Genomic DNA, 56,186 nt, shown 5'->3' with positions numbered 1-56,186 from the left:
TGAGGGGGAGTGGGTGCGGGTGGCGGGTGCGGCGGCGGTGCCTGCGGCGCTTTTCCCGACCCGCCCCTTCCCGCTGTGACATTTTGCGGCTCCGCAGCGTGGGGGCTCCGCCCCAGACCCCGCTCCTCAAACGCCGGAGGGGCTGAAGGGTGCTGCGTTGCGGCAACCATCCAGCCCGTCCGGCGATTGAGGACACGCCCGAAGGGTGTCCGGGGGGCTGGGGGCTTGCCCCCAGTTTCGGGAAGGGGCGGGTCGGGGAAATGCGCCGCAGGCAGGTGTAAGGGGTACCACCCCCGTCCACTAGTGACAGAGACGGATTCAGTCCGTAGGGTTCTGAATATGGATATGCACACAGTCGTGCTGGGGACGTCCGGGACGACCGCAGCGGACGTCATCGCCGTCGCCCGGGACAACGCCAGGGTCACGCTCTCCGACGAGGCCGTCGCCGCCCTCGCCGCCTCGCGCGAGATCGTCGACGCACTGGCCGCCAAGCCGGAGCCCGTCTACGGCGTCTCGACCGGATTCGGCGCCCTCGCCTCCCGGCACATCAGCCAGGATCTGCGCGCCCAGTTGCAGCGCAACATCGTCCGGTCGCACGCCGCCGGCATGGGCCCGCACGTCGAGCGCGAAGTCGTACGCGCGCTGATGTTCCTGCGGCTCAAGACCCTCGCCTCCGGCCACACCGGCGTACGCCCGCACGTCGCCCAGACCATGGCGGACCTCCTCAACGCCGGGATCACGCCCGTCGTCCACGAGTACGGTTCGCTCGGCTGCTCCGGCGACCTCGCGCCCCTCAGCCACTGCGCCCTCGCGCTCATGGGTGAGGGGGAGGCGGAGGGGCCCGACGGAGTCGTCCGGCCCGCCGGCGAGCTGCTCGCCGCGCACGGCATCGTTCCCGTCGAGCTCCGCGAGAAGGAAGGCCTAGCCCTCCTCAACGGCACCGACGGCATGCTCGGCATGCTGATCATGGCCATCGGTGACCTCAAGCGGCTCTACACCTCCGCCGACATCACCGCCGCCCTCAGCCTCGAAGCCCTCCTCGGCACCGACAAGGTCCTCGCCCCCGAGCTGCACGCCATACGCCCCCACCCCGGCCAGGGCGAATCCGCCGACAACATGCTCCGGGTTCTTGCCGGCTCCGGCCTCACCGGCCACCACCAGGACGACGCTCCCCGCGTCCAGGACGCCTACTCCGTGCGCTGCGCCCCCCAGGTCGCCGGCGCCGGGCGCGACACCATCGCGTACGCGCTGACCGTCGCCGAGCGGGAGCTCGCCTCGGCCGTCGACAACCCCGTCGTCCTGCCCGACGGCCGCGTCGAGTCCAACGGCAACTTCCACGGGGCGCCCGTCGCGTACGTACTCGACTTCCTGGCCATCGCCGCCGCCGACCTCGGCTCGATCTGCGAGCGCCGCACCGACCGGCTCCTCGACAAGAACCGGTCGCACGGCCTGCCGCCCTTCCTCGCCGACGACGCCGGCGTCGACTCGGGCCTGATGATCGCCCAGTACACGCAGGCCGCCCTGGTGAGCGAGATGAAGCGGCTCGCGTCGCCCGCCTCCGTCGACTCGATTCCGTCCTCCGCCATGCAGGAGGACCACGTCTCCATGGGCTGGTCGGCGGCGCGCAAGCTCCGCACCACCATCGACAACCTCACCCGGATCGTCGCCGTGGAGCTGTACACCGCCACGCGCGGCATCGAGCTGCGCGAGGGCCTCACGCCCGCGCCCGCCTCGCAGGCCGTCATCAAGGCCGTGCGGGAAGCGGGAGTCCAGGGCCCCGGCCCCGACCGCTACCTCGCGCCCGACCTCGCCGCCGCCGATGCCTTCGTACGGGCGGGCAGGCTCGTCGAGGCCGTCGAACCGGTGACAGGCCCGCTCGCGTAGTCGGAATCAGTCGGAGTCAGTCGGAACCCCAAGGGCCGTGCGTCAGATGATCTGGTGCGCGGCCCTTCGCATCGAGTACGCCAGGAAACCGGCGCCCAGGGTCAGGAAGGTCGTGCCGCCGATCAGGTACGGGGTCGTGTCCACGCTGCCCGTGTCGGCGAGCGCGAGATCGTGCGGGGCGCTCTCCCCGGGCGGCAGCTGTGACGGGGACTGTGGCTGCGTCGCGGGCTGAGGCTTCGCCTCCTTCTCCGCCGTCGCGTTGGCGGACGGGACGAACCACAGAGCACACAGCAGTGTGCCCGCAGCGGTGGCGGTCAGCAGCGGTCGGCGTGCGGACACGTAATCGATCCCCCTTGAGGCAACCGGGAATTGGCCGTCGGCCGTGTACGCCGATGCTAATGAAAGCAGCGGGTCGCAGGAAAGTCGCGGGAGCCCGAAGGCCTACGCTCCGACGCATGAACGCAACTGACACGTCACGCTTTGTCCGGCTCCAGGTCGAATTGGTGCTGGAAATTTCCGATCCCGAGACGCTCACCGGCGCCGCTCTCGCGCACGTAACGCAGGACACACATGCGGAGGACGTCGAACGTACGCATGCCGAGGCCGCAGTGAGGGAAGACGTCGCGGAGGCCCTCGCGCACCTCGTGGACCCGTTCGACCTGATCAGCGACGTACCCGGGGTGGAGCTCGCGCAGGCCTCTTGGAGCAGCGAGCGGATCGACTACAACCCCGACGCCCTGGAGTGGGACCTTGATGAGGACGACGATGAGGGCCCCGAGGGACCCGTGTAGCGCCTCGCGTAGCTTCTCCGGGGAGCCCGGCGAACAAAAGCGCGCCGCCGCCGCAACCGGCGGCGGCGTGGCTGCGTCGGTCACTGTGATCAGTGGTGTTCCCCACATTCCCCCCAGATGTGGAACGGACGAATCGGTACAGGTGTTTAGGACATTGGCAGGGTGATGCTGCCCAGCGGCTCTGCCCGGGGATTTTGTGGGGAATCGGCAACGATGGAGAAGCGTGTGATGACGGACAGCAAGCGGCGCAGGGGCCTTATGGCCGCGTCCGCACTGCTCGGCGGCGTTCTGGTGCTTTCGGCCTGTAGCGGCGGCGGCGACGGCGGCGACAAGGGCGGCAGCAGCGCCCAGAGCTCGGAGAAGTCGCAGGCCGAGGTCGACGAGGCGGCGGCCAAGGACACTTCCAAGGCCCGAATAGCGATCACCCCCAAGGGCGGCGCCGACAACGTCAGCATCAACCGCGGCACCAAGGTCACCGTCAGCGAGGGCAAGCTGACCGAGGTCACCATGACCTCGACGGACGGGACGGACGTGGCGGGCACCATCGCGGCCGACGGCAAGAGCTGGAAGCCGGACGGGCAGCTGAAGCGCTCGACGACGTACAAGATCTCGGCGACGGCGGCGGACTCCGAGGGCCGCGAGGCCCACGAGAACGGTTCCTTCACCACCGTCTCGCCGGACAACAGCTTCATCGGGAACTTCACGCCCGACGACGGCTCCAAGGTCGGCGTGGGCATGCCGGTGTCGATCAACTTCGACAAGCCGATCACCGACAAGGCCGCCGTCCAGAAGGGCATCACGGTCACGTCGAGCAGCGGCCAGGAAGTCGTCGGCCACTGGTTCAGCTCCCAGCGGCTCGACTTCCGCCCCCAGGAGTACTGGAAGGGCGGCTCGACGGTCACCATGAAGCTGGCTCTCGACGGCGTCGAGGGCGCCGAGGGCATCTACGGCGTCCAGGACAAGACCGTCACCTTCACGGTCGGCCGCAACCAGGTCAGCACCGTCGACGCCAAGGCCAAGACCATGACGGTCACGCAGGACGGCAAGACGATCAAGACCATCCCGATCTCCGCGGGCGCGCCCGAGAACCCGACGTACAACGGCCAGATGGTGATCTCCGAGAAGTTCAAGGAGACCCGGATGGACGGCTCGACCGTCGGCTTCACGAAGAAGGACGGCAAGGGCGAGTACGACATCAAGGACGTGCCGCACGCCATGCGGCTGTCCACCTCGGGCACGTTCATCCACGGCAACTACTGGGGCGCCGACTCGATCTTCGGCAGCGCCAACACCAGCCACGGCTGCGTGGGCCTGAACGACGCCAAGGGTGCGAACGACCCGAAGCAGCCCGGTGCGTGGTTCTTCAACAACTCGATCGTCGGTGACGTGGTCGTCGTCAAGAACTCCCCGGACAAGACCATCAAGCCGGACAACGGCCTCAACGGCTGGAACATGGACTGGGAGCAGTGGAAGGCCGGCTCCGCGGTCTGATCCGAGCGCCCTCCCCGCGTTCCGCACAGCAGCAGCAGTAGCAGGTACGGCGGGCGTCACCCCTCAACTCCGAGGGTGGCGCCCGCCGCTGCGTTCCCGGGTTCTCATGCGGCTCTCAGACCGGCCTTATCCAGCCATCACGAGCCGCCCATAGCTTCGCGTCATGTTCTTCACCTACCTCCGGCGCGAGCTGCGCCGCCGCAGAAAAGCGGCGTTCGTCGTCGCCTCAGGCCTTGCCCTCGGCATCGCGCTGGTCATCGTGGTCAGTTCGGTCTCCGCCGGCATGGGCCGCGCCCAGGACAAGGTCCTTCAATCGCTGTACGGCCTAGGGACCGACATGACGGTCACCAAGGCCGCGTCGCCGCCCGGCGAGAACGACACCAGCCGTAAACCGCGCTTCGAGTTCGACGCCAAGGACAGCGGCGACGACAAGGAGCAGAGCAGTGACCGGGTGATGGTGCAGGGCTTCCAGACCCTGGCGTCCTCCACGGTCGGCAAGGTCTCGGACCAGGACGGCGTCGCGGACGCGGTCGGCGGCCTGAACCTCCAGGTCCTCAAGGTCAGCGGCGAGTTCAAGCGCGGCGAAGTCGACAAGGCGCAGCCCGCGCAGCCGGGCGGACCCGGCGGCGCCGGTGGTGGCGGCACCGTGCGGGGTGGCGGCGCCGCGTTCGGCGTCGACTCCTTCTCCGTCTACGGAACCGACGTGAGCGAGCCCGCGCTCGGCCCGCTCACCTCCTCCGAGATCACCTCGGGGCGCACGTTCACCGAGGCCGAGACCAACGCGAAGGTCGCCGTCGTCGACAGCGCGTACGCGAAGGAGAAGAAGCTCAAGACCGGCAAGACGGTCACCATCTCCGGTACGAAGTACAAGGTCATCGGCATCGCGACGGCCGACAGCGGCGACGCCGCCGCGCATGTGTACGTCCCCCTCAAGCAGGCCCAGACCCTGGCCGACGCCAAGAACAAGGTCACCACCGTCTACGTCAGGGCCACCGACTCGCAGCGCATCGGCGACGTGAAGTCGGCCGTACAGAAGAACATCCCGGGTACGACCGTCACCACCTCCGCCGACCTCGCCGACACGGTCTCCGGGTCCCTCTCCACCGCGTCCGACCTCGCCACCAGCGTCGGCAAGTGGCTGTCGATCACGGTGCTCGTCGCCGCCTTCGTGGTGGCGGGGCTGCTCACCTCCTCGGCGGTCAGCCGCCGCGTACAGGAATTCGGCACGCTCAAGGCGCTCGGCTGGAAGAGCGGCCGCGTCACGCGGCAGGTCGTCGGCGAGGCCCTGGCCAACGGCCTGCTCGGCGGCGCGCTCGGAATCGCTGTGGGTGTCGGCGGCGCGTACCTCGTCACCGCGATCAGTCCCACGCTTACGGCGCAACTGGGCGGCGGGGGCGGTGGCAGCGGTGCCGCCGCCACCGTGACCGGCCCCGGCGGCGGTGGAGGACCGCTCCGGCAGGCATCCGGCAAGGCCGTCGAGATCGCGCTCACCGCGCCCGTCTCCCTCACCACCATCGGGCTCGCCGTCGCACTCGCCGTCGCGGGCGGGCTGATCGCGGGCGGCTTCGGCGGCTGGCGCGCCTCCAGGCTGCGGCCGGCCGACGCGCTGCGCCGCGTGGCCTGACGCCCCCGTACCTCTTCGTCTTCGTCTTCCTCTTCGTACAGCAGGAGTTGACCCCACCCATGTACCAGCTCAGCGGCGTCACCAAGCGCTACCGGCGCGGCAAGGAAACCATCGACGCGCTCGCGGGCGTCGATCTCACCATCGAGGACGGCGGGCGCCTCGTCATCCAGGGCCCCACCGGCGGCGGCAAATCCACCCTCCTCCAGATGCTCGGCGGCCTCGACCGGCCGACGGCGGGCAGCGTCGAACTCGACGGCGTCGACCTGGCCGCGCTGCCGGAGGCCCGGCTCACCAAGGTCCGCGCCGAGAGCATCGGCTTCGTCTTCCAGAGCTTCAACCTCATCCCCACCCTCACCGCCCACGAGAACGTCGAGACGGCGCTCGTACCGCTGGGCCTGAAGGCGGCGGCCCGGCGCGAACGCGCGGCGGAGGCACTGGAGTCCGTCGGCCTCGGCGAGCGCCTCACCCACCTGCCCGGCGAGATGTCCGGCGGCCAGCAGCAGCGCGTCGCGATCGCCCGCGCGCTCGTCAAGCGGCCCAAGGTGCTGCTCGCCGACGAGCCCACCGGCAACCTCGACGAGTCGATGCGCGACGAGATCATGGAGCTGCTGGAAGGGCTGTGGAAGGAACACGGGCTGACCTTCGTGATGGTCACCCACGACAGCGCCATCGCCCGCCGCGCACCGCGCCTCGCCACCATCCGCAAGGGCCGGGTCACGGTGACGGAGAACGCGACGGCCGCCTAGCGGCGGCGGGAGTGCGGAACTCGCGTGCGGGCCTCCGGGTCCGCGCGTACGTTCCTGTGCATGCCGATCACCGTGCGAACCCTGGACACGCCTCCCTCGGCCGCCGCCGTGGACGCCTGGCACGCCGTCGTCACCGCCGCCCACCGACACGACCTGCCCGCCGAGACCCCACCCCCGGGACGAGCCGAGACCGCCGGCAAGCTCCAAGTGCCCTCGGTGCACGGGCGCGTGGTCAGCTTCACCGCCACCGCGCTGGTACGCCCCGAAGCGCGGCGGCGGGGAGTCGGCGGCGCGCTGTGGGAAGCCGTGCGCGCCGAACTGGCCGCTGACGGCCGCACCTCCGTCGCCACCGAGCTCGAACTCGGCGGGGCGGGCGAGAAGTTCGCCGCCGCGCGTGGCTTCGAGAACGTACTGCCGATCACCTGGTACGTACAGGACACGTCCCTCCCGCGGCCGGACGGCGAACTCCCCACCGGGTACACCTTCACCACCTGGGAGGGCGTCGTACCCGACCACCTCGCCGACGCGTCCGCCACCGCCCACGGCGCCATGGACGACGCCCCCAGCGGCGACATGGACGAGGCGCCACCGGTCTGGAACGCCGACAAGGTACGCGCCGCCGCCCAGGTCATCCTCGACCGGGGCGGTGTGATGCTCACCGTGGCGGCCGTCGACTCGCGGGGCGGGGAGGACACCGTCGCGGCGTACACCGAACTGGTGCTGCGCGACCCGTCGGACGTACGCGCGCTCCAGTACGACACGGTGGTCGTCCCCGCCCACCGGGGCCGGGGGCTCGGCCGCGCCGTCAAGCTGCGAATGCTGCGGACGCTGGCTCAACAGCAGCCGCACGTACGGTGGATCGGCACCACGGTCGCCGACGAGAACCGGCCGATGCTCGCCGTCAACGAGGCACTCGGTTACGGGCGCGAGCGCGCCGCCGGAATCTTCCAGACGAAGATCTGACGACTCCCGCCAGATCTGAATGCCTCGGCTTCGTCAGCTCTCCGGCACCCACACGAAGCGGACGTCCGGCTCGCGCTCCTCGTTGCGCGAGCCGTCCGTCCGCTCGGCCTCGCGGAAGCCGTGCCGCTCGTAGAAGCGGTGTGCCGGCCCGTTGACCTGGAAGGTCCACAGCTCCAGGCCGCCGGGCGACCGTTCCTTCGCGAGCTGTACGAAGCGGTCCCCGATCCCGCGCCCTCGGTGCTCCGGCGCCAGGTACAGCTGCTCGATGCAGCCGGGCTCCAGCGCCATCATCCCGACCACGGCGCCGCCGCTCTCCGCCACCCACGTGTCCTGCTCCGGCACCACGACGTACCGGAAGAAGTCCCGCACCCCGTCGTCGCCGTGCGCCCGCTTCACCGTGGGCAGCGCGGCGTCGTACGACCGCAGCCACACCTCGGCCACGGCGGCGGCGTCGCCGGCACCGGCCGCCCGGCGCAGGGTCACTGGCGCGTCACTCATCGGCGTACCTCTGCGTTCACGTCCGTCCCCCAGCTCGCCAGCAGCCGCAGGGAGGCCTCCGACGGCGATCCGGGCTCCGCGTGGAAGGTGACCAGGGACTGCTCCGAGTCGTCGGGCAGCTTCAGCGTCTCGTACGCCAGCGTCAGTTCACCCACCAGTGGGTGGTGCAGCCGCTTGGTGCCGTGGCCCTTGTCCTTCACGTGGTGCGCGGCCCACAGGTTCCTGAACACCTCGCTCTTCACCGACAGCTCACCGACCAGCGCGGAGAGCAGCGGATCGTCCGGATGGCAGCCCGCGTCGAACCGCAGATAGCTGACGACCTCGCACGCCTTGAACTCCCAGTCGGCGTACACGTCCCGGAAGTTGTCGTCCAGGAAGACGAGACGGGCGAAGTTGCGTTCATCGGCGGGGAGCGCGGCGAAGTCGCCGAACAGCGCACGGGCGAGGCGGTTCCAGCCGAGGACATCGGTACGCCGCCCCACGACGTACGCGGGCACGCCGTCCATCGCGTCCATCAGCTGCTGGATCCCGGGCCGCAGGCGCTGCGGCCGCGTCGCCGAACGCTTTCGCTTCTGCGTCGGCTTGGCGAGGTGGGTGAGATGGTCGCGCTCGGCATCGGAGAGCCGCAGGGCGCGGGCGATCGCGTCCAGTACCCCCATGGACACGTTGCGGCCGTTGCCCTGCTCAAGGCGGGTGTAGTACGCCACCGAGACCCCCGCCAGCTGCGCCAGCTCCTCGCGGCGCAGACCGGGGACGCGGCGGTGCCTGCCGAAGTCGGGCAGGCCGACGTCCTCCGGCTTGAGCCGCGCACGGCGGAGGCGGAGGAACTCACTCAGTTCGGCGCGCTGGTCCATAACAATCAAGTATTACCCGTCGTACGACGGTGATCCTGTCCCCGCCAGTGGTATGCACAGCAGACGTACGTTCAACAGGGGGCTGGGTGGATCTGCGCAGCTCAGACAGCCTCTAGGCATGACCACTTCTCTTTCGTCCCAGTCTTCTGACTCCTCCGTCGCTTCCGTCGCTTCCGTCGCCGCATACGCCGCCCCTTCCGCGAAGGCACCGCTGGAGAAGATCTCCGTGCCGCGCCGCCCGGTCGGCGAGCACGACGTGCTGATCGAGATCAAGTACGCGGGCATCTGCCACTCCGACATCCACCAGGTCCGTGACGGCTGGGGCGAGGGCATCTACCCGATGGTCCCGGGTCACGAGATCGCCGGCATCGTCACGGAGGTCGGCCCCGGCGTCAGCAAGTACGCCGTCGGCGACCGGGTCGGCGTCGGCTGCTTCGTCGACTCCTGCCGGGAGTGCGAGGCCTGCCTCGCGGGCCAGGAGCAGCACTGCGCCAAGGGCATGACCGGTACGTACAACGCCCTCGACAAGAACGGCGAGCCGACCTACGGCGGCTACTCCACCCACCTCGTCGTCGACGAGAACTACGCCGTCCGCATCCCCGACGGCCTCTCGCTGGACGTCGCCGCCCCGCTGCTGTGCGCCGGCATCACCCTCTACTCGCCGCTCAGGCACTGGCAGGCGGGCCCCGGCAAGAAGGTCGCGATCCTGGGCCTGGGCGGCCTCGGGCACATGGGCGTCAAGATCGCGGACGCGCTGGGCGCCGAGGTGACCGTACTGAGCCAGAGCCTCCGCAAGAAGGAGGACGGGCTGAAGCTCGGCGCCGACCACTACTACGCGACCAGCGACCCGAAGACCTTCGAGGAACTGGCCGGCTCCTTCGACCTGATCGTCTCGACGGTCTCCGCGCCGCTGGACATGGACGCCTATCTCAGCCTGCTCAAGGTGGGCGGGGCCTTCGTGAACGTGGGCGCCCCCGAGGAGCCCAACTCGATCAACATGTTCTCGCTGATCGGCGGCAACAAGACGCTGGCCGGCTCGATGATCGGCGGTATCGCCGAGACGCAGGAAATGCTGGACTTCTGCGCGCGGCACGGGCTGGGCGCGGAGATCGAACTGATCCGCGCGGACCAGATCAACGAGGCGTACGAGCGGGTCCTGGCGAGCGATGTCCGCTACCGGTTCGTGATCGACACGGCGACGATCTGATCTGCGGTGATTAGGGCGATTAGGCCAAGGCCATCGGCGCCGCCCCCCCCCGACCCCCCTTACCTGAGCGGTAATCGACGGTGGTGGTGCTCCCCGGAAGGATGTGACTCGTCAGTGAGGACGAACGTCACTCGTCAATCCCCCGGGGAGGAACAGAACACCATGAGCGCATACGCCATCGGTCACCTGCGAGCCGCCGCCCAGCACGAGGACATCCTCACGTACATGGAGCGAATCCAGGCCACCCTCACCCCCTTCGCGGGCCACTTCCTCGTCCACGGGACGGAGGTGGAAGTCCTGGAAGGGGAGTGGCCCGGCTACCTGGTTGTCATCGGCTTCCCGGACATCGAGAAGGCGTGCGCCTGGTACGACTCCGAGGCCTACCAGGAGATCCTGCCGCTGCGTACGAGGCACATCACCGGCGACGTGATCCTGGCCGAGGGCGTCGCTCCCGGCTACGACGCGACGGACACGGCTGCGAGGATGCGGCAGCAGGCGGGATGACGGTCACTCCTACGGGCGGCGGCCGGATCCCAGCGCGGCGAGGCCCCGGGCGTGATCGAAGACCGGCACGGGGTCGTTCGCGTCGGTCCACGGGGCGGCTCCGCACCAGCCGCCGATCAGGCGGAACTGCGCCAGGGCTTCGGCGTAGCGCCCGGTCTTGACGAGCGTCGCGGCGAGGAGGTGCCGTATCGGGGGCAACCGGTGATCGTCGGGGGCCGTCTGGGCCGCCTGAGCCAGATCGGCCTGGATCTGGGCGAGCATCGGCTTGGTGACCCAGGTGCGGTAGGCCTGGTCGCCCTCCTGGAGCACGGCCTCGTGGACGGCGTGCAGGCAGATGGCGGAGAGCAGGCTGCCTGCGGGCGCCGACTTCGCCGCCTCCTTGGCGAACTTGAACATCAGCTTGTGCGAGCCGTACCACTTCTGGGACCAGTACTGGAGGGCCTGCCAGTGCGCGTCGTAATGCTGCGGCGCGCGAGCGGTGAGTTCGGCCCACAGCTGCCGGAACTCGTCGTGCGAGAGCCCGAGTCCGCGCGCGGCGGCGATCATCGTGATCCACGGACAGGGGTCGCGAGGCGCCAGCTGGGCGGCCTCCTGGGCGGCGTACATCGCGGTCGGCAGCAGCTCGGCGAAGAGTGCCATCTGGCTGTCCGAGGTCTGCCCGGCGTACTTCGCACCGCGCGCCGCCCAGGCGCGCAGGAGGAGGGCGTGCGCGTGTACCACCACGGCGTCCGCGTCCCGCGGCCGCTCGGCGCGCCAGATCCGCAGCCACCGCTCGTCCTCGACGGCGACGTCCGCGAAGACTTCGACGAGCCGCCAGCGCGACTCCCAGTCCTTGTCGTCCGAGGCTGAGGCCAACAGGCCGGAGGCGGGCTCCCAGTCGCCCTGGCAGGCGGCGTCGACGGCGAGGCGGAGCGCGGGTTCGTCGCGGGGCGGGCCGGCGCGGTGGCTGTTGAGTTGATCGCGGGGGACGAGACCGTAGGCGGAGGCGTCGAAGCGCTTGGCCTGCTGGTTGCGGAGGGCGAGGCGGGTGACATGGACGAGGGCCCAGGCAAGACAGGCCAAGCCGACGGCGGTGACGAGGTTCGTGAACACGGGACGTAATAATCCCTGGTCAGGGTCACGTTACGTACACGAGAGGGAGAATTACTGGACTCGGTCGGCGGGGTGGCGGGTGTGGGCCGGGCCACCCGTCCACTGACTGCGTTCCAGCGCGTACGCAACGTCTCCTTGCTCCCAGCCGTCGATGCTGTCGGGCCACTCCCCGAACCAGCGGCGTACGAAGAGGAGGCCGGCCTTCTCCATCACGCGGCGGGAACGGGAGTTGACGTACATGGTGTCCGCGGTCACTCTCTGCACGCCGAGGTCGGTGAACCCCTTGTCGATCAGGGCGCGAGCCCCTTCGGTGGCGTAGCCGCGCCCCCAGGCCGCCCGGCCGAGCCGGTACCCGAGCTCGACGACATCGGCGCTGTCGTCGGCCAGCGGCCGGAACTCGAACCATCCGAGGAACGCTCCCGTCGCCTTTTCCCCGGCGGCCCAGAAACCGCGGGTTCCGATGCAGGGATAGTCGTGCGTCAGCTGCGGCAGCACGCGCTCGACGACGAATGCGCGGGAGGTGGGCCGGCCTCCGTTGATGAAGCGCATGACTTCGGGATCGCTGTCGAGGCGAACGAGCCGTTCGATATCGCTGTCGCTGTCGCTGTCGCTGTCTTCGGCCTCATCCTCGTCCTCACCGAACGCACGAAGGACGAGCCGCTCGGTTTCGAGAAATACGCTGCGCATCTTCTGATCGTGACGTGTGCCGTCGCCGGCCACCACCGAATAAGGGGCCGGGGGTCGGGGGTCGGGGGTTTGGGGTTGGGGGCAGTCAGCTTCTGGACGCAAGGACCGCTCGGACGAATTCGGCCGGTGGTGCGTAGTTGTGGGCTTCGACGTAGTGGGCGATCAGCTCCGGGGCGGCATAGACGACGCCCTCACCGATGACTCGTATCTCGGCGCTGCCGCGCGGGCAGTTGTCGCGCGCGCCGAGGAGGCCGAGGAGCCTTGCGGCGCACCAGGGGCAGAAGTGATAGCCGCGGGTCTGCTGGACGCGGTGGGTTCGTTGCATTTGCTTGAGCGTTTCCACGAGTTGCGGAGGAGGATCACCCTTGGCGTACGGCCTGACACGCGCGAGCCAGCCCACATTCACCTGCGGAAGCCCACGAAAGTCGCGAGAGTCGCCGACGGGCGCGGCTGCTTCTTGTTCTTGCGTCGTGGATTCGTCAGTGTCGTAGGTGTAGGGCGTCAGGTCTGCGTAGTAGGTCATTACCGCTGTCTACCAGTCATATCGCTCAGCGGGGCGCAGGATGGTGCGGGGGCGCGAGCGGAGAGGCTGGCTTCGGCCGCCCTGGGGCGTTGATCGCTTCTGGCGTGGGGGCCGCCACATGTAAGTGTGGCGACGGAGGCCCGCCCCTCAAGGGCGCTCCTACGTCGCGTCGCCTGCGGCGATTGCGCTGCGCTTAACCCTTGACCGGCGAACCTCCGCCGCAATGCTTCTGGGGGGCGGCCCCCGGGGGGAGCCCACGGGGAAACTCCGGCTAGTGGCTGGCGTGTCGCTGCCGGCCGACGGGCTCGGTGAGTGGGGCGCACCACGTCTAGGGGGCGGCTCGGCCCCAGGCTCAGCGACTGCGGGAACGGCCGTTGGTGCACCATCCCCATTCCCACGCACACGAGCACCCGCCCAGGTGGCCGGTTGGTGCGTCCGGTCGACCTGCGGACTCATGGTGGTGGCAGGTGGGACGCGACAGTTGAATGGGGGGACTCGGGCCGGTGTGGCGCCCACCCCGCCCGGTGGCCGGTTGAGCGACAAGCCCGTTGCTGGTGTGGGTGGGTGGTGGCGCACCGAAACGTGGAACGCGGCATGACATCGGCGGCCACACCCCGGCCCCCCAGCCGCACGAACCCACGAGCCCCATCCTCCACACCAGCCGTCTCCCTCCCGACGGTCGGCGCGGTCCGTGGGGGCCGAGTGGGTCGAAACGCTCCCGTGACGGCCGGAAGGGAAACGGCGGGGACTGGTGAGGTTGGAGGGGCGTTGGGATTCATCAAGTGTGGGGTTAGGGCGTGTATCGAACGTGCTGCCAGGGGCCTGAGCTGCGCAGCTCGGTGGCGTCTGGAGTGGAAGTCAGGAAGGCTGGGGCGCATGGTTTCGGTATTGCAGAACGTGGCGATTGACTGTGCGGATGCCTACGAGCTGGCCCGGTTCTGGAGCGGTGTGACGGGCCGTCCGATGCATCCGGATGTCAGACCGGGTGACCTGGAGACTCAGGTGCTGCTGGCGGAGGGCCCAGTGCTCTACTTCAACCAGGTGCCCGAAGCTAAGACGATCAAGAATCGGATCCATCTGTGTTTGCGCCCTGAGACCTCGCGCGATCAGGAGGTGGACCGGCTGCTGGGCCTCGGTGCCACCTTTGTCGCTGATCACCGGAATCCCGATGGTTCAGGCTGGGCAATCCTTGCTGACCCTGAAGGTAACGAATTCTGCGTTCTGCGCAGTGAGTCCGACCGAGCCGCCATGAATTCCTGACGCTGACGCGCCGTCCTGGCCGGTTTCGTACGACCACTGGTCACAGCCACTCGTTGATGCCCGCGACGAGAACGGTCGCGTACCTCGTGGGTGCGCCACGAGGCGCCATGGAATCGAGTGAGGCGAGAGACCTTCACCCGCCGGGTTGTCGCAGCAACCCGGTTGAAGCAGGGGGCAGTGTCCGCCCCACGGGGTGCCGATGGGGGCCGGTGTGACTGGTGGGTCGTCGGGAGCCGTCTTCTGCCGGGTTGAGCGCACCCCTACGCCTGCGCCGCGCCATTGGCTGCAACGAACCCCGCACATGACGTACGCCGAGGTCTCTCACAGGGGGTGAAAATGGGGCTAAAAGGGCACGCCTGTGTGTCATGTGCTGGGTTCGTCCCATCCCGCCGGTGTGGGAGCCGGGACAGTGCCCTATACGCCGACCGAGAGTCGTCAACTTGTTCATCTGTCCGGCTGAGAGTGTCGGCTGTCCCACTGGCCGGGCCGAGAGCGTGCGCCGCCCCTACCGGTCGGGCCGAAGGCTTCGAACCACTGTTGGCTTGGCCGGGAGTGTCGAGCCAGCCTGCGAGCCCGGTCGTTCATCCGGCCAGGCCGTCGGCAGGACCCACCCGCCCCTGGGCGCCCCTCCACCCACTCACATCAGCAACCTGCTTGCTGCCCAGCCGGCCACCGGCCGGGGTGGACGCCACACCCACCCGAGTCACCCCATTCAACTGACGCGCCCCACCCGCGCAGCTCAGGAATCCGCAGGTCGACCCGGTCGGTCGGCCGTCCACCGGTGTGGGTGCTCGTGTGCGTGGGAATGGGGATGTCCCGCCAGCGGCCGTTCCTGCAGTCGCTGAGGCTGGGGGCGCGCCACCCCATAGACGTCATGCGCCCCACCCACTCGGCCGTCGGCCACCGAGCCGACCCGCGCCGCTTCCCGGAGGTAGCGTGCAGGGCGTTTTTCTTTGGGCCGTCCCCGTATAAGCGTTAGCGGTGGGCCGGGGCGGCGGGTCAAGGGTGGGCCGCAGGCACATCGCGTAGCGACGCGACCGTAGGGAGCGCCCTTGACGCGGCGTCACGGCCCACCGACACTCGAGCGCTCAGGGACGGCCCGAAACCCCCAGAAGCAAGCCTTGGTTACCGGGCCCACCCCGGGCCCACCCCGCACTCCTGTCCTCCCTGCTGCGGCTGCTGTCCTCCTACAGTCCCGATGCGTGGCTGGAGAGCCAGTCGGTGTGCTGGCCGCGCAGTCGGTCTCGCTCCGCAGGCGTGGAGAGGATGACGTCGGCGCCTCCGTCGTACGGATGGTGGATGCGCCGAAGTTCCGTATCTGTGAAGAACACGTCCCCGAGTTCCTCGTCCGCGACCGCTCGCAGCAGAGCGTCGGCGCAGCCGCGTTCCCACGGACGTCGGTCGGCGTACAGATGCGTGTGGGTGTGGAAATCCGGGTCCGGGTCCGGGGCCTCCTGGTTCGCCTCGGTCCACCAGCGGACGCCCTCCGGGTGGAGTGCCTCGCGGGTCGGGTAGGGCGGGTAGCTCGGGTAGGCGGCAGGGCCCGTTGGCGTCGTCGACCAGTCCGCGGTCACCACGAACACGTCCACACCCGCGAACAGTTCGTCGAGGACGGAGTTGTACCGGTCCAGCACGATCGCGTACTCGGCCTCGGTCTCCGGGTATCGCTTCGACCCGGGGAGGCTGTGAAAACGCACCCAGCGATCCGCGTACCTACCGCGGAACTCGTGGGCGATGGGCGGGCCCGGCGGCCACCGTTCCCGCCCCCACCGCGCGGCCAGCGCCTCCGGGGCGAAGCCAGGACTCATTCGCTCCCGGCCCGAGCCACGCCGATCGGGCAGGAAACGCCCGTTCCACCGATCCCGCAGTAGCCCGCCGGGTTCTTGTCTAGGTACTGCTGGTGGTACGGCTCCGCCGGCCAGAAGGGGCGGGTGTCCACCGGGAGGATCTCCGTCGTGATCGTGCCATAGCCCGTGGCCGTCAGCACCTTCTGGTACGCCTCGCGAGACGCCTCCGCGGCCGCCGCCTGAGCGGGCGAGTGGGTGTAGATCGCGGAGCGGTACTGCGTGCCCACGTCGTTGCCCTGGCGGAAGCCCTGGGTCGGGTTGTGGTTCTCCCAGAAGACCTTCAGCAGTTGCTCGTACGAGACGACCGAAGGGTCGAAGACGACTCGCACCGCCTCCGTGTGGCCCGTCAGGCCCGAGCAGGCCTCCTCGTACGCCGGGTTCTCGGTGTAGCCGCCCTGGTAGCCGACGAGCGTCGTCCAGACGCCCTCGGTCTGCCAGAACTTGCGCTCCGCGCCCCAGAAACAGCCCATGCCGAAGTCGGCGATCTCCAGCCCGTCGGGGTACGGGCCCACGAGCGGGTTGCCGAGGACCGTGTGCCGGGAAGGGACCTCGAACTCCGGGGTCGGGCGGCCCTTCAGGGCCTGCTCCGGGGTGGGGAGCTGGGGGGTACGGCCGAACATCATGGGGATCTCCTCCTGGACGGTCTGCGCCTGGGCGCCTAGGGTCAACGCCTGGAGGCGGCCGAGGATTCCACACCGGCCCTCCCCGCGGCGGAGGCGGCGGCGAACGCGCGCTGAGTTCCTCAGCCCCTCAGCGTCGCCGGGCTGCCGCCGTTCGCCTCGTACCCGGCGACCGCCAGGGCGCGGTACACGGCGTAGTCCGCCGCCGGGTCGGGGCTGTGCGTCCACGGCAGCGCGCCGACGTGACCGTCCACGTGCCGCAGTTGCTCCATGGCCTCCGACCAGCGTTCGGCGCGTACGAGGAAGAGGATCAGCAGGTGGCGTACGTGCGCCAGCATCGGGTCGTCGGGGCGCGCGGCGTGCACCGCGTAGAGCGCGCCCTCCATCGCCCTCGTCACCACCGCGCTCTGGTAGAAGCCCTGCACGAGATTCACCTCGGGCAGGTGCTCGTACACCGCGAACAGGGGCAGCGCGGCGAGCAGCGAGCCCTGCGGCGCGCGGGCGGCGGCCGCGGTCGCGAAGGCGTCGGCGGCCTCGCGCGAGCCGTGCCAGTTCTCGCTGCGGTAGCTCAGTGCGGCGAGATGCGCGCCCATGTGGGCCGGGGCACGGTCCAGGATCTTCGCCCACAGCTGGTCGAACCCGGCCTCCGGGTAGGCCAGTCCGCGCGCGACGGCCAGTTCGGTGATGTACGGAACGGGGTCGCCCGGGGCGAGCAGCGCCGCCTCGCCGCACACCGTACGTGCCTCCTCCAGGATGATCCGGAAGTCGTCCGTTCCGGGCGTCGACGTACGCCACGCCTGCTGCACCAGGAACTCGGCGTGCACCTGCGCCCCGCCCGCGTCCTTCGGTGCCTCCGCGCGCCACGCCCGCAGCCAGCGCCCGCCCTCGCCGGGCTTCTGCGCGAGCTCAAGCGACGCGGCGCCGGCGAACGCCTGCACGCGCTGCCAGCGCACCTCACCGTCCTTGGGCGTCCCGGCCAGCAGCTGCGCGGCGGCCCGCCAGTCCTGGGAGCGCTGGACCACTTCGAGTACGTCTTCCAGGTCCTGGTCCGGGCCCGGCATCCGGACGTCGAGCAGCTCCTGGCGTACGAAGCCGTAGTCGGCCGGGTCGGCGGCGTCGGGGGAGCCGGGCGCGACGAGGCGGATGCCGCCGGCGCGCCGGCGCAGTACGACAGGGCCGATGACCGCCGCCAGCATGCACAGAGCGATCAGGAACCAGAGAATCTCCATGGCTCCATTGTCCCGGACGGCGGCGGGACGTTCCGGAGGGACCAGGGAAGGACCACGGAGCGGACCACGGAGCGGGCCGGGGAGCGGGCAGGGGAGCGGGCCGGGGAGTGGCCGGGAAGTGGCACTGGCGCCGACGAACTACGCTCGTTTCCCATGAGCGATGACCACAGCTTCGAGACCCTTGCTATCCACGCCGGCAACACCGCGGACCCCCTCACGGGCGCGGTCGTACCGCCGATCTATCAGGTGTCCACGTACAAGCAGGACGGCGTGGGCGGACTGCGCGGCGGCTACGAGTACAGCCGCAGCGCCAACCCGACCCGCACCGCCCTGGAGGAGAACCTCGCGGCGCTGGAGGGCGGCAGCCTCGGGCTGGCCTTCGCGTCGGGCCTGGCGGCGGAGGACTGCCTGCTGCGGACCCTGCTGAGCCCCGGGGATCACGTGGTCATCCCGAATGACGCGTACGGCGGCACCTTCCGGCTCTTCGCCAAGGTCGTCTCGCGGTGGGGCGTGACCTTCTCGGTCGCGGACAGCTCCGACCCCGCGGCGGTACGGGCGGCCCTCACCCCGAAGACCAAGGTGATCTGGGTCGAGACCCCCTCGAACCCGCTCCTCGGCATCAGCGACATCCAGGCGCTCGCGGGCGTCGCGCGCGCGGGCGGTGCCCGGCTGGTCGTCGACAACACCTTCGCGAGCCCCTACCTCCAGCAGCCGCTCGCGCTGGGCGCGGATGTCGTCGTGCACTCGACGACGAAGTACATGGGCGGGCACTCGGACGTCGTCGGCGGCGCGCTGATCGTCAACGACGCGGCGCTGGGCGAGGAGCTGACGTACCACCAGAACGCGATGGGCGCGATCGCCGGGCCCTTCGACGCGTGGCTCGTGCTGCGCGGCATCAAGACGCTCGCGGTGCGGATGGACCGCCACAGCGAGAACGCCACGCGCGTCGCGGACATGCTGACGCGGCACCCGCGCGTCGCGAAGGTCCTGTACCCGGGTCTTCCGGAGCACCCCGGTCACGAGGTCGCGGCCAAGCAGATGAAGGCGTTCGGCGGGATGGTGTCGTTCCGCGTCGACGGCGGCGAGGAGGCGGCGGTCGAGGTCTGCAACCGGGCACGGCTCTTCACGCTGGGTGAGTCGCTGGGGGGTGTGGAGTCGCTGATCGAGCACCCGGGGCGGATGACGCATGCGTCGGCGGCGGGGTCCGCGCTGGAGGTGCCGGGGGATCTGGTGCGGTTGTCGGTGGGCATCGAGTCGGGCGACGACCTGCTGGCCGACCTGAAGCAGATGCTGGGCTGAGCGGGGCCCCGGGCCCCGGTCCTCAAGCGCCGGACGGGCTGAGGTTGCCGGGGGTGGCTGGGGCTCCGCCCCAGACCCCGCTCCTCAAACGCCGGAGAGGCTGGATGGTGCGGCCGAATCCAGCCCGTCCGGCGTTTGAGGACACGCCCGTAGGGCGTCCTCGGGAAGGGGCGGGTAAGAGAACAGCGCCGCAGGCAACCCGTACCCGCACCGCTGCCTACCAGCCCTCCAGCGGCGGCGCGATCTCCGACGGTGGCGCCACCCACGGCTGCTCCACCGCCGCCCACACCACGAACGCCACCACCGCCAGCGCGAGCAGCGCCCACATCAGCTGCCGCGCGACCAGCCGGCGGCGCAGCAGCCGGGCACCGCGTTCGGCGGCGTGCGGGCCCAGGTCCGCGGGGACCGGCGGGTGCGGGCCGCCCTCCAGCATCCGCCGCACCTCGTCCTCCTTGCGGTCGGGGAGGCTCACGGCGCCGCCACCGACCCGGCCGGCTTGCTGCGCATCGTGGCCACCGCGCGCGTACAGATCGCCCTGACCCGGTCCGCCGGCAGCCCGATCTGTGCCGCCGCCTGCTCCTCGGCCACGCCCTCGTACAGGCGCAGGACCAGCACCAGCCGCTCCTGCGGGGTCAGCCGCTCCAGCACCCCGCCCCCGGCGAGGGGGGCGCAGCGGTGGCCGTGCTGCCGATAGCGCCACGCGCTGCGCGCGAAACGGGCCGCGAGTTCCTGGCGGGTGCGGTCGTACGGGTCCTCGCCACGCAACCGCTCCCAGTCCGCGTACGTACGGGAAAGAGCGGCGGTCAGCAGTCGCCGCGCCCGCGCGTTGTCGTCCGGCGGCTCCGCCGTCAGCAGCGTCGCGGCATGCAGGAGCCGTCCTGCCGCGCCCGCGACGAACGCCTCGAACTCGCGGGCCCTGCGGCGATGCCGATTCGCCTGCCGCTCTCGCACGCCCTCATATCAGGGCAGGAACCGGCCCCGGGTCAAGAGGTGGGAGGCACCTCTGAAGCCGTCACCTCTCCGGTGTCCACACCCTCCGCACCCGCCTCCGCACCCGCCTCCGCCGCGGCCGCGCTCTGGCGGGCCGAAAGCGCGGAATTGAAGCGCGTCAACAGCGTGCAGAAGGAATCGCGCTCCTCCTGGCTCCAGCCCTCCGTCACCTGCGCCATCAGTTCGCGCCGCGAAGACCGCACCTCGTCGAGCCGCGCCTGGCCGCGCGGTGACAGCTGGAGCACGACCGCACGGCCGTCCTCCGGGTGCGACGTGCGCTTGACCAGGCCCGTGTCGACGAGCGGCGCGACCTGCCTGGTCACGGTCGAGGAGTCGATCCCCATGCCCGCGGCGAGCGCCTTGACGCCCATCGGGCCTTCCTGGTCGAGCCGGTTGAGCAGCAGATAGGCCGCGCGGTCCATGGAGTTGCGGACCTGGCCCACGCCGCCGAGCCTGGTCTGCTCGGCGCGACGGGCGAAGACGGCCACCTGGTGCTGGAGGGCATCGAGGAGGCCGGTGTCCGGATCAGTCGTCATGTCCTGGGAAGTGGGCATGGCTGGGGGCTCTCTTCGTGCGGTGGTCGGTTTGGTGGGGGACAGAGTACGCGGGTGGCAGCGGGTGCGTACCGGCGCTGCGATAAACGGATGGACGGCCTTGGACCCCGGCGGCCGCCCGACCGCCGAGCTGCCAGACTTGCGGTCATGAGCTTCCGTACGTCTGACCCCTTTCGCCACCTCATCCTCGACGACATCCGCGGGGCGCAGAAGATGCTCGCGGGGGTGGCGAGGACCACGGCGATGGAAGGCAGCCGGCATCTGTCGCAGCTGGTCGGATCCCCGGTCCACCTGAAGTGCGAGAACCTCCAGCGGACCGGCTCCTTCAAGCTGCGCGGCGCGTATGTACGGATCGCCGGCCTGTCCCCGGAGCAGCGCGCGGCGGGCGTCGTCGCCGCCAGCGCCGGCAACCACGCCCAGGGCGTCGCGCTGGCCTCCACCCTCCTCGGCGTACGCTCCACGGTCTTCATGCCGGTCGGGGCGCCCCTGCCGAAGGTCGCGGCGACGCGGGAGTACGGCGCCGAGGTGCGGATGCACGGCCAGGTCGTCGACGAGACGCTGGCCGCCGCGCAGGAGTACGCCGACACGACGGGCGCGGCCTTCATCCACCCCTTCGACCACCCCGACATCGTCGCGGGTCAGGGGACGCTGGGCCTGGAGATCCTGGAGCAGTGTCCGGAGGTACGGACGATCGTCGTCGGGGTGGGCGGCGGCGGGCTGGCCGCGGGTATCGCGATCGCGGTCAAGGCGCTGCGGCCCGACGTGCGGATCATCGGCGTACAGGCGGCGAACGCGGCGTGCTATCCGCCGTCGCTGGCGGCCGGGCGGCCGGTGTCGATCGACACGCTGCAGACGATGGCGGACGGCATCAAGGTGGGGCGGCCCGGCGACGTACCTTTCGCGGTCATCAACCAGCTGCTCGACGGTGTCGTCACGGTCACCGAGGACGAGCTGTCGAGCGCGCTGCTGCTGTGCCTGGAGCGGGCCAAGATGGTCGTCGAGCCGGCCGGCGCGAGCCCGGTCGCGGCGCTGCTGAGCAAACCGGAGTCGTTCGAGGGGCCGGTGGTCGCGGTGCTGTCGGGCGGCAATGTCGATCCGCTGCTGATGCAGCGCATCCTGCGGCACGGCATGGCGGCTGCGGGCCGGTACTTGTCGCTGCGCCTGCGCCTGACGGACCGCCCGGGCGCCCTGGCCGGGCTGCTCGGGGTGCTGTCTGTGGTCGACGCCAATGTCCTTGATGTGGGTCATGTACGGACCGACCCGCGGCTGGGACTCACGGAAGTCGAGGTGGAGCTGCACCTGGAGACGAAGGGGCCGGAGCACTGCACGGAGGTCAGGTCGGCGCTGCGGGAAGCGGGATACACCGTGATGTCCTGAGGGATGCCTGAGGGTGTCTGAGGGGTGCCTTGAGGGTGCCCGAGGGGTGCCATAACGCGATGTATCGCGTTACGGTGGGAGCCTCGCGGCTGCTTACTGATTCACCGGGCGGGGAAAGTCCGGCAAAACTAAAATCCGCGTAGGAAATTTCACCCAAAACTCCTGGGGGACCCCTTATGCCAGGCGCCATCTACGCCGAAGGCCTGGTGAAGACCTTCGGCGACGTAAAGGCCCTCGACGGTGTCGACCTCGACGTACCGGAAGGGACAGTCCTGGGCCTCCTCGGCCCGAACGGCGCCGGCAAGACCACCGCCGTGCGCGTGCTGACGACACTGCTCCAGCCCGACAGCGGAAAGGCCGTCGTCGCCGGCATCGACGTCCTCAAGCACCCCAACGAAGTGCGCCGCTCCATAGGCCTGTCCGGCCAGTTCGCCGCCGTCGACGAATACCTCACCGGGCGCGAGAACCTCCAGATGGTCGGCAGGCTCTACCAGATGTCCGCGAAGGGCGCGAAGGTCCGCGCGGACGAGCTGCTGGAGCGCTTCAACCTCGCCGACGCCGCCGACCGTACGGCCAAAACTTACTCCGGCGGCATGCGCCGGCGCCTCGACCTCGCAGCCGCGCTCGTCGTCAGCCCGCCCGTGATGTTCATGGACGAGCCGACCACCGGGCTCGACCCGCGAAACCGCCAGCAACTGTGGGAGGTCATCCAGGAACTGGTCTCGGGCGGTACGACGCTCCTGCTCACCACCCAGTACCTCGAAGAGGCCGACCACCTCGCCCACGACATCTGCGTCATCGACCACGGGCGGGTCATCGCACGCGGTACCTCCGACCAGCTCAAGGCCCAGACCGGCGGCGAGCGCATCGAGGTCGTCGTGCACGACCCCGATTACCTCACCGCCGCCGACGAGGTGCTCCGCGCCTTCGGTAAGGGCGAGAGCAAGACGGAGCAGCACACCCGCAAGATCATCGTCCCGGTCACCGGCGGCGCCAAGCTGCTCGCCGAGGTCATCCGCGAGCTGGACGCCCGTGGGGTCGAGATCGACGACATCGGGCTGCGCAGGCCCACCCTCGACGACGTCTTCATCTCCCTGACCGGCCACGCGGCCGAGGTCGCCGGAGAAGAAGGCGAAGAAGGAGAAGAAACGGAGGCTGCCAAGTGAGCGCCGTAACAGACGCCGATCCCGGCGCCCGGGCCCGCAAGCAGCGCGGTGGCCTCTCCCAGTCGGTCAGCGACTCGCTCGTCATCGCCAAGCGGAATCTGATCCGCATGAGCCGGATTCCCGAAGTGGTTCTCTTCGGGTTGATCCAGCCGATCATGTTCGTGGTGCTGTTCAGCTACGTCTTCGGCGGCTCGATGATGATCGGCGGCTCCACCAACGCCTCCGACTACCGCAACTTCCTGATGGCCGGGATCTTCGCCCAGACCGTCACCTTCGCCACTGCCGGGGCAGGGGCGGGTATCGCGGACGACATGCACAAGGGGCTGATCGACCGGTTCCGCTCGCTGCCCATGGCGCGCGGCGCGGTACTCACCGGCCGGACACTGGCCGATCTCGTCCAGACCGTGGTCACCGTGCTGGTGCTCGCGATCGTCGCTGTGCTCGTCGGCTGGCGCATCCACGAAGGCATCGCGAAGGCGCTGGCCGCGTTCGGGCTGCTGCTTTTCCTCGGGTACGCGTTCTCCTGGATCGGCGCGCTGATCGGGCTCTCTGTCCGCACCCCGGAGGCAGCCACCTCGGGTGGGCTGATCTGGCTCTTCCCCGTCACGTTCATCTCGAACGCGTTCGTGCCCACGGAGAACATGGCGGGCTGGCTTCAGCCGGTCGCGGAGTGGAACCCGTTCAGCGCCACCGTCCAGGCGTGCCGCGAACTCTTCGGGAACCCGGGCGTCTCCCCCTCCGACGCCTGGCCGATGCAGCATCCCGTTTGGGCTTCGCTGATCTGGTCCGTCGTGATCATCCTGGTCTTTCGGACGCTGGCCGTCCGCAAGTACCGCCGGGCAGCCAGCTGAGGGCTGCGCCCTGACGTGGGACGAGTCCTCGCCACCGGCGAGGACTCGTCTCAGCCGGTGTGAAGGATCCGAAAACGATCGGGTTCCGCCGGATCTCGGTCAACGACTTGGATCGGCGCCCAAGCCCATTGCCAAACGCTGATGCCCGGCGTGCGGGAGAACTGGATCTGCCCGCGGGTGCCTTCGACTGCGACGCGCGGCCAGGATGCGGCAATGCGCGCCCGGTCCGTGCCGTGAGAACGCAGCACGTCGGCGAGGACGGCGACCGTGTCATAGCCCTCGAAGGCGACGAAGGAGGGCGCTTCGGCCAGTCGCTCGCGGAGGGCCGCCTCGACTCGTACACCGAGTGGGCTGAGGCGCTCGGGCAGGTAGCGCAAGAACGGGATCGCGGCGCTGTCGTCGCCCAGCAACGTCGCCCATTCGGCGCACTCCGGTTGTCCGGCCGGAGCGCCCATCATGATCTCGGCGAGGCGCTGGTCGCTGCGTACCGACTTGACGATCGGCACGGCCGGATCCGGGTGGCCGACCAGAAGAAGGAGGGCTGTCGCGCGATGGTCGACGAGTTCGTCGCAGACGGCTGTCGGGGTGAGCGTGCCCATGTCGAGTTCGATGACGGTGCCGCCGCGTGGAGCGAGGTAGTCCCGCAGAATGCGGGTCCCGGATGCCCAGTAGACGCTCGGCTGGGCTGCCACGGCGATGCGACTGTGGCCCGCGCCGAGGAGGAAGTCCGCGTAGACCTGCCAGCCGCGGGACTGCGGCGGGGAGAGGCGCGCGACCCATTGCGTTGGCTGTTCGGTGAGCGCGTCGAGAACCGCTGACGAGCAGAGGAACGGCAGGCCGAGGGCGTCGGCCCTGGCGGCGGCGGCGCGAGCGACGACGCTGTGATACTCCCCCGCCAAGGCAGCCACGCCCAGGCGAGCCAATTCGTCTACGGCCGCCGCGGCCCTCTGTGGATCAGCCGCGGTGTCTCGGACCACCAGCTCGAGTGGTCTTCCGACGATCCCGCCGGCGTCATTGACTTCGCGAACGGCCAGCTCGAGTCCAGCGAGCAAGTGGTGGCCTGCCTCGACCCAGCCAGGCCGGGTCAGCGGAACGAGAGCGCCGATCTGGACGGGTGAATTCATGCGCTGGCGTCTTCCGTGGGGCGATTCTGTTGCGGTTTGCCCGGAACGCAGAGCGGCAAGGCGAGGTAGTACGCGTTCATGCCATCTCATCTCGCCGTGGCGGGCGCACCTGGGTGACCATGCCGGACATTGCATCCACCACCATCGCCACCAGGCAACCGATTATTTGTTCGCGACCAAGCCCCCGGCCGGAAAATCCGGCCGGGGGCTTGGTCTCTGCCCTGTGCTGCCCTGCGCTGCCCTGCGCTCAGCCCTGGTACGGCGTGGCTTCGAGGATCGTCACCGATGCCTTGTTGCCGTTGGGCATCTCGTACTGCGCGTCCTCGCCGACCTTCTTGCCCATCACGCCGGTGCCGAGCGGCGACTGCGGCGAGTAGGTCTCGACGTCGGAGCTCGCGTACTCGCGTGAGGCGAGCAGGAACGTCATCGTGTCGTCCTCGTCGCCGTCGAAGGCGATCGTGACGACCATGCCGGGTGCCACGACGCCACTGGTCGTCGGGGCCTCACCGACCTTCGCGTTCTCCAGGAGCTGGGTCAGCTGGCGCACACGGAGCTCCTGCTTGCCCTGCTCCTCCTTGGCCGCGTGGTACCCGCCGTTCTCGCGCAGGTCCCCCTCCTCGCGGGCAGCCGCGATCTTCGTCGCGATCTCCGTGCGTGCGGGACCCGACAGGTACTCCAGCTCGGCCTTGAGCTGGTCGTACGCCTCCTGGGTCAGCCAGGTGACGCTCTCGCTGGTCTGGGTCACAGGTGCTCCTCGTCGGTACTTGGAATACAAAGCAAGCATCGCCCTACCCAGAAGGATGTGCCTCCAGGGGCGGGCGAAACCACGAGCCTAACAATTCAGGCGGAAAAGGGGGAGGAGGAAAACCGCCGGAGCGGCATCTCCGCTGGTCAGCCTGCAGAACCGCTGTCCGCGGTGCAGCCTGTCAGTTCGGTGCTCGTCGCCCTGGACGTTGTACGGACCGTATAGATCTCGTCGATGCGCCCGCCGCCCGACGCCTCGATACGGACGTCCCTGCGGCCCACCTCGGCGCCGTCCTCCGCGAGCGAGCGCAGGGTGCAGGTGCCGGTCGCGTCCGCCTTCTTGCGTACTTCGAGGTGGACCTTGACCTCGGAGTCCGAGACGGTGTCGAACTTGATGAGCTCGGCACTGATCCGCTGTGCGGTGACGTAGTCGTAACCGAACCAGCCCGTCATCGCCAGGAGCCCGGCGCCGAGCACGGCGCCCACGATCTTGAGCTTGCGGTCCGCGCGCTCGTCCGCCGAGCGGCCGTAGCGGCCCTCGGGAAGGTCCTGACGCACCGCGGTCATGATCGTTCCTCCTGGGTCGGGAGCCGGCCGGATGATGGCTGCTGTCTCCGGAATTTTCCGCCCCCTGATTCGGTCACTATAGAAGCCGCTTATTGCGCCGAATCATTGAGGATCGAGTCTTGACTGAGCAGCTGCGACTGATGGCCGTTCACGCACACCCCGACGACGAGTCGAGCAAGGGTGCGGCGACCATGGCGAAGTATGTGTCCGAGGGGGTGGACGTGCTGGTCGTGACCTGCACGGGGGGCGAGCGCGGTTCCATCCTCAATCCGAAGCTCCAGGGCGACAAGTACATCGAGGAGCACATCCACGAGGTCCGCAAGAAAGAGATGGACGAGGCTCGCGAGATCCTTGGCGTCCGGCAGGAGTGGCTCGGCTTCGTCGACTCCGGCCTGCCGGAGGGAGACCCGCTGCCGCCGCTGCCGCAGGGCTGCTTCGCGCTGGAGGACGTCGACGTGGCGGCGGGCCGGCTGGTGAAGTCCATCCGTACGTTCCGTCCGCAGGTCATCACGACGTACGACGAGAACGGCGGCTACCCGCACCCCGACCACATCATGACCCACAAGATCACGATGGTGGCTTTCGAGGGAGCGGCCGACACCGAGAAGTTCCCGGAGGCGGAGTTCGGCCCGGCGTACCAGCCGCAGAAGCTCTACTACAACCAGGGCTTCAACCGGCCGCGCACCGTCGCGCTCCACGAGGCGCTGATCGAGCGCGGCATGGAGTCGCCGTACGGGGAGTGGCTGGAGCGGTGGAAGGAGTTCCAGCGGGCCGAGCGGACGCTGACCACGTACGTTCCGTGCGCGGACTTCTTCGAGATCCGCGACAAGGCGCTCATCGCGCACGCGACGCAGATCGACCCGGACGGCGGCTGGTTCCGCGTCCCGATGGACATCCAGCGGGACGTCTGGCCGACGGAGGAGTACGAGCTGGCGAAGTCGCTCGTCGGTACGTCCCTCCCCGAGAGCGACCTGTTCGCGGGCATCCGCGACAATGCCTGATGTGAACGTAACCCTGGCAATGACGCAGATCGTGCCGCTCGCCGCGGACGAGTTCGACAAGAACAAGGTGACCCCGGGTGTGCTCGGGTTCCTGGTCTTCGCGGCGCTGGCTGTCGGCGTGTGGATGCTGATGAAGTCGATGAACCGCCACATGGGCAAGGTCAACTTCGAAGAGGCGCCGGATCCGGCGGCGGAGCGGGAGAAGGCCGCCGCCTCGGCTTCTGCTGCCGGTTCGGCTTCCGCACCGGCTTCCGGGGACCCTGCGGGGGAGCGCCCGAAGGACGCGTAGCGACGCCCTGCGGGCGTGTCCTCAAACGCCGGACGGGCTGGATGTTGCCGCTTGCGGCACCTTTCAGCCCCTCCGGCGATTGAGGAGCGGGGTCTGGGGCGGAGCCCCGGTTCACCCTCACCCCCGCGCCACCCCCACCGGCACCCCCATCACCTCCCGCGCATGCCGATTCGGCACCATGCCGAGTCGCCATGCCTGCCAGCCCTCGGCCAGGTCCACTCCCCGCTCCAGCACCAGCGCGTACGCCTCCGCGCAGTCCTCCAGCTTGCCGTCGCGGGTCGGATGGGGCTCCCGGAGCAGCTGGGACAGCTCCTCCTGGGCCACCGCCGTGCCGATCTCCGAGCCCCCCGGTGAACCGAACGGCAGCAGCGTGCAGCGCAGGAAACGTGCCCAGTCCGCGCCGCGATCGTCGCCGTACGAATCGAACAACCGCGCCGCCTCGTCGCACAGCTCCAGCGCCTGCGCCGGCCGGTTGTTGCCCGCGTCCACGATCGCCAGCTCCAGGCATGTCCACGCCTCGCCGTGCGCGACCCCGATGCGGTGGAAGTCCGCCCGCGCGTCGACCAGCAGCTGACGCGCGAAGCCGGAATTGCGCAGGTTGCCGGTCTGCGCCGCGCGCTGGTCGCGCGTGACGCGGCCCGAGTGGTGGCGGGCGCAAGCCAGCCCGTACACGTCCCGCATCCGCGAGAACATCCCCCGCGCCCGCTCCAGCTCGCGCACCGCCTCAGCGGCGTCGCCGCGCTCCTCCAGCGCCTGCCCGAGGTAGTAGAGGGTCCAGGCCTCGCCGCGCGCGTCCTCCGCCTCGCGGTGACGGGACAGCGCCTGGCGGAGATCGTCGACGGCGGGGGACGGGTCGCCGTCGACCAGGCGGGCGCGGGCCAGCTGTGTCAGCGCCCACGCCTCGCCGCGGCCGTCGCGCGTGCGCCCGTACAGATCCAGCGCCTCGCGCAGCTGCTCCTCCGCATGCGGTACGTCGCCCATCCGCAGGAACACCTGGCCGAGCTGGAAGTGCGCCCACGCCTGTCCGTGCAGGCTCTCGCTCTCCCGGTGGAGGACGAGGGCGGTGTCCAGGTGGCTGACGGCGTCGGCCAGGTTCGCCCGGTCGCGCTCCACCGCGGCGAGCGCGTGCAGCGTCCACGCGCGGTCGGCGGCCAGAGCGTCCGACGCCTGGAGGGCGAGCGCCTCGTTCAGTTTCGCCGCGGCCTCCGTCAGGTTGCCCTGGTGGTGGAGCGTGATGCCGAGCGAGCACAGGGCGCGGGCGGCGCCCGCCTCGTTCTGGGCCTCGAAGTAGAGATCCACCACCGAGGAGAGGGTCGTACGGGCCTTGTCGAGCTCGCCGAGCTGGCGGGCCGCGATGCCCGTACGCCACTGGACGGACCGGCCCAGCAGGCCCTGGTCGACGGCCTGCGTCAGCTCGCTGATCTCGCCCAGGCGGTACAGGTCACCGCGCAGCAGGCAGTAGTCGCACAGTGCGCCGAGGAGGTTCAGTACGGCCTGCTGGTCCACGCCCTCCGACTGGCGCAGCGCCGCCGTGATGAAGCTCGACTCGTCGTCCAGCCAGCGCAGGGCGGCGTCCAGCGAAGTGAAGCCGTGGGCCCCGAAGTGGTCGGCGCGGGTCGACGTCTTGCCGTCGACCATGCGGATCACCGAGTCGGCCAGTTCGCCGTAATTGCGGATCAGGCGCTCCTGCGCCGCCGCCCGGTCCGCCGGCTCCTCCTCGTCGAGCAGCCGCCCCTGCGCGAACGCCCGTACGAGATCGTGCAGGCGGTAGCGGCTGCCCCGCACGTGCTCGATGAGCCCTGACCGCGACAGCGCCGCCAGCAGCCGCTGCGCCTCGTGCTCGTCGGTGGCCAGCAGCGCCGCGGCCGCCGCCGCGCCCAGGCTCGCCCGGCCCGCGAGCGCGAGCCGGCGCAGCAGGCGGCGGGCGGCGTCCGGCTGGTCGGTGTAGCGCAGCCACAGCGCGCGCTCCACCGGGGCGACCGGACCGTACGCGGCAAGATCCGCCGCCAGCGCACGCGGCGTGCGTGCGCCGAGCGAGGAACCCGCGACGCGCAGCGCCAGCGGCAGCCCGCCGCACAGCTCGGCGATCCCGTCCGCCGCCTGGGCGTCGTACGGGCCCTCCTTCTCCTCCGCCACCTCCCGCAGCAGCTCCTCCGCGCCGGCGGAATCCAGCGCCTCCACCGGCAGCTGGTGCACCCACGCCGGGATGTCGGCGGGCAGGTCGAGCGGCTGCCGCGCGGTCACCAGCACCAGGCTGTCCGAACGCTCCGGCACGAGGGTCCGCACCTGCGCCGCGTCCGACGCGTCGTCCAGCACCACCGTCACCGGCAGTCCCGTCAAGTGCTGGTGGTACAGCTCGGTCAGCCTGCGCAGCTGCTGCTCCTGCGAGGACCGTTCCCGGAAGAGCAGCTGCTCGCGCGGCGCACCGAGCCGGTTGAGCAGGTGCAGCAGGGCCTCCCGCGTCGACAGCGGAGACTCGCCCGCCGTGTCGCCGCGCAGATCCACCACACACGCGCCCCGGAACTGGTCCCTGAGGTGATGCGCCGCCCGCACCGCCAGCGTCGTACGCCCCGAACCGGGCGCCCCGTGCAGCACGACGACCGTCGGCCGCGTCTCGGTGCTCGCGCGCGCCGCGTGCACCCACTGTGCGATCTGCCCCATCGCCGCCCGCCGCCCCGCGAAGGGGCCGTCGGGTTCGGGCAGATGCCCGAAGGACTGCTCCAGTACGGACCGTCTGCGCGCCGCCTGGCTGCGATCGGCGCCGCGCAACTGCCCGGCGACGGCGGCCTTCGTCGCCGTACCGGTGGTCGTACGCCCCCGGGTCGCGGCGAGCAGGACGTGCTGCTGGTCCAGGAACGGCCGTATCCCTCGCACCTCCAGCGCCGTCAGCCACTGCAGCCTCAGCTGCTCGGGCCCGCCGGGCTGCGCCAGCGCGCCGGCCCGCTGGTGCGCGGCCGGCCAGTGCGAGGCGGTGACCTTGACGACGGTGGCGGCGGCCCCGGCGACCGCGACGACGGCCCCGGCGGCGAGCGCGGTACCGGCGTCCGTACCGAACGCCAGGTCCGCGCCGACGGCAGCGACGGCGGCAACGGCCGTGACGAGCCCGGGGGTTGAGAGATGCGCGCTGCTGAACCGTTCCGCCAACGACCGCTGCCCCGCCTGCGCCTCGTCCAGCGCCTTGACGTACGCGGCGTACTCCTCGACCGCCCCGGCCGCCATCGTCTCCAGCGCGGCCCGCCCGCGCAGCAGCAGTGCGTTGGCGTCGATCCGTCCGCCCGACCGCCGCGCCTGTTCCTCGACGGCCCGTACCAACAGCCGCTCGGCTTCCGCCCGGTGGCTGTCCCGCATGTGCGTCCCCCTCCGAGAGCAAGATTGGGGGACAAGTGTCCTGCTTGACGCGCGTCAGCGCGAGGGCCCGGCGATCAGGCCGCTGAGCGGTCAGTACGCCGTGGGCCAGCCGCCGCTCCAACTCAGCAGGTTGAGGCCGAGCTTGGGGGTGCCGGCGTCATTTCCGTCGTAGTAGTGGTAGACGAGCAGGTCGCCATCGACGTCGGGCATGATGTCCTGCCCGCCGGGACCGATCACGGAGCCCTGCGACGCCATGACCACGGTGCCGCCGTTGTTGGTCATGGCGACGCCGTCGCGGTCGTGGTAGGGCCCGGTGGGGCTGGTGGCCCGGCCCACCTTGATCTTGTACGTCGACGCGGTGCCGCTGCAGCAGGTGTCGTACGACGCGAAGAGGTAGTAGTAGCCGTTCCGCTTGATCACGGTCGGGCCCTCCAGTGCCTTCGTCCCGGTGGGGCGCGAGGCGAGGGAGCGGCGGGCGGTGTCACTCGTGTGCTGCTTTCCGGTTCCCGGGTCGAGGCGGATCATCTTGATCCCGCTCCACCAGGAGCCGAAGGCCAGCCACCACTTGCCGTCGCTGTCGACGAACAGGTCGGGGTCGATGGCGTTGTAGTCACTGCTCGACGTGGAGGAGTACACGATCCCCTGGTCGCTCCAGCTTCCCGGCAGACCGGTGGAGGAGGTGGCGAGGCCGATGGCCGAGGTGTTGGAGCCGAAGCGGGAGACGGCGTAGTACATGAGGTACCGCCCGCCGTGGAACGAGATGTCGGGCGCCCACGGGTCGTTCTCCGGCGAATAGCGCGCCCACCAGCCCGGCGGCGAAGAGAGGGCGTTGCCGTCGCGGCTGAACGCGGTCCGGTCGGTGGAGGTACGGGATTCCAGGTAGCCGTGGGTGGAGTAGAGCAGGTACCGGCCGTCGGCCTTGCGGAGCATCGTCGGGTCGTGGACGACGACGTCGCCGGTGACTCTGCCGGGGCCCGGGTAGGCGGACGCGCTCGACGGCATCAGGGCCAGCATGACGGCGGTGGGCAGGACGAGGAACGAAGATCTGCGCAGAGTGCGGCTCACACGCTTCTCCTTCGGTGAGAGGTCGTTCGAAATGTCGGACGGCGCCCGCCAAGTCGAACGGGAACCTAGGTAGAAAGCGCTTGTGCGTCAACGCTGCGCGCAATGTTTGTTGCGGAGGGAGCGGAAGGAGCGGAGGGCGCGAGTGGTTCCCCCGTGGCGGCGTGGGCGTGGTTTCGTCGCGTGCGCAAGGATTGGGGGTATGGCGAACCGACTGGCCCATGAGACGTCCCCGTACCTCCTTCAGCACGCCGACAACCCGGTCGACTGGTGGCCGTGGTCGCCCGAGGCCTTCGAGGAGGCGCGGAGGCGGGAAGTTCCGGTGCTGCTCAGCGTCGGGTATTCGAGCTGTCACTGGTGTCATGTCATGGCTCACGAATCCTTCGAGGACGAGCCGACCGCCGAGTACCTCAACGAGCACTTCGTCAACGTCAAGGTCGACCGCGAGGAGCGGCCGGACGTCGACGCTGTCTATATGGAGGCCGTGCAGGCCGCCACCGGGCAGGGCGGCTGGCCCATGACCGTCTTTCTGACCGCCGACGCCGCGCCCTTCTACTTCGGCACGTACTTCCCGCCCGCGCCCCGGCACGGCATGCCCTCCTTCCGGCAGGTGCTGGAGGGGGTCAGCGCCGCCTGGGTAGGGCGACGGGACGAAGTCACGGAGGTCGCCGGGAAGATCGTGCGGGATCTTGGTGAGCGCTCGCTCGCGTTCGGGGCGCCTGAGCTGCCGGGGGAGGAAGAGCTGGCGCAGGCGCTGCTCGCGCTGACGCGGGATTACGACGCCACACGCGCCGGATTCGGCGGTGCGCCGAAGTTCCCGCCGTCCATGGTGTTGGAGTTCCTGCTGCGGCATTACGCGCGCACCGGGTCCGAGGGCGCCCTCCAAATGGCCGCGGACACTGGCGAGGCGATGGCGCGCGGGGGAATTTACGACCAGCTCGCCGGTGGGTTCGCGCGCTATTCGGTGGACCGCGAATGGGTCGTACCGCACTTCGAGAAGATGTTGTACGACAATGCGCTGCTCTGCCGGGTGTACGCCCATCTGTGGCGGGCCACCGGATCGGAGCTCGCGCGGCGCGTGGCGCTGGAGACCGCGGACTTCCTGATGAGCGAACTCCGTACGCAGGAGGGCGGATTCGCGTCCGCGCTCGATGCGGACAGCGACGACGGCACCGGCAGGCATGTCGAGGGTGCGTACTACGTATGGACGCCGGAGCAGCTGCGTGAGGTGCTGGGGGAGCAGGACGCGGAGTTCGCCGCCGGGCTTTTCGGGGTGACGCAGGAGGGGACGTTCGAGGAAGGGGCGTCCGTTCTTCAGCTCCCGGTGGGCCAGGGCGTGGCTGACGCGGCGCGGGTTGCCGATGTCCGGGCCCGGCTGCTCGCCGCGCGCGGCGGGCGGGAGCGGCCGGGGCGGGACGACAAGATCGTGGCCGCCTGGAACGGGCTCGCGATTGCCGCGCTGGCCGAGACCGGGGCGTACTTCGACCGGCCGGACCTTGTGGAGCGGGCGACCGAGGCCGCCGATCTGCTGGTGCGGGTGCACATGGACGAAGGGGCGCGGCTCGCTCGTACGTCGAAGGACGGGAAGGCCGGGGCGAACGCGGGCGTGCTGGAGGACTACGCCAATGTCGCGGAAGGATTCCTCGCGCTGGCGGCGGTGACGGGTGAAGGGGTGTGGCTGGAGTTCTCGGGGTTCCTGCTGGACATCGTGCTCGACCAGTTCGTGGGAGAGGGCGGGACGCTGTACGACACGGCTCATGACGCCGAGAAGCTGATCCGGCGGCCGCAGGACCCGACGGACAACGCGACGCCTTCGGGGTGGACGGCTGCGGCGGGTGCGCTGCTTTCGTACGCCGCGCATACGGGGTCCGAGGCGCACCGGAGTGCGGCGGAGGGGGCGTTGGGCGTCGTGAAGGCGCTCGGGCCGCGTGCGCCGCGGTTCATCGGGTGGGGTCTCGCGGTCGCCGAGGCGGCGCTGGACGGGCCGCGCGAGGTGGCGGTGGTCGGCCCGGCCGACGACGCGCTGACGAAGGAACTGCACCGGGTGGCGCTGCTGAGCGGGGCGCCGGGGGCGGTGGTCGCGGTGGGCGAGGCCGGGAGCGAGGAGTTTCCGCTGCTGGCGGATCGGGGGCCGGGGGCGTATGTGTGCCGGCACTTCGTGTGCGACGCGCCGACGCTGGAACCGCTGGTTCTGCGGGAGCGGCTCGGCGACGCGGCGGGCGGGCGTTCCGTCGGCTAGCGCGCCGCCTCCGTGTGCGCGGCGGGTGACACACGGCGCACAGAAGATCACCGGCCCCGGCGGTGGTGGCTGCCTGTGGGCGGTGCGCAAGATGGAACGTGAGCGCACCGCAGATCAGCAGTGCGCTTACGGGGGCTCACGCCGACGCACTCCACCACGAGGAGGCGGGACCATGACTACCGCTGAAGGAATCTTCGAGCCGAAGGTCGAGCCGTACAAGGTCGCACCCGAGACCTTTGTCATCCCGCAGCTGCTGGAAGCGCCGCCGGTCGGCATGTTCTACGTCAATTCCATGGTCATCACCGGCAGCGAGCCCGTACTCGTCGACACCGGTGCGCCGTCGAACCGGCAGCAGTGGCTGGATCACGCCTGGAGCCTCGTCGACCCGGCCGACGTGCGCTGGGTCTTTCTGACGCACGACGACCACGACCACGCGGGCAACGTCCGCGAGGTCATGGCGGCCTGCCCGAACGCCACCCTGGTCACGACCTGGTTCTCGATGGCCCGCTATGCCATTGACACCGAGGAGTTCTGGATGCCGTTCAACCGCTCCCGCTGGGTGCGGGACGGCGAGAGCTTCACGGCCGGGGACCGGACGCTCCACGCGATCAGGCCGCCCTTCTTCGACAATCCGACGACGCGTGGACTGTTCGACACCACGACGCGGGTCTACTGGGCGGCAGACACCTTCGCCACGGCCATACCGCACCCGGCGGAGGACGCCGCCGACCTGGACCGAGAGGCGTGGCGTGAAGGCATGCTCCTGGGCAACCGGCTCAACCACCCGTGGCACCTGTGGCTGGACACCGGGAAATTCAACAAGCACGTGGACCGCGTCCAGGGCCTGGACATTGAGACCGCCGCGTCCTGCCACGGCCCCGCGATCCACCACGAGATGATCAACGAGGCATTCGAACTCGTCCGCTCGGTCCCGGAGCTGCCCTACTGGGAGGAGCCGGGGCAGGATTTCCTGGAAGGAATCATCGCGGCGACGGCAAGGCCGGTGGTGTCGTAACAGCCGCGCCCCGTCCTCACCCGCCCCGTCCTCACCCGCCCCGTCCTCACCCGCCCCGCGTCATCCCCCCGTCGGGTCCGGAAGCGGGGCCTCTGCCGGCAGCGGGGCCAGGTCCCGGTGGCCGTGAGCCCGGCGGTAGAGCCAGCGGTCCACCAGCAGGAAGCGGCCCGCGAAGACCACCACCATGCTGATCGCCGTCGCCGGGACAGGGGCAAGACCGCCCCAGACCATGAACAGCGCGGCCAGCGGCAGCCGCGCGATGAGGTCCGCGTTGCCCACCGCCGCGAAGGTGAGCAGGCGTACCGATCTCCGGTGGTGGCCGCGTCGCAGGCGGTACAGGAGCGAGTCGACCAGGACGAAGTTCCAGAGGAGACCCGCCTGGTTGGCGATGATCTCGGCGGGGGCGTAGTGCATGCCCCCCGGTCCGTTGAGCAGCCACAGCAGCGCCAGGTTCGGGATGAACCCGGACAGGCCGATCAGGCCGAAGACCGCCACCCGCGCCCGGGGATCCGACGTACGCAGCGTCACCAGGTGGCGCAGGAACCGCAGCCCCTCCCTCACCGTTGACTTCGACTCGCCCGCGTGACGTTCCCCGAAGGCGTACGGGACTTCCGCGATCCCGCGCGGCGCGCACCGTACCGCCAGCTCCAGAAGGATCTTGTAGCCGAGTGGCTGGAGGCCGTCCTCCCCGGTGGCTGCCCGGTCCACCGCCTCCCGGCGGATCGCGAAGAAGCCGCTCATGGGATCGGACAGGCCCCGTAGCGCCCGTGGGAACAGGGACTTCGTGACGATCGTGGACGCGCCGGACACCAGCATCCGGTAGCCGCCCGCGAGCCCGGACCGGCTGCCGCCCGCCGCGTACCGGCTGGCGACGACGAGCTCCGCGCCCGTCGACTCGCCCCGCGCGACCAGCTCCGGAACGAGCTCCGGCGGGTGCTGGAGGTCGGCGTCGATGACGACGATCCAGGGGGCGGTGGAGCGGGCGATGCCCTCGACGACCGCGCCGCCGAGGCCGCCCGTCGCCACGGCCCTGTGGTGCAGGACCACGGGGAGCGGGCTGGTGCCGGCCGCGTCCTCGATGACCTCGCAGGTGTGGTCCGTCGAGTCGTCGGCGAAGATCACCTCGGCGGTGAGGCCGGCCGAGGCGACCGCCGCACTGACCCTGTGCAGCAACTCCCGGATGTTGTCCGCCTCGTTGAAGGTGGGTACGACGATGGAAACGTCAAGCGCGTCCCCCCGCGCGTCCAGCTTCAGCCGTTCCGGCGTCACCTTGCCTCCTGCTGGGGCTCCAGGTGAGCGCCGATGTGGGAGGTGAGCTCCCAGTCCCTGCGTCCCGTGTACTCGCGCCAGACTGCGCGCAGCGCGGCCGCGGCGAGTACGACGGCGTACACCGGGCCTCCGATCGTCAGCTTCACGTACTGCCACGGACCGATCCGGAAGCCGTACTCGCGGCCGAAGTCGTGCAGTGCGACGGCCTCGAAGACCATCATCGCGGCCATCGGGACCATCGGCAGCCAGGCGACGAGAGCGATGGGCAGGGATACGCCGCCCACCCAGGCGAGCAGCAGGCCCAGCGGGATCATGATGCCGGTGGCGGCCTGGAGGAAGGGCGTGGAGAGGGTGTAACGGGCGAGGAGGCGCTGTCGCCAGCCCGGGAGGCGTCGCCACTCGCCCTTCCTGAGGACTTGCAGGAAGCCCTGGTTCCAGCGGGTGCGCTGCTTGTAGAGGGCGAGGAGTGTGTCGGGTGTTTCCTCGCGGGTGACGAGCGCGGCGTGGTACGCGACGACGACTTTGGCGCCGCGTGAGGACAGCCGTACGCCCAGGTCGCAGTCCTCGGCGAGACAGTCGCCGTCCCAGCCGCCGGTCTCGCGCAGCAGCGCGGCCCGGACGAAGACGGTGTTGCCGCCGAGCGGGATGAAGCCCTTGCGGGCGTGCAGGTGCAGGCGGCTGCGGAACCAGAAGAAGTACTCCAGGCAGTTGCGCAGGCTGTACCAGCTGGTGTCGAAGTTGACGAGCTGTACGCCGCCCTGCACGACGTCCGCGTCGTCGCGGCGGAAGGCGAAGTCGACGTGGCTGAGCAGCTCGGGGTGGACGATGTCCTCCGCGTCGAAGACGCCGACGACGTCGCCCTTGGCGTACGGCAGCGCGGTGTTGAGGGCGCGCGGCTTGTTCTTGGCCTCGTGGTGGTCCACGACGGTCTGGATCATGTGCGGGTGTTCTGCGGCCAATTGGTGGGCGATGGCCGCGGTGCCGGGGTCGTCGTGGCCGACGATCAGCACGATCTCGAAGGCGGGATGGCCGATCTTCAGCATGTTCTCGACCGTGTGCCGCAGCACGGTTTCCTCGTGCCGGGCCGGGACGAGCAGCGAGAAGGACACGCCGTGGTGTCCGTCGGGTTCGGCGAAGGCGGTCGCTTCCAGCGTCTCCGGCGTGCGCCAGGCGTGGACCATCCACCAGAGCGTGACGCCGGCGGTGGCCATGAGTATGAGTGAGTCCAATAAAAGGACAGCGGAGACCATGAATTCCCCCCTAGGTCTTCCTTGGTGTTCCGTTCCGTTTTTTCTCTCCCCGGCCGGGAAGCTAGCAGGTCATTGTTTTGCGCGGCAACGACGCATCGACATCACTCCGCCACCACAAACGGAATGTCAGATTCTTCTTATGTGGCATGCCCGGTGTGTGCCATGCTGCTGCGGCATGCCCGGGTCCGGGGGGTCGGATTCCGGGGAGATGCAGACCAGGGGGGTCTTCAGGGTGGGGGGATCTGCATGAGCAATGCTGTGCTGCGCGCCGGTACTCAGAACGATCAGAAGAGTCCGGAATTACGACCTCGTCACGCCGCGTCCACATCTCGTAAAGCCCCGGAATCGCCGGGCAGGCCGACGTTTCTCAGAGATTTCATCTGGGTGGCCCCGCTATTGATTCTGATCGTTTCGGTGCGTGCGTGGAACATGGGGAATTTCCCGTTCCCCAATGACGACGAGGGCACTTATCTGGCCCAGGCCTGGGCGGTGCAGAACGGTGACCTGGCCCACTACACCTACTGGTACGACCATCCGCCCTTCGGCTGGATACAGCTCGCGGGCCTCTCCTGGCTGCCCGCCTGGCTCTTCCCCGAGCTGCCGACGTTCGTCCAGGGCCGTATCGCCATGCTGCCCGTCGTCGCCGCCGGCGCCGCACTCGTCTTCGTCGTGGGCCGCCGCATCGGCCTCGGCCGCCCCGCCGCCGCGTTCGCCATGCTGCTGTACGGGCTCTCGCCGCTCGCCGTGACCCTGCACCGGCAGATATACCTCGACAACTTCGCCGTCGTCTGGGCGCTGGCAGCCTTCGCGCTCGCCCTCTCCCCGCGCAAGCATCTGTGGCACCACATCGGCGCGGGCAGCGCCTTCGCCCTCGCGATCCTCTCCAAGGAGACGATCGCGGTCCTGCTGCCCGTCGTCCTGGTGACGCTGTGGCACGGCAGCCACCCGAGAACGCGGAAGTTCTCGTTCGCCGGCTTCGGCTCCGGGCTCGTCCTCACCGGCCTCTTCTATCCGCTGTACGCGACGCTCAAGGGCGAGCTGGTACCGGGCGCCGGCCACGTCTCGCTCATCGGCACACTCAAGTTCCAGCTCGGCGGTCGTGAGGGCAGCGGCTCCGTCCTCGAGGACGGCACCGACGCCAACACCCTGATCCTGGACTGGTTCTCGCGCGATCCCTACCTGCTGGGGGCCGGCTGCGCGGCCGCCGTGATCGGCCTCGCCGTACGCCGCCTGCGGCCCGTCGCCCTCGCCGTCCTCGTGCTGGCGCTGGTCGCGCTGCGCCCCGGCGGCTATCTGCCGCAGATGTACGTCGCCCAGCTGCTGCCGTTCCTCGCGCTCACCGTGACCGGGCTGGTGTGCGCGGTGATCGCCCTGGTCCCGTCCCGCCACCGCGCGCTGCGCCCGGCAGCGGTCACCGCCGTCATGGCCGTCGCCGCCGTATTCGTGGCCCCGCACTGGTACCGCGAGGACCGCGACACCGTGCTCGGCGACGACAACGGCGTCTACCACGCGGCGGCCCGGTGGCTGCGCGAGGCGCCGGTCGGCGACCGCGAACGTACCCGCGTCGTGACCGACGGCGTGCTGTGGCTGGACGCCGTCGAAGCCGGATACCGGCCGGGCACCGGTGCCATCTGGCACTACAAGCTTGACCAGGACCCCGCGGTCGCCAAGACGCTGCCGCGCGGCTGGAAGGACATCGACTACGTCGTGTCCACGCCCGCCCTGCGCGGCGAACAGCACAATCTGCCCACGCTGCGCGACCTGTTCAGACACAGCGAGCCGGTCGCCAGCTTCGGGGAGGGGGACGGCCGGATCGACATTCTCAAGGTCGACGGGCCCACGACGCTCCAGGAGGGGGAGGGATGACCCCGTACAGAAGAGACACGAAACGGCCCAGACGCGGCAGAACGCGCCTGTTCCTCACCGCGTTCGCGCTGCTCGCCGCAGGCCTCGGGCTCACGCCGCTCGACGCCACGCCCGCCAGCGCCGCGCCCAACCTGATATCCAACCCGGGGCTCGAGACCCTCGATGCCCAGGGCGAGTTCCCCGAATGCTTCGAGAAGTCGGGGTGGGGCGACAACGACTTCACCTACACGGTTACGGACGACGCTCACGCCGGAGCCCGCGCCCTGCGCATCGACCTCACCCGCCGCACCGACGGCGACCGCAAGGCGATGATGCTGGAGAACGAGTGCGCGCCCAAGGTCACCGAGGGCCATCAGTACGACCTGTCCCTCTGGTACAAGTCGACATCGCCCGACGTGGCCATGACGCTCTTCCGGCACGACAAGACCGCGGGCTGGGTCTTCTGGGCCGATCTCAACACCCTGCCGCAGAGCGGGACGTACGCCCGTACCGAGGTACGCACACCCGTCGTCCCCGCGAACACCGATCAGATCACCTGGGGCGCCGCCCTCTACGGCGTCGGCTCGCTCACCACCGACGACTACGCGATGACCGACGCGACCGTCGTGCCCGAGCCGCCCGTCGACCCGTGTGAGGGCAAGGGCCCGGAGTGCAAGGGCGAGTGGACCGTGCAGACCGCGCCTTCGCCGGTGCGCGCCATCCACTCCGTACTGCTGCACACGGGGAAGGTGCTGCTGATCGCCGGATCGGGGAACGACCGTGACGCCTTCGCCGCCGGCACCTTCAAGTCGTCCGTCTTCGACCCGGTGACCGGCAAGTACACCGACATCCCGACGCCCGAGGACTTCTTCTGCGCCGGACACGTCCAGCTCCCGGACGGGCGTGTGCTGGTGGTCGGCGGAAACAAGGACTACGCGTCGGCGGACGGGACGGTCGGCTACAAGGGGCTGAAGACCAGTTACGTCTTCGAACCCAGGCTCAACAAGTACGTCAAGGTCAACGACATGCTCGCGGGGCACTGGTACCCGTCCGCGACCGCGATGGGCAACGGCGACGTCGTCTCGCTCGGCGGGCTCGGTGAGGACGCCGCCGGGACGGTCGTCAACGAGCACTTCAGTTTCGCCCAGAACAAGTGGCTCCCGATGGGCGAGGCCAAGCAGGCCTGGTCCTTCTGGGGCCTGTACCCGGCGATGATCCTGCTCCAGGACGGCCGCCTGTTCTACAGCGGCAGTCACACCTTCGGGATCGGCCTGCCCGGCACCGGGGCCTCCGTCTACGACTACGAGAAGGGCACCATCACCGACGTACCCGGGCTGCGGAAGAAGGACGAGCGCGACCAGTCCGCGTCGCTGCTGCTGCCCCCCGCCCAGGACCAGAAGGTGCTCACGGCCGGCGGCGGCAACCACACCGTCTCGCCCGACGCGCACCGCCTGGTCGACCTGATCGACATGAAGGCCGCTTCACCGGAGTACGTCGCCGGGCCCGACCTGCCGCAGGGCAAGTACAAGGACGGCACCTTCCAGAAGGGCGCCGAGGGCAAGGTCTACCTGTCGGCGGTGATCCTGCCGGACGGCAAGGTCCTGGAGACGGGCGGCGCGCTGCACACGTACCGCGAGGACCCGGTCTTCGAGGCGTCGATGTACGACCCGGCCACGAACAAGTTCGAGCCGGGACTCGCCACCGATCCCGTGCCGCGTACGTACCACTCCTCATCCACCCTGCTGCCCGACGGCCGGGTGCTGAGCGTCGGCGACAACCCGGGTGACGGCTCGTTCGAACAGCGGGTGTCCCTCTACAAGCCGCCGTACTTCTTCAAGGGCCCCCGACCGAAGATCACTTCGGTGGTCTCGCAGAACTGGGCGTACGGCTCGGCGCAGCGCATCACGGTCGACAAGCCGGTGGTGAAGGCGTCCCTGATCCGCCCGGCCGCCGTCACCCACTCGTCCGACCCGAACCAGCGCCTGGTCGACCTGCCGATGACGGTCGACGGAAACACCATTGACCTCTCCCTCACCAGCAACCCCAACCTGGCGCCGCCCGGCTGGTACATGCTGTCGGTCGTCGACGCGAAGGGGGTGCCGTCGGTGTCGAAGTGGGTGCGGATCGGCCCGCAGGGCCAGGTCGCGGCGGAGCGCGTGCAGAGTTACGCCGATGAATTGGCGGCCCCGCACCCGCCCGGCCACCAGGGCAAGGGGAAGGGCAAGGGCAAGAGCGTGAAGATGCCCGAGGGGTACGACGGCTGCGACCACGCCTACGGCAAGGTCAGCACCTGCGTGCCGTGGAAGTTCCCGAAGAAGGTGCCGGTGGCCGAACGGTGCGAGTGGCTGAAGTCCAAGGGGTACGGCGTGCTGGACGTGCGGCGGGACCGGCACGGCCTGGACCGTAACAAGGACGGCAAGGCGTGCGGGAAGGGAGACTTCCGCGAGCGCCGGTCCTGACGGGGGCGCTGCCCCGGACCCCGCAAACGCCTCCGGCGTTTGCGGGGTCCGGCGTCACAGCCGGAAGCCGTCATTGAGGGTGTCCAGGGTGCGGTCGATGAGGGCGATCAGGTCGTCCTGTCTGCCGTGCTCCGCCCAGTAGACGGTGGTTTCCATCAGCGCGGCGACGAAGCCCATCGAGACGACCCGCACTTCGAGGTCGTCCGCGCCGCGCCCCGTCCGCTCGGCCACGGCCTCGCACAGCATGCGGCCGGTCACGGACATGCTCTCCATCATGCGGGCGCGTACGGCGGGTACTTCGGTCAGCAGCTTCGAACGCAGCAGCATCTCCTCGGGCTCGTGGGCGAGGGAGTGCCGCAAGGCCTGGGTCACCACGGTTCGCAGGGACTCGACGAGTGGTTCGTCGGCCGGGCGGGCGCGCAGAGCCGATTCCATCAGCGCGTCGTACTCGTCGGTGATGACGATGTCTTCCTTGGCCGGGAAGTAACGGAAGACGGTCGACGGCGAGACCTCGGCGGCCTCGGCGATCTGCTCGACCGTGGTGGCCTCGTACCCCTGCTCGGAGATCAGCCGGTAGGTCGCCGTACGGATGGCGTTCCGTGTCTTGAGCTTCTTGCGCTCGCGCAGGCCCGGGCGGCGGGGCGGTGCGGCGTCGGCGAGGGGATGCGGGGTGTCGGCGGGCATGCCCGTCATTGTCGGGCATCGGCAGGTCGGGGCACGGCATGGCAAGTGGCCGTGGCTTCGAGGCCACGGCCACTGCGGGAAGGCGAGCGGGCCTTCAGGCCGAGTACGCCACCAGGGAGATGCCCACGTAGTGCGCGATGAACGCGGCCAGCGTCAGCGAGTGGAACACCTCGTGGAACCCGAACCACCGCGGTGACGGGTTGGGGCGCTTGAGGCCGTAGATCACGCCGCCGGCGCTGTAGAGCAGCCCGCCGACGATCACCAGGACCAGTACGGCGATGCCGCCCGCCCGCATGAAGTCGGGGAGGAAGAAGACCGCCACCCAGCCCATCGCGATGTAGCAGGGGGTGTACAGCCAGCGCGGGGCGCCGACCCAGAAGACCCGGAAGGCGATCCCCGCCAGTGCCGCCGCCCATACCGCCCACAGCAGCGTGCGGCCGGTGGAGGCGGGCAGCAGGAGCACGGTGAGAGGGGTATAGGTGCCCGCGATGATCAGGAAGATGTTGGCGTGGTCGAGTCTGCGCAGGATGGCTTCGCCGCGCGGACCCCACGTGCCGCGGTGGTAGATCGCGCTGATGCCGAAGAGCAGGCACGCGGTCAGGATGTAGATACCGCAGGCCACCCGGGCGCGGGTGGAGTCGGCGAGGGCGATGAGCACCACGCCGGCGATGACCACGGCCGGGAACATTCCGGCGTGCAGCCAGCCGCGCAGTTTCGGTTTGACCGGGCTCGGAAGGTCGATCTCGACGGCTCCCTTGCCGGGGCCGTCGGGGTTCGGCAGCTGATCGGACTCGGCGAAGGTCATGCGGACAATCCTAGCTACGCCACCGTAGGTTACGACCAGGTAGGGGTGAAATGAGTGGTGATGCTCACGTGAGGGGCCCCCTGGACATATGGGCGCGCGGCACGGATGATCAGATGAGTGCGGTCGGCACCGGATGAGCGCCAACGAAACAACGTCGTGAAGCATCCGGGTCGCAGCCCCCACGGGGCATACACCTAAAAACACCCTCACTTAGGAGCAACCGTGGCGCGCGAGAACGCGGCTCCCACCACCCGTCCGACGAACCACCAGGAGCTGATCTCCTGGGTCGACGAGATCGCAGCCCTCACCGAGCCCGACCAGGTCGTCTGGTGCGACGGCTCGGAGGCGGAGTACGAGCGGCTCGCCGAGGAGCTCGTCGCCAAGGGCACGTTCAAGAAGCTGGACCCCGTCAAGCGCCCGAACTCCTACTACGCCGCCTCCGACCCCAGCGACGTCGCCCGCGTGGAGGACCGCACCTTCATCTGCTCCGAGAAGGAAGAGGACGCGGGCCCGACGAACCACTGGAAGGACCCCGCGGAGATGCGGGAGATCTTCCGGGGCGAGAAGGGTGTCTTCCGCGGGTCGATGCGTGGCCGCACCATGTACGTCGTCCCGTTCTGCATGGGCCCCGTCGGCTCGCCGCTCTCCGCCATCGGCGTCGAGATCACCGACTCGGCGTACGTCGCCGTCTCGATGCGCACCATGACCCGGATGGGTCAGGCCGTCCTCGACGAACTCGGCACCGACGGCTTCTTCGTCAAGGCCGTCCACACCCTCGGCGCACCGCTCGCCGAGGGCGAGGCCGACGTGCCGTGGCCGTGCAACTCGACGAAGTACATCTCGCACTTCCCCGAGGACCGCGAGATCTGGTCGTACGGCTCGGGTTACGGCGGCAACGCCCTGCTCGGCAAGAAGTGCTACGCCCTGCGCATCGCGTCCGTCATGGCGCGCGACGAGGGCTGGCTGGCCGAGCACATGCTGATCCTCAAGCTGACGCCGCCGAAGGGCGAGTCGAAGTACATTGCCGCCGCCTTCCCGTCCGCCTGCGGCAAGACCAACCTCGCCATGCTGGAGCCCACGATCTCCGGCTGGACCGTCGAGACCATCGGCGACGACATCGCCTGGATGCGGTTCGGTGAGGACGGCCAGCTGTACGCGATCAACCCCGAGGCCGGCTTCTTCGGCGTCGCGCCCGGCACCGGCGAGCACACCAACGCCAACGCCATGAAGACCATGTGGGGCAACTCCGTCTTCACGAACGTCGCGCTCACCGACGACGGCGACGTGTGGTGGGAGGGCATGACCGAGGAGGCGCCCGCGCACCTCACGGACTGGAAGGGCAACGACTGGACCCCCGAGTCCGGCACCCCGGCCGCCCACCCCAACGCGCGCTTCACGGTCCCGGCCGGGCAGTGCCCGATCATCGCGCCCGAGTGGGAGGACCCCAAGGGCGTACCGATCTCCGCGATCCTCTTCGGCGGCCGCCGCGCCACCGCCGTTCCGCTGGTGACCGAGTCCTTCAACTGGCAGCACGGTGTCTTCCTCGGTGCGAACGTCGCCTCCGAGAAGACCGCCGCAGCCGAGGGCAAGGTCGGCGAGCTGCGCCGCGACCCGTTCGCCATGTTGCCGTTCTGCGGCTACAACATGGGCGACTACATGGGCCACTGGGTCAAGGTCGGCGCGGACAAGCCCGACCAGTCCAAGCTCCCGAAGATCTACTACGTCAACTGGTTCCGCAAGAACGACGCGGGCAAGTTCGTGTGGCCGGGCTTCGGTGAGAACAGCCGCGTGCTGAAGTGGATCGTCGAGCGTCTTGAGGGCAAGGCCGAGGGCGTCGAGACCCCTATCGGCATCCTGCCGGCCAAGGGCTCCCTGGACACCGAGGGCCTGGACCTCTCCGAGGAGGAGCTGGACTTCCTGCTCACGGTCGACAAGGAGGTCTGGCGCGAGGAGGCCGCCCTGGTCCCCGAGCACCTGAACACCTTCGGCGACCACACTCCGAAGGAGCTGTGGGACGAGTACCGCGCGCTCGTCGAGCGCCTGGGCTGATCCCCCGGCTCAACTGAGCCCCGCGGCCGGGCACTTCTGACATCCGCCCTGACCTGTGGGGTCACCGCCCCGCCGCGGCCCGGCCCCCCGAAGCCCCCTCACGGCTCCGGGGGGCCGCACCCCTTTGCGCCTAAACCGGCGCCGCTCTCGCGGAGGTGGCTGGGCGCCGTTGGGGTTGCTCAATTAGTGGTTGCTGTGGGCGCGGGGCCAATTGGGGTGCGCCGGAGGTGAATCAGTGGCACCCGGCCCGTGCGCCCCGGGGGCACGCGGGCCGGGGCCGTCAGTGGGCTCCGACGAGGCGGAGTTCTTCGAGCGCGGCCGCGTGTGCGTCCATGCGCTCGGCGGCGAGGATCGCGACCGCCGTGTCGGCGCGCGAGGCGGCGACGACCAGCGCGCGGCCCGCGAGCTCGTGGGCGCGGCGGTGCAGTGCGGTCGGGGCCGCGTGGGTGAGGCCGGCGTGCCTGGCCGGCGGGGCGCCCCGCAGCCGGGAGACCTGGGTGGCGATACGGTCGGCCGCCGCGCCGAGGCCCAGCTCGTCGGTGACCGCGAGGAGCGCCGCCAGGTGTCCGGCGAGCTGGATGTCCAGCTCCTCCTCGCGGGAACGGTGCGGGAAGTCGGCCGGGTCGGCGGCCATGCGGTGGACCGACTTCTTGCGGATCGGCTCGTACATGGGGATGGCCTCCTGCCAGGGTCAGGAGACCAGCCTACATTAGATTCTGTCTAAAGTTGAGTCGAGTCGCGGTGGGCGGGCGAATGCCTACGGCTGTCCGTATCCGTCCAGGAAGTTCCCGATCCGCGTCACCGCGTCCGCCAGCTCCTCGGCCGCCGGGAGCGTCACGATGCGGAAGTGATCGGGCTCGGGCCAGTTGAAGCCCGTACCCTGCACGACCATGATCTTCTCGGCGCGCAGCAGGTCTAGGACCATCTCCCTGTCGTCCTTGATCTTGTAGACCTTGGGATCGAGGCGCGGGAAGAGGTACAGCGCGCCCTTCGGCTTCACGCAGGTGATACCCGGGATCTGGGTCAGCAGGTCGTACGCCGTGTTCCGCTGCTCCAGTATCCGGCCGCCCGGCAGCACCAGGTCCTCGATCGACTGCCGTCCGCCGAGCGCCGTCGCCACCGCGTGCTGCGACGGCATATTGGCGCACAGGCGCATGTTGGCGAGGATCGTGAGCCCCTCGATGTACGACGAGGCGTGCGCCTTCGGGCCGCAGACCGCCAGCCAGCCGCTGCGGTAACCGGCGACGCGGTAGTTCTTCGACAGGCCGTTGAAGGTGAGCGTCAGCAGGTCGGGCGCGATGGCGGCGGTCGGGGTGTGCGTGGCGCCGTCGTACAGGATCCGGTCGTAGATCTCGTCGGAGCAGACGATCAGGTTGTGGCGGCGGGCGATCTCGGTCAGACCGCGCAGCATCTCGTCGTCGTACACCGCACCCGTCGGATTGTTCGGGTTGATGATGACGATGGCCTTGGTGCGGTCGGTGATCTTGCGCTCGATGTCGGCGAGGTCCGGCATCCAGTCGGCCTGCTCGTCGCAGCGGTAGTGCACGGCCGTGCCGCCGGCGAGGGAGACGGAGGCGGTCCACAGCGGGTAGTCCGGCGCGGGGACCAGCACCTCGTCGCCGTCGTCGAGCAGTGCCTGCATCGACATCTGGATCAGCTCGGAGACGCCGTTGCCGAGGTAGATGTCCTCTACGTCGAGCTCGATGCCCTTGGTCTGGTAGTGCTGCATGACCGCGCGGCGCGCCGCCAGCAGGCCCTTCGCGTCGCCGTAGCCGTGCGCGCCCGCGAGATTACGGAGGATGTCCTCCAGGATCTCGGGCGGGCACTCGAAACCGAAGGCCGCCGGGTTGCCGGTGTTGAGCTTGAGGATGCGGTGACCCGCCGCTTCGAGCCGCATCGCCTCCTCGAGCACGGGGCCGCGGATTTCGTAACAGACGTTTGCGAGCTTCGTCGACTGGATCACCTGCATGACGGCAACCTTACGGGCGCATAACGGAACACGCTTGGTGTTTTTGGCCACGTGGGTGTCAGCCCTTCCGATGCGGCGTACGGGCGCGAGGCCGGAATCGCTGGACCGGCGGCCGGTCGGCGGATAAGTATTGCGCCCGGCGCATGGTCCGATTTTCGTCCAAACGGCGGCCATGGCCCGGCAGTTGACCGGACTCTTGAGGAGAGCGCGTGGCCACAGGCAGTGAACGTTCCCGGATGATCGCCGCGGAGGACGGGCACAGGGTGACGCCTGCCGAGCTTTTCTTCGATTTGGTGTTCGTGTACGCGATCACGCAGGTCACCGCACTCATGGCCGCCGACGCGACGCCTCAGCGGGTGCTCGGCGCGATGATCGTGCTCGCACTCCTGTGGTGGTGCTGGTGCTGCTTCGCCTGGCTGGGCAATGTGGTGCGGGCCGACTCCGGAGCGCTGTTCGCCGTGCTGGTCGCGGTGATGGCGGTGGTGCTGGTGGTCTCGCTCACCGTCCCGGAGGTCTTCTCCGACCGGTCCGGCGGGCTGCCCGGGCCGCTGGTGTTCGTCCTCTGTTACGGCGCGGTCCGGCTGCTGCACCTCGTCTCGTACTGGATCGCACATCCCGGCGACCTGGTACTGCACGCCACCCTGCGCCGGACCGCGCTGCTGTCGGTGGGGCCGCCGTTCGTGCTGCTGCTGATAGGCAGCGCCCTCACCGGCCGCAGGCAACTGCTCGTGTGGCTCGGCGCGGTCGTGATCGACTACGTCGGCATCTTCGTCACCGGGGCGTCGGGCTGGCGCATCACCTCGCCGGGGCATTTCGCCGAGCGGCACGGCCTGATCGTCATCATCGCCCTCGGGGAGTCGATCGTCGCGATCGGCGTAGGGGTGTCCGGCTACCCCGTCACCGCCGTGGTGCTGACCGCCGCCGTCGCGGGCCTGCTGGTCGTCGCCGGGCTGTGGCGCCTGTACTTCCGGCAGGTCAGCGAGGCCGCGGAGCACCGGCTGGCCCCCTTGGAGGGTGATGCCCGCACCCGCCTGGGACGCGATGTCTACACGTTCCTGCACCTGCCGCTCGTCGCCGGAGTGGTACTGGCCGCGCTGGGCATGAAGAAGACCCTCCACCAGGTCGCCGACACCAAGCACTACGCCCTCTCCGAGCCCCTGCACGGGGTGGCGGCCTGGGCGCTGACCGGCGGCGTCGGCGTGTTCCTGCTCGGGGCCGCGGCGATCCTGCTGCGCACCGGCGGCCGACGGCCCGACACCCTGATCGCGGGCGGCCTGGGCTGCCTGGTGGCGGGCGCCGCGGTCGCCTTGATCCCGGCGCTGGTCGCGCTGGGCCTGCTGGCGGCGGCGGTGACGGCACTGGTGGTGCTGCACGCCCGTGCGGCACGCGTCGACGTGACGGCGTAACCCCCATCGCACTCTTGTCCGCCACGTGGAATCCCCCAACAATGCACATGACAAAACCGGAGCGGTCCAGCTCCGGTCACCCATGTCGTTCAAGAGGGGACCCCCCACATGAAGAAGCCTCTCGTCGGCGCGCTCTTCGCCCTGCTGCTCTTCGGAGCGGGAGCGGCGCCGGCGGCCGCGGAGACTCGCGACAGCCAACGGCCGGTCCAACCGGCCGTCAAGGCCGTCGACTTCGCCGGAACGGTGGCGCTCAGCAACTGTTCCGGCTCTGTTGTGCGTACGCCCGACTCCCAGCCCGGCGACCCGGCCCTCGTCCTGTCCAACGGGCACTGCCTGGAGACCGGGTTCCCGGCCCCGGGCCAGGTCATAGTCGACCGGCCGTCCACCCGTACGTTCAGCCTGCTCAACTCCACCGGCACCAAGGTCGCGACGCTCCGGGCGAGCAAGATCGCGTACGCCACGATGACCGACACCGATGCCTCGCTGTACGAACTCACCAGCACCTACGCCCAGATCCAGACCAACTACGGCATCAAGGCCCTCGAACTGAACGCCACGCGCCCCGTGCAGGGCACGTCCATCAAGGTCGTCTCCGGCTACTGGAAGCGGATCTACAGCTGCAGCATCGACGGCTTCGCGTACCGGCTGAAGGAGGGCGCGTGGACCTGGAAGGACTCCGTCCGCTACACCTCCGCGTGCAAGACCATCGGCGGCACCTCGGGCTCGCCCGTGATCGACACGGCCACCGGCAAGGTCGTGGCCGTGAACAACACCGGTAACGAGGACGGCGCGCGCTGCACGGACAACAACCCGTGCGAGGTCGACGAGAGCGGCAACGTGACCGTGCGCAAGGGCATCAACTACGGCCAGCAGACGTACGGCTTCGTCGCCTGCATAGGCATCGGCAACAAGATCGACCTGTCCCGCCCCGGCTGCACCCTCCCCAAGCCGTAAGCGCGTTGCCGTAAGCGTGTTGTACGCCCCGGGGCGGACCGGCCGCCCCGGGGCGGACTTCATGACCGGTTGTCGACGTACCGGTAATGCGTGGTCAGCCGCCCCTCGTCATCCAGGACGTGAAAGGCGAGGGCGGGTGGCTGGTCGAGGTGGACATGGCCCTCCGGGTCGGCGAGGTGCTCCCAGGGCAGCCGGAGCGTGGAGACCACACCGGGAGCCACCAGGAGCGGCCGCCCGGCGAAGGTGGTCGCCGCGGGCGTGTGGGCATGCCCGCACAGGAACGCGGCGAGATGGGGGTGACGGCCCGCGAGCGCGGCAAGCCGCTCCTCGCCGAACTGGCGGATGCCATCGACGTAGGGGGTGTGCAGGGGGACCGGCGGATGGTGGAAGCCGACCAGTACCGGCACCTCGACCGGAGTCCGGACGAGCACACCGTCCAGCCACTCCAGCGTCTCGTCCTCGATGAAGCCCTCGCCCTTGCCCGGAACCGACGAGTCGCACAGCGCGATCACGAAGCCGTCGGCACGGTGCACCTGGTTGACCGGCGTGGCCGCCGCCGGTTCCGGCCGGCCGAGCAGGCTCTGCCGGAACGCGACGCGCTCGTCGTGGTTGCCGGGACAAATCAACACGGGATGCCGGGACTTCAGCAGAGCGCGGGCCTGCTCGTACTCGGACGGCAGGCCGTGGTCGGCGATGTCTCCGGTGACCAACACGGCGTCGAGGTCGTGCGGGAGGTCTTCGAGATAGTCCATGACGGCCCGGGTGCGCTCGACACTGCGCTGTCCGCCGTCGATGTGGATGTCACTGAGGTGAGCGATCACGGTCATTGTTGCGGTCCCTTCGTCGTGGACAAGTCGGGCCAGGCCCAAGCGATCTCGAACATAGAGGGCCACCGGAACAGAAATAAGATCCAGTTCCATGCCGAAAGACTGGTCCAGTTCCCGGCTCGACCTGCACATCGATCTCGACACCACAGGTGGGCGGCGCTCCGGCCTGGAGTCCGCGCTCCGCACGGCGATTCGCCAAGGGCGCCTCCCCGCCGGGACCCGCTTGCCGTCCACGCGCGGGCTGGCTCAGCAACTCGGCTTTTCCCGCGGCACCGTCAGCGCCGCCTACGACCAACTGGTGGAGGAGGGCCACCTGTCGACGCGGCCGGGATCGGGCACCGTCGTGGCCGAGGTGGCGCGACCCGCCCCGGCCCCCGCGCGGACCGCACCCGCGCCGACGACTCCGCGCCACGACCTTCGCCCCGGACTCCCCGACGTCAGCGCCTTCCCTGCCCGGGCCTGGCTCGCCTCCACCCGCCGCGTACTCACCGGCGCCCGCCCCGAGGTCTTCGGCGCGGGAGAGGCGCAAGGCCGGATCGAGCTGCGCAACGCGCTCACCGACTACTTGGGCCGCACGCGCGGTGTTGTCACCACGCCCGACCGCATCGTGATCACGTCCGGCTACTACCAGGGCCTGGGTCTGCTCAGCAACGTGCTGGCCGCGGGCGGCACCAGGGTCGCGGCCCTCGAGGACCCGGGACACAACCTTTTCCGGGAAGTCGTCCAGCGCGCCGGGTTCACCGTCCTCGCGCTGCCCGTCGACGCGCGCGGCGCCCGTGTGGAGGCGCTGACCCCGCGCACGGGAGCTGTGTTCCTCACCCCCTCGCACCAGTACCCGACCGGCGTTCCGCTGCATCCAGGCCGCCGCCGGACACTGCGCGCGTGGGCGCGCCGCACGGGCGGCCTGATCGTCGAGGACGACTATGACGGCGAATACCGCTATGACCGCCAACCTGTCGGCGCTCTCCAGGGCATCGCACCCGACCAGGTCGTCTACTGCGGCACCGTCTCCAAGACCCTCGGCCCCGCAGTCCGTCTGGCGTGGATGGTGCTGCCGCCCCACCTGGTTCCACCGATGGTGCAGGCCAAACAGGAAGCCGACCTCTACACCGAGACCCTGGGCCAGCTCGTTCTGGCGGACCTGATCACCACACACGCCTACGACCGCCACATCCGCGCCTCCCGCCTGCGCTACCGCCGTCGCCGCGAACTGCTCCTCGACCGCGTCACCGCCGTCCCCGGCCTCACCCCGCGCGGAGTCCCCGCCGGCCTGCACACCCTCGTCACGCTCCCTTCGGACGGCCCCACCGAACACCAGCTTCTGACCAGATGTGCCCAGCACGGCCTCGCCCTGCGCGGTCTCACCGAACTGCACCACCACGCCGCCGACCACCCTGCCGACCACCCCCAGGGCCTGCTGATCGGCTTCGCCGCCCCGTCCGATCACGCGTACCCAGCCGCACTCGACGCCTTGTTCGCAACCCTGGCCCCACGCTGACGGGCAGGCCACCCGGCGGTTCGGGCAACTCGGATAAGTTGATCGGTCATGGGGACGCTGAGTGCTGTCGGGTACCGCCGGCTGGGTGCCGTCGGGTCGGTCGCGGTGGCCGTGGGTGGCATCGCCGCCGGGCGGCTGCCGGCGCGCGACCCGTGGGGGATCTGGGTCCCGCACGGGTCCGCGACGACCGCGGCGGCCGCCGTCCTGGCGTACCTGGGCCTGACGCTGCTGGTCGTGTCCTGGTGGCGGTACGGGCGTCTCGTCGCCCGGGGCACGGCGGGCGGGGTGCGCGAGACCTTGGGCACGCTGATCTGGTGGGCGGCGCCGCTCGTACTGGCTCCGCCGCTGCACAGCGCCGACGTCTACAGCTACATAGCCCAGGGCGCGATGGTCGTCGAAGGCCACGACGTCTATACGTCCGGCCCTTCGGTGCTAGGCCCGGACGAACTCGGCGCCGACGCCGCGGCGAGCAGCGGCGCCCACTGGACCGACACCCCGGCCCCGTACGGGCCCGTCTTCCTCGTCCTGGCGAAGTGGGTCGTGCAGGCCACCGGCGGGCAGATCGTCCCCGCCGTGTTCGGGATGCGGATCGTCGCCCTGGCCGCACTCGCCCTGATCGTCTGGGCGACCCTGCGCATCGCCTGCGCCCGCGGCGCCGACGAGACCGGCGCGCTCTGGCTGGGAGCCCTCAACCCGCTGCTGCTGATCCATGTCGTGGGCGGCATGCACAACGACGGCCTGATGATCGCCCTCATGCTGGCGGGCGTGGTGTGCGCGCTGCACGGCCGCTGGGTGCTCGGCAGCGCGCTCGTCGCACTCGCGATGATGGTCAAGTCACCGGCCGCCGTAGCCCTGCTCTTCATCGGCGCGCTCGTCGTACGCCGGACCTCCGGACCGCTCCCGTGGCGCATCGTCAAGGCGTTCGCCGTGCCCGGTCTGGTGGCGGGGGCGGTCGCCGTCGTCACCACCCTGCTCAGCGGCACCGGGTTCGGGTGGCTGCGTACCCAGGGCGTCGCCGGGACCATCCACACCGCCCTGTCCGCCTCCAGCGACATCGGCCTGGGCATCGGCAAACTGACGCGCCTGCTGTTCGGCTGGGACCCGGACCCGGTCAAGAGCCTGTTCCAGACGCTCGGCCTGGCCCTCGCGGTCGCCGTGATCGCTTACGCCGTGCTCGCGACCTTCCGCAGCGTGCGCCCGTGGCGCGGCGCCCCACCTCTCCATCCTGCCCACGCCCTGGGCGTGGCCCTGTTGGCCCTGGTCGTGCTCTCGCCGATGGTGCAGCCGTGGTACCTGCTCTGGGGCACGGCGGTCATATCCGCCACCGCCTGGGACGGCAGGCTCGGCCGCATCGCTACGGTGCTGTCCGCCGCCCTGGTCTACGAGACCCACCCCACGGGCAGCACCCCCGGGTACGGCTTCGCCATCGCGGCCGCCGTGTGCGTGCTGGGAGCGGTGCTGATGCGAATGGAGCACCGCGAACCGCGTACGGACGACCGGCCCGCGATCCCGCCCGCGATCCCGTCCGTACGGCGCCCGTCCTTGCCCGCGAACCTGCCGTCGATGAGGACGGAAAGTACGGAGAGGACGGAGAAAACCCCCTCGACGCCGCGGTAGTCAGACCGTACGCCGTACCGACCGGCCCGCGAGGACGTCCGTCCGCTTCCCGTCCTCGATCACGAACTTGCCGTCGATGAGCACGTGCGGGATGCCGGTCGGGAGCGTGCGCGGCGACTCGAAGGTGGAGCCCGCCGCGACCGTGTCCGGGTCGAAGAGGACGAGGTCGGCGCGGTAGCCCTCCCGTACGAGACCCCGGTCGGGGAGGCGCAGCCGGGCCGCCGGGCGCGAGGTCAGGTGCGCGACGCACTCCTCCAGGGAGAGGACGCCCAGGTCGCGGGCGTAGTGGCCCAGGTAGTGGGGGAAGGTGCCGTACGCGCGCGGGTGCGGCTTGTAGCCCTGGAGGATGCCGTCGCTGCCGCCGGTGTGGACGCGGTGGCGCATGATCGCGCGGACGTTCTCCTCGTGGCCGACGTGCTGGAGAATCGTCGAGCCGAGGCTGTCGTTGATCAGCAGGCGGCGGGCGGTGACCCAGGGGGCCTCGCCGCGCTGCGCGGCGGACTCGGCGATCGTCTTGCCCACGCAGCTCGCCAGGCCGGGGTCACTGACCCCTGAGATCTCGATCGTGTCCCACTCGATGGGGACTCCGTGGCAGCCGTCCGCGCCGATGACTTCGAGGTGGTGACGGATCCTCTCGGCGATCTCGTCGTCCCGGAGGCGGGCGAGGATCGCCTCGGGGCCGCCCTCACTCGCCCAGCTCGGCAGCATCGCGACGAGCGTGGTGCAGCCGGGGGTGTAGGGGTAGGTGTCGAGGGAGATGTCGGCGCCGTCGTCGAGCGCGGTGTCGAGGAGGGTGAGGAGATCGGGAGCCTTGCCCTTGTTGACCCCGAAGTTCATGGTGGCGTGGGCGAGGTGGAGCGCGCAGCCGGCGTTGCGGGTGAGGGTCACCATCTCCTCGTACGCCGCGAGGGCGCCGGCGCCGTACGAGCGGTGGTGGGGGCAGTAGTAGCCGTCGTACCGCGCCACCACGCGGCACAGTTCGGTGAGTTCGGCGTCGTCGGCGTACATCCCCGGGGTGTAGGTCAGCCCCGAGGACATGCCGACGGCGCCCTGTTCCATGCCCTCGGCGACGAGCTGCTTCATGCGGGTGAGTTCGGCGGGGGTGGCGGGGCGGTCGTCCCAGCCGGTCGCGTACATGCGGACCGTGCCTTGGGGGACGAGGTAGGCGGCGTTGACGGCGATGCCCTGGCGGTCGAGCCGGTCGAGGTACTCGCCGACGGTCCGCCAGTCGAAGTCGATGGAGGTGTCCCCGGGCGCACCGCCGTTCCAGCCGGTGATGGTTTTGCGGACCTCGGCGAGGGTGCGGTCGTCGACCGGGGCGTACGACAGTCCGTCCTGGCCGAGGACTTCGAGGGTCACGCCCTGCGCGGCCTTCGCGGAGTGGTCCGGGTCGCGGAGCAGCGCGAGGTCGCTGTGCGCGTGCATGTCGATGAAGCCGGGGGAGAGGGCGAGGCCGGTCGCTTGCAGCGTGCGGGGGGCGCTGGCGCTGGGGCGCGGGCCGGCGTCGCCTTCGCGCCGGATCTCGGTGATGCGGCCCCCGTCCAGGCCGACGTCGGCCTGGTAGGAGGCACCGCCGGTGCCGTCGATGACGCGTACGTCACGAATGACGAGGTCCATGGCTGTTCGCCTCTCTGAGTGGCTGCTGGTTGCGTCGGGCCGCTGCGCGGGGCTTTCCCCGACCCGCCCCTTCCCGAACTGGGGCTCCGCCCCAGACCCCGGCCCTCAAACGCCGGACGGGCTGGAGTGGCCCGGGGCGGCTAGTGGGGCTCTGCCCCAGACCCTGGACGCCCCACGGGCGTTGTCCTCAAACGCCGGACGGGCTGGAGTTGGCCCGGGGCGGCTAGTGGGGCTCCGCCCCAGGCCCCGGACGCCCTACGGGCGTTGTCCTCAAACGCCGGACGGGCTGGGTTTGCCGGGGTGGGGTATCTGGGGCTCCGCCCCAAACCCCCGGACGGGCTGGATTTTGCTGAGCTGGATCTTCCGCGCGCGGCACCCTCTCCACCGCGCGGCAACTCTCAGCCCCTCCGGCGTTTGAGGAGCGGGGTCTGGGGCGGAGCCCCAGCAGCCCACCCCCGGCCGCGTGGGCCCGTCCGGCGGTTGAGGACCGG

The 56,186-nt window shown here is 70.0% G+C and carries 50 protein-coding genes (1 of these 50 running past the window's edge); 25 read left to right on the top strand and 25 right to left on the bottom strand.

From position 1 onward, the window contains the following. Both ABZX79_RS34080 and hutH read left to right on the top strand, forming a co-directional pair. Positions 1–3, top strand: the 3' end of a protein-coding gene (locus ABZX79_RS34080) for a sensor domain-containing diguanylate cyclase (protein WP_355266645.1). Its footprint begins 1,161 nt before the window's first position; 3 of the gene's 1,164 nt are visible here — the last part of the coding sequence; the start codon falls outside the window, past its left edge; its stop codon occupies positions 1–3. A 336-nt stretch (positions 4–339) separates the two neighbouring features. Next, positions 340–1,884, top strand: coding sequence for a histidine ammonia-lyase (hutH, locus tag ABZX79_RS34075; RefSeq protein ID WP_355266642.1), 1,545 nt, complete (start codon positions 340–342; stop codon positions 1,882–1,884). A 42-nt stretch (positions 1,885–1,926) separates the two neighbouring features. Here hutH and ABZX79_RS34070 read toward each other — a convergent pair whose 3' ends face one another. Then, a complete protein-coding gene (locus ABZX79_RS34070) occupies positions 1,927–2,223 on the bottom strand; it encodes a hypothetical protein (protein WP_355266640.1) in 297 nt (98 codons plus the stop codon). A gap of 116 nt (positions 2,224–2,339) precedes the next feature. On the opposite strand from ABZX79_RS34070, the gene ABZX79_RS34065 reads away from it, so the two are divergent. The 5 genes from ABZX79_RS34065 (at position 2,340) to ABZX79_RS34045 (ending at position 7,499) form a co-directional block, all read left to right on the top strand. After that, entirely contained in the window at positions 2,340–2,675 is a 336-nt protein-coding gene (locus ABZX79_RS34065) for a hypothetical protein (RefSeq protein WP_355266637.1), read from the top strand. 213 nt (positions 2,676–2,888) lie between these two features. Beyond that, positions 2,889–4,166: an Ig-like domain-containing protein gene (locus ABZX79_RS34060; protein WP_355266635.1), complete on the top strand. Its 1,278-nt coding sequence runs from the start codon at positions 2,889–2,891 to the stop codon at positions 4,164–4,166. A gap of 163 nt (positions 4,167–4,329) precedes the next feature. After that, entirely contained in the window at positions 4,330–5,790 is a 1,461-nt protein-coding gene (locus tag ABZX79_RS34055; protein WP_355266632.1) for an ABC transporter permease, read from the top strand. Positions 5,791–5,849: 59 nt separating this feature from the next. Further along, positions 5,850–6,536 carry an ABC transporter ATP-binding protein gene (locus ABZX79_RS34050; protein ID WP_355266629.1) on the top strand — a complete coding sequence of 229 codons (687 nt, stop codon included), beginning with the start codon at positions 5,850–5,852 and terminating at the stop codon, positions 6,534–6,536. Positions 6,537–6,596: 60 nt separating this feature from the next. Beyond that, a complete protein-coding gene (locus ABZX79_RS34045; RefSeq protein WP_355266626.1) occupies positions 6,597–7,499 on the top strand; it encodes a GNAT family N-acetyltransferase in 903 nt (300 codons plus the stop codon). 33 nt (positions 7,500–7,532) lie between these two features. Here ABZX79_RS34045 and ABZX79_RS34040 read toward each other — a convergent pair whose 3' ends face one another. Together ABZX79_RS34040 and ABZX79_RS34035 are read right to left on the bottom strand one after the other, a co-directional pair. Then, positions 7,533–7,997 carry a GNAT family N-acetyltransferase gene (locus ABZX79_RS34040; protein WP_355266623.1) on the bottom strand — a complete coding sequence of 155 codons (465 nt, stop codon included), beginning with the start codon at positions 7,995–7,997 and terminating at the stop codon, positions 7,533–7,535. Further along, positions 7,994–8,851 (bottom strand): helix-turn-helix transcriptional regulator, encoded by an 858-nt coding sequence (locus ABZX79_RS34035; protein WP_355266620.1) that lies wholly within the window; start codon positions 8,849–8,851, stop codon positions 7,994–7,996. Before ABZX79_RS34035 ends, ABZX79_RS34040 begins: the two co-directional genes overlap by 4 nt. Positions 8,852–8,969: 118 nt before the next feature. Here ABZX79_RS34035 and ABZX79_RS34030 point away from each other — a divergent pair, with 118 nt between their 5' ends. Beyond that, a complete protein-coding gene (locus ABZX79_RS34030; protein WP_355266617.1) occupies positions 8,970–10,058 on the top strand; it encodes an NAD(P)-dependent alcohol dehydrogenase in 1,089 nt (362 codons plus the stop codon). Positions 10,059–10,220: 162 nt separating this feature from the next. Then, positions 10,221–10,562, top strand: coding sequence for a DUF1330 domain-containing protein (locus ABZX79_RS34025; protein WP_355266614.1), 342 nt, complete (start codon positions 10,221–10,223; stop codon positions 10,560–10,562). A 9-nt stretch (positions 10,563–10,571) separates the two neighbouring features. On the opposite strand, the gene ABZX79_RS34020 is transcribed toward ABZX79_RS34025, so the two are convergent. The 3 genes from ABZX79_RS34020 to ABZX79_RS34010 form a co-directional block, all read right to left on the bottom strand. Then, entirely contained in the window at positions 10,572–11,654 is a 1,083-nt protein-coding gene (locus tag ABZX79_RS34020) for a hypothetical protein (RefSeq protein ID WP_355266611.1), read from the bottom strand. 51 nt (positions 11,655–11,705) lie between these two features. Next, positions 11,706–12,341: a GNAT family N-acetyltransferase gene (locus ABZX79_RS34015; RefSeq protein ID WP_355266608.1), complete on the bottom strand. Its 636-nt coding sequence runs from the start codon at positions 12,339–12,341 to the stop codon at positions 11,706–11,708. 85 nt (positions 12,342–12,426) lie between these two features. Further along, a complete protein-coding gene (locus tag ABZX79_RS34010) occupies positions 12,427–12,864 on the bottom strand; it encodes a hypothetical protein (RefSeq protein ID WP_355266605.1) in 438 nt (145 codons plus the stop codon). 876 nt (positions 12,865–13,740) lie between these two features. On the opposite strand from ABZX79_RS34010, the gene ABZX79_RS34005 reads away from it, so the two are divergent. Then, complete coding sequence (locus ABZX79_RS34005) at positions 13,741–14,124, top strand: VOC family protein (protein ID WP_355266602.1); 384 nt, start codon at positions 13,741–13,743, stop codon at positions 14,122–14,124. Between the two features lie 1,187 nt (positions 14,125–15,311). Here the strand turns inward: ABZX79_RS34005 and ABZX79_RS34000 are convergent. From ABZX79_RS34000 to ABZX79_RS33990, 3 genes are all read right to left on the bottom strand, one after another. After that, the gene (locus ABZX79_RS34000) at positions 15,312–15,932 is read right to left on the bottom strand and encodes a hypothetical protein (protein WP_355266599.1); all 621 of its coding nucleotides are present in this window, start codon (positions 15,930–15,932) and stop codon (positions 15,312–15,314) included. After that, positions 15,929–16,594: a peptide-methionine (S)-S-oxide reductase MsrA gene (msrA, locus tag ABZX79_RS33995; protein WP_355266596.1), complete on the bottom strand. Its 666-nt coding sequence runs from the start codon at positions 16,592–16,594 to the stop codon at positions 15,929–15,931. The genes ABZX79_RS34000 and msrA overlap by 4 nt, the downstream gene beginning before the upstream one ends. 119 nt (positions 16,595–16,713) lie before the next feature. Then, positions 16,714–17,820, bottom strand: coding sequence for a hypothetical protein (locus ABZX79_RS33990; RefSeq protein WP_355266594.1), 1,107 nt, complete (start codon positions 17,818–17,820; stop codon positions 16,714–16,716). 153 nt (positions 17,821–17,973) lie between these two features. On the opposite strand from ABZX79_RS33990, the gene ABZX79_RS33985 reads away from it, so the two are divergent. Next, on the top strand, positions 17,974–19,119 hold the full coding sequence (locus ABZX79_RS33985; RefSeq protein WP_355266592.1) for a cystathionine gamma-synthase: 1,146 nt from the start codon (positions 17,974–17,976) through the stop codon (positions 19,117–19,119). Positions 19,120–19,336: 217 nt separating this feature from the next. Here ABZX79_RS33985 and ABZX79_RS33980 read toward each other — a convergent pair whose 3' ends face one another. From ABZX79_RS33980 to ABZX79_RS33970, 3 genes are read right to left on the bottom strand one after another with little or no spacing between them, the layout of a single operon-like run. Then, positions 19,337–19,591, bottom strand: coding sequence for a hypothetical protein (locus tag ABZX79_RS33980; protein ID WP_355266589.1), 255 nt, complete (start codon positions 19,589–19,591; stop codon positions 19,337–19,339). Next, complete coding sequence (locus tag ABZX79_RS33975) at positions 19,588–20,070, bottom strand: sigma factor-like helix-turn-helix DNA-binding protein (protein ID WP_355266586.1); 483 nt, start codon at positions 20,068–20,070, stop codon at positions 19,588–19,590. The genes ABZX79_RS33980 and ABZX79_RS33975 overlap by 4 nt, the downstream gene beginning before the upstream one ends. Positions 20,071–20,102: 32 nt before the next feature. Beyond that, entirely contained in the window at positions 20,103–20,663 is a 561-nt protein-coding gene (locus tag ABZX79_RS33970; protein ID WP_355266583.1) for a MarR family transcriptional regulator, read from the bottom strand. Positions 20,664–20,810: 147 nt separating this feature from the next. Here ABZX79_RS33970 and ilvA point away from each other — a divergent pair, with 147 nt between their 5' ends. The 3 genes from ilvA (at position 20,811) to ABZX79_RS33955 (ending at position 24,057) form a co-directional block, all read left to right on the top strand. Next, complete coding sequence (gene ilvA / locus ABZX79_RS33965) at positions 20,811–22,040, top strand: threonine ammonia-lyase (protein WP_355266580.1); 1,230 nt, start codon at positions 20,811–20,813, stop codon at positions 22,038–22,040. Positions 22,041–22,216: 176 nt separating this feature from the next. Then, positions 22,217–23,206 (top strand): ATP-binding cassette domain-containing protein, encoded by a 990-nt coding sequence (locus ABZX79_RS33960; protein ID WP_355266577.1) that lies wholly within the window; start codon positions 22,217–22,219, stop codon positions 23,204–23,206. Then, positions 23,203–24,057 (top strand): ABC transporter permease, encoded by an 855-nt coding sequence (locus ABZX79_RS33955; RefSeq protein ID WP_355266574.1) that lies wholly within the window; start codon positions 23,203–23,205, stop codon positions 24,055–24,057. The genes ABZX79_RS33960 and ABZX79_RS33955 overlap by 4 nt, the downstream gene beginning before the upstream one ends. A gap of 50 nt (positions 24,058–24,107) precedes the next feature. Here the strand turns inward: ABZX79_RS33955 and ABZX79_RS33950 are convergent, their stop codons facing one another. The 3 genes from ABZX79_RS33950 to ABZX79_RS33940 all read right to left on the bottom strand — a co-directional run bounded on the left by ABZX79_RS33950 (position 24,108) and on the right by ABZX79_RS33940 (position 26,492). Beyond that, positions 24,108–25,181: an ABC transporter substrate-binding protein gene (locus tag ABZX79_RS33950; RefSeq protein ID WP_355266571.1), complete on the bottom strand. Its 1,074-nt coding sequence runs from the start codon at positions 25,179–25,181 to the stop codon at positions 24,108–24,110. Positions 25,182–25,428: 247 nt separating this feature from the next. Then, a complete protein-coding gene (gene greA, locus ABZX79_RS33945) occupies positions 25,429–25,926 on the bottom strand; it encodes a transcription elongation factor GreA (protein WP_355266568.1) in 498 nt (165 codons plus the stop codon). A gap of 146 nt (positions 25,927–26,072) precedes the next feature. Continuing rightward, the gene (locus tag ABZX79_RS33940) at positions 26,073–26,492 is read right to left on the bottom strand and encodes a DUF4307 domain-containing protein (protein ID WP_355266565.1); all 420 of its coding nucleotides are present in this window, start codon (positions 26,490–26,492) and stop codon (positions 26,073–26,075) included. A 119-nt stretch (positions 26,493–26,611) separates the two neighbouring features. Here ABZX79_RS33940 and mca point away from each other — a divergent pair, with 119 nt between their 5' ends. Then, a complete protein-coding gene (gene mca, locus ABZX79_RS33935; protein ID WP_355266562.1) occupies positions 26,612–27,493 on the top strand; it encodes a mycothiol conjugate amidase Mca in 882 nt (293 codons plus the stop codon). Continuing rightward, on the top strand, positions 27,486–27,782 hold the full coding sequence (locus ABZX79_RS33930) for a hypothetical protein (RefSeq protein WP_355266560.1): 297 nt from the start codon (positions 27,486–27,488) through the stop codon (positions 27,780–27,782). The genes mca and ABZX79_RS33930 overlap by 8 nt, the downstream gene beginning before the upstream one ends. Positions 27,783–27,899: 117 nt before the next feature. Here ABZX79_RS33930 and ABZX79_RS33925 read toward each other — a convergent pair whose 3' ends face one another. Both ABZX79_RS33925 and ABZX79_RS33920 read right to left on the bottom strand, forming a co-directional pair. Beyond that, positions 27,900–31,130 (bottom strand): tetratricopeptide repeat protein, encoded by a 3,231-nt coding sequence (locus ABZX79_RS33925; protein ID WP_355266557.1) that lies wholly within the window; start codon positions 31,128–31,130, stop codon positions 27,900–27,902. A 90-nt stretch (positions 31,131–31,220) separates the two neighbouring features. Beyond that, positions 31,221–32,144, bottom strand: a complete 924-nt coding sequence (locus tag ABZX79_RS33920; protein ID WP_355266688.1) for an arabinan endo-1,5-alpha-L-arabinosidase — start codon at positions 32,142–32,144, stop codon at positions 31,221–31,223. Between the two features lie 250 nt (positions 32,145–32,394). Between ABZX79_RS33920 and ABZX79_RS33915 the strand changes: the two genes are divergently transcribed. Then, the gene (locus tag ABZX79_RS33915; protein WP_355266554.1) at positions 32,395–34,431 is read left to right on the top strand and encodes a thioredoxin domain-containing protein; all 2,037 of its coding nucleotides are present in this window, start codon (positions 32,395–32,397) and stop codon (positions 34,429–34,431) included. A 172-nt stretch (positions 34,432–34,603) separates the two neighbouring features. Next, a complete protein-coding gene (locus ABZX79_RS33910; protein ID WP_355266551.1) occupies positions 34,604–35,446 on the top strand; it encodes an MBL fold metallo-hydrolase in 843 nt (280 codons plus the stop codon). Positions 35,447–35,506: 60 nt separating this feature from the next. On the opposite strand, the gene ABZX79_RS33905 is transcribed toward ABZX79_RS33910, so the two are convergent. Together ABZX79_RS33905 and ABZX79_RS33900 are read right to left on the bottom strand one after the other, a co-directional pair. Beyond that, entirely contained in the window at positions 35,507–36,715 is a 1,209-nt protein-coding gene (locus ABZX79_RS33905) for a glycosyltransferase family 2 protein (RefSeq protein ID WP_355266548.1), read from the bottom strand. Next, on the bottom strand, positions 36,712–37,926 hold the full coding sequence (locus tag ABZX79_RS33900; RefSeq protein WP_355266545.1) for a glycosyltransferase: 1,215 nt from the start codon (positions 37,924–37,926) through the stop codon (positions 36,712–36,714). Before ABZX79_RS33900 ends, ABZX79_RS33905 begins: the two co-directional genes overlap by 4 nt. A gap of 468 nt (positions 37,927–38,394) precedes the next feature. Here ABZX79_RS33900 and ABZX79_RS33895 point away from each other — a divergent pair, with 468 nt between their 5' ends. Both ABZX79_RS33895 and ABZX79_RS33890 read left to right on the top strand, forming a co-directional pair. Continuing rightward, positions 38,395–39,831: a glycosyltransferase family 39 protein gene (locus ABZX79_RS33895; protein ID WP_355266542.1), complete on the top strand. Its 1,437-nt coding sequence runs from the start codon at positions 38,395–38,397 to the stop codon at positions 39,829–39,831. Continuing rightward, entirely contained in the window at positions 39,828–42,269 is a 2,442-nt protein-coding gene (locus ABZX79_RS33890) for a galactose oxidase-like domain-containing protein (protein WP_355266539.1), read from the top strand. Before ABZX79_RS33895 ends, ABZX79_RS33890 begins: the two co-directional genes overlap by 4 nt. Before the next feature lie 54 nt (positions 42,270–42,323). Here ABZX79_RS33890 and ABZX79_RS33885 read toward each other — a convergent pair whose 3' ends face one another. Together ABZX79_RS33885 and ABZX79_RS33880 are read right to left on the bottom strand one after the other, a co-directional pair. Further along, on the bottom strand, positions 42,324–42,953 hold the full coding sequence (locus tag ABZX79_RS33885) for a TetR family transcriptional regulator (RefSeq protein ID WP_355266536.1): 630 nt from the start codon (positions 42,951–42,953) through the stop codon (positions 42,324–42,326). 94 nt (positions 42,954–43,047) lie between these two features. Continuing rightward, positions 43,048–43,758: a hemolysin III family protein gene (locus ABZX79_RS33880; protein ID WP_355266534.1), complete on the bottom strand. Its 711-nt coding sequence runs from the start codon at positions 43,756–43,758 to the stop codon at positions 43,048–43,050. 222 nt (positions 43,759–43,980) lie between these two features. Here ABZX79_RS33880 and ABZX79_RS33875 point away from each other — a divergent pair, with 222 nt between their 5' ends. Next, positions 43,981–45,807 carry a phosphoenolpyruvate carboxykinase (GTP) gene (locus ABZX79_RS33875; protein ID WP_355266531.1) on the top strand — a complete coding sequence of 609 codons (1,827 nt, stop codon included), beginning with the start codon at positions 43,981–43,983 and terminating at the stop codon, positions 45,805–45,807. Between the two features lie 280 nt (positions 45,808–46,087). Here ABZX79_RS33875 and ABZX79_RS33870 read toward each other — a convergent pair whose 3' ends face one another. Next, complete coding sequence (locus ABZX79_RS33870) at positions 46,088–46,477, bottom strand: hypothetical protein (protein ID WP_355266528.1); 390 nt, start codon at positions 46,475–46,477, stop codon at positions 46,088–46,090. 87 nt (positions 46,478–46,564) lie between these two features. After that, entirely contained in the window at positions 46,565–47,776 is a 1,212-nt protein-coding gene (locus ABZX79_RS33865) for a pyridoxal phosphate-dependent aminotransferase (RefSeq protein WP_355266525.1), read from the bottom strand. 209 nt (positions 47,777–47,985) lie between these two features. Between ABZX79_RS33865 and ABZX79_RS33860 the strand changes: the two genes are divergently transcribed. Together ABZX79_RS33860 and ABZX79_RS33855 are read left to right on the top strand one after the other, a co-directional pair. Further along, positions 47,986–49,182, top strand: a complete 1,197-nt coding sequence (locus ABZX79_RS33860) for a low temperature requirement protein A (RefSeq protein ID WP_355266523.1) — start codon at positions 47,986–47,988, stop codon at positions 49,180–49,182. Between the two features lie 108 nt (positions 49,183–49,290). Beyond that, positions 49,291–50,136 (top strand): serine protease, encoded by an 846-nt coding sequence (locus ABZX79_RS33855; protein WP_355266520.1) that lies wholly within the window; start codon positions 49,291–49,293, stop codon positions 50,134–50,136. A 59-nt stretch (positions 50,137–50,195) separates the two neighbouring features. On the opposite strand, the gene ABZX79_RS33850 is transcribed toward ABZX79_RS33855, so the two are convergent. Then, on the bottom strand, positions 50,196–50,963 hold the full coding sequence (locus tag ABZX79_RS33850) for a metallophosphoesterase (protein ID WP_355266517.1): 768 nt from the start codon (positions 50,961–50,963) through the stop codon (positions 50,196–50,198). Between the two features lie 91 nt (positions 50,964–51,054). Here ABZX79_RS33850 and ABZX79_RS33845 point away from each other — a divergent pair, with 91 nt between their 5' ends. Together ABZX79_RS33845 and mptB are read left to right on the top strand one after the other, a co-directional pair. Next, complete coding sequence (locus tag ABZX79_RS33845) at positions 51,055–52,461, top strand: PLP-dependent aminotransferase family protein (protein WP_355266514.1); 1,407 nt, start codon at positions 51,055–51,057, stop codon at positions 52,459–52,461. Between the two features lie 48 nt (positions 52,462–52,509). Continuing rightward, the gene (mptB, locus tag ABZX79_RS33840; RefSeq protein ID WP_355266511.1) at positions 52,510–54,078 is read left to right on the top strand and encodes a polyprenol phosphomannose-dependent alpha 1,6 mannosyltransferase MptB; all 1,569 of its coding nucleotides are present in this window, start codon (positions 52,510–52,512) and stop codon (positions 54,076–54,078) included. Here the strand turns inward: mptB and ABZX79_RS33835 are convergent, their stop codons facing one another. Next, a complete protein-coding gene (locus ABZX79_RS33835) occupies positions 54,079–55,695 on the bottom strand; it encodes a D-aminoacylase (RefSeq protein WP_355266508.1) in 1,617 nt (538 codons plus the stop codon). Positions 55,696–56,186: the final 491 nt, after the last annotated feature.

Source organism: Streptomyces sp. NPDC002994 (genome assembly GCF_040611155.1).
Classification (GTDB): Bacteria; Actinomycetota; Actinomycetes; order Streptomycetales; family Streptomycetaceae; genus Streptomyces.
The sequence above is the reverse complement of the archived record's forward strand: the minus strand, read 5'-3'. Positions and strand labels throughout refer to the sequence as shown.

Bases quoted from the DNA above. Each gene is read 5' to 3' on its own strand.
- ABZX79_RS34065 (WP_355266637.1), top strand. From the start codon at position 2,340: ATGAACGCAACTGACACGTCACGCTTTGTCCGGCTCCAGGTCGAATTG.
- ABZX79_RS33880 (WP_355266534.1), bottom strand. From the start codon at position 43,758: ATGACCTTCGCCGAGTCCGATCAGCTGCCGAACCCCGACGGCCCCGGC.
- ABZX79_RS33895 (WP_355266542.1), top strand. From the start codon at position 38,395: ATGGGGAATTTCCCGTTCCCCAATGACGACGAGGGCACTTATCTGGCC.
- ABZX79_RS33835 (WP_355266508.1), bottom strand. From the start codon at position 55,695: ATGGACCTCGTCATTCGTGACGTACGCGTCATCGACGGCACCGGCGGT.
- ABZX79_RS33920 (WP_355266688.1), bottom strand. From the start codon at position 32,144: ATGCTGGCCCTGATGCCGTCGAGCGCGTCCGCCTACCCGGGCCCCGGC.
- ABZX79_RS33870 (WP_355266528.1), bottom strand. From the start codon at position 46,477: ATGTACGAGCCGATCCGCAAGAAGTCGGTCCACCGCATGGCCGCCGAC.
- ABZX79_RS34015 (WP_355266608.1), bottom strand. From the start codon at position 12,341: ATGCGCAGCGTATTTCTCGAAACCGAGCGGCTCGTCCTTCGTGCGTTC.
- ABZX79_RS33970 (WP_355266583.1), bottom strand. From the start codon at position 20,663: ATGCCCACTTCCCAGGACATGACGACTGATCCGGACACCGGCCTCCTC.
- hutH (WP_355266642.1), top strand. From the start codon at position 340: ATGGATATGCACACAGTCGTGCTGGGGACGTCCGGGACGACCGCAGCG.
- ABZX79_RS33885 (WP_355266536.1), bottom strand. From the start codon at position 42,953: ATGCCCGCCGACACCCCGCATCCCCTCGCCGACGCCGCACCGCCCCGC.
- ABZX79_RS34050 (WP_355266629.1), top strand. From the start codon at position 5,850: ATGTACCAGCTCAGCGGCGTCACCAAGCGCTACCGGCGCGGCAAGGAA.
- ABZX79_RS33960 (WP_355266577.1), top strand. From the start codon at position 22,217: ATGCCAGGCGCCATCTACGCCGAAGGCCTGGTGAAGACCTTCGGCGAC.
- ABZX79_RS34060 (WP_355266635.1), top strand. From the start codon at position 2,889: ATGGAGAAGCGTGTGATGACGGACAGCAAGCGGCGCAGGGGCCTTATG.
- ABZX79_RS33940 (WP_355266565.1), bottom strand. From the start codon at position 26,492: ATGACCGCGGTGCGTCAGGACCTTCCCGAGGGCCGCTACGGCCGCTCG.
- mptB (WP_355266511.1), top strand. From the start codon at position 52,510: ATGGGGACGCTGAGTGCTGTCGGGTACCGCCGGCTGGGTGCCGTCGGG.
- ABZX79_RS34040 (WP_355266623.1), bottom strand. From the start codon at position 7,997: ATGAGTGACGCGCCAGTGACCCTGCGCCGGGCGGCCGGTGCCGGCGAC.
- ABZX79_RS34045 (WP_355266626.1), top strand. From the start codon at position 6,597: ATGCCGATCACCGTGCGAACCCTGGACACGCCTCCCTCGGCCGCCGCC.
- ABZX79_RS33930 (WP_355266560.1), top strand. From the start codon at position 27,486: ATGCCTGATGTGAACGTAACCCTGGCAATGACGCAGATCGTGCCGCTC.
- ABZX79_RS34030 (WP_355266617.1), top strand. From the start codon at position 8,970: ATGACCACTTCTCTTTCGTCCCAGTCTTCTGACTCCTCCGTCGCTTCC.
- ilvA (WP_355266580.1), top strand. From the start codon at position 20,811: ATGAGCTTCCGTACGTCTGACCCCTTTCGCCACCTCATCCTCGACGAC.
- ABZX79_RS34005 (WP_355266602.1), top strand. From the start codon at position 13,741: ATGGTTTCGGTATTGCAGAACGTGGCGATTGACTGTGCGGATGCCTAC.
- ABZX79_RS34025 (WP_355266614.1), top strand. From the start codon at position 10,221: ATGAGCGCATACGCCATCGGTCACCTGCGAGCCGCCGCCCAGCACGAG.
- ABZX79_RS34000 (WP_355266599.1), bottom strand. From the start codon at position 15,932: ATGAGTCCTGGCTTCGCCCCGGAGGCGCTGGCCGCGCGGTGGGGGCGG.
- ABZX79_RS33985 (WP_355266592.1), top strand. From the start codon at position 17,974: ATGAGCGATGACCACAGCTTCGAGACCCTTGCTATCCACGCCGGCAAC.
- ABZX79_RS34035 (WP_355266620.1), bottom strand. From the start codon at position 8,851: ATGGACCAGCGCGCCGAACTGAGTGAGTTCCTCCGCCTCCGCCGTGCG.
- ABZX79_RS34055 (WP_355266632.1), top strand. From the start codon at position 4,330: ATGTTCTTCACCTACCTCCGGCGCGAGCTGCGCCGCCGCAGAAAAGCG.
- ABZX79_RS33900 (WP_355266545.1), bottom strand. From the start codon at position 37,926: ATGGCCACCGCCGGCGTCACGCTCTGGTGGATGGTCCACGCCTGGCGC.
- ABZX79_RS33950 (WP_355266571.1), bottom strand. From the start codon at position 25,181: ATGAATTCACCCGTCCAGATCGGCGCTCTCGTTCCGCTGACCCGGCCT.
- ABZX79_RS33925 (WP_355266557.1), bottom strand. From the start codon at position 31,130: ATGCGGGACAGCCACCGGGCGGAAGCCGAGCGGCTGTTGGTACGGGCC.
- ABZX79_RS33890 (WP_355266539.1), top strand. From the start codon at position 39,828: ATGACCCCGTACAGAAGAGACACGAAACGGCCCAGACGCGGCAGAACG.
- ABZX79_RS33865 (WP_355266525.1), bottom strand. From the start codon at position 47,776: ATGCAGGTGATCCAGTCGACGAAGCTCGCAAACGTCTGTTACGAAATC.
- ABZX79_RS33915 (WP_355266554.1), top strand. From the start codon at position 32,395: ATGGCGAACCGACTGGCCCATGAGACGTCCCCGTACCTCCTTCAGCAC.
- msrA (WP_355266596.1), bottom strand. From the start codon at position 16,594: ATGATGTTCGGCCGTACCCCCCAGCTCCCCACCCCGGAGCAGGCCCTG.
- ABZX79_RS33855 (WP_355266520.1), top strand. From the start codon at position 49,291: ATGAAGAAGCCTCTCGTCGGCGCGCTCTTCGCCCTGCTGCTCTTCGGA.
- ABZX79_RS33910 (WP_355266551.1), top strand. From the start codon at position 34,604: ATGACTACCGCTGAAGGAATCTTCGAGCCGAAGGTCGAGCCGTACAAG.
- ABZX79_RS33845 (WP_355266514.1), top strand. From the start codon at position 51,055: ATGCCGAAAGACTGGTCCAGTTCCCGGCTCGACCTGCACATCGATCTC.
- ABZX79_RS33990 (WP_355266594.1), bottom strand. From the start codon at position 17,820: ATGGAGATTCTCTGGTTCCTGATCGCTCTGTGCATGCTGGCGGCGGTC.
- ABZX79_RS34010 (WP_355266605.1), bottom strand. From the start codon at position 12,864: ATGACCTACTACGCAGACCTGACGCCCTACACCTACGACACTGACGAA.
- ABZX79_RS33850 (WP_355266517.1), bottom strand. From the start codon at position 50,963: ATGACCGTGATCGCTCACCTCAGTGACATCCACATCGACGGCGGACAG.